Annotated in this window: 47 protein-coding genes, 5 tRNA genes and 2 other annotated features (1 of these 54 running past the window's edge); of the genes, 11 read left to right on the top strand and 41 right to left on the bottom strand. The window is 29.0% G+C overall.

The features are described from left to right. Positions 1-187, bottom strand: a binding site (T-box leader); it reaches 57 nt to the left of the window's first position. Between the two features lie 146 nt (positions 188-333). The 4 genes from L3B96_RS17270 to L3B96_RS17255 form a co-directional block, all read right to left on the bottom strand. Beyond that, positions 334-2,109 carry an aminopeptidase P family protein gene (locus tag L3B96_RS17270; RefSeq protein ID WP_238948184.1) on the bottom strand — a complete coding sequence of 592 codons (1,776 nt, stop codon included), beginning with the start codon at positions 2,107-2,109 and terminating at the stop codon, positions 334-336. A gap of 107 nt (positions 2,110-2,216) precedes the next feature. Beyond that, entirely contained in the window at positions 2,217-3,461 is a 1,245-nt protein-coding gene (locus L3B96_RS17265) for an aminopeptidase P family protein (RefSeq protein WP_238948183.1), read from the bottom strand. 116 nt (positions 3,462-3,577) lie between these two features. After that, positions 3,578-4,099: a nucleoside recognition domain-containing protein gene (locus L3B96_RS17260; protein ID WP_238948182.1), complete on the bottom strand. Its 522-nt coding sequence runs from the start codon at positions 4,097-4,099 to the stop codon at positions 3,578-3,580. A gap of 53 nt (positions 4,100-4,152) precedes the next feature. Beyond that, on the bottom strand, positions 4,153-4,728 hold the full coding sequence (locus L3B96_RS17255; RefSeq protein WP_023975936.1) for a nucleoside recognition domain-containing protein: 576 nt from the start codon (positions 4,726-4,728) through the stop codon (positions 4,153-4,155). Between the two features lie 112 nt (positions 4,729-4,840). Between L3B96_RS17255 and L3B96_RS17250 the strand changes: the two genes are divergently transcribed. Then, the gene (locus L3B96_RS17250) at positions 4,841-5,026 is read left to right on the top strand and encodes a hypothetical protein (RefSeq protein WP_011967415.1); all 186 of its coding nucleotides are present in this window, start codon (positions 4,841-4,843) and stop codon (positions 5,024-5,026) included. Between the two features lie 55 nt (positions 5,027-5,081). Here the strand turns inward: L3B96_RS17250 and L3B96_RS17245 are convergent, their stop codons facing one another. The 4 genes from L3B96_RS17245 to ileS all read right to left on the bottom strand — a co-directional run bounded on the left by L3B96_RS17245 (position 5,082) and on the right by ileS (position 11,503). Beyond that, on the bottom strand, positions 5,082-6,455 hold the full coding sequence (locus tag L3B96_RS17245) for an MATE family efflux transporter (protein ID WP_011967414.1): 1,374 nt from the start codon (positions 6,453-6,455) through the stop codon (positions 5,082-5,084). Further along, positions 6,448-6,891 (bottom strand): MarR family transcriptional regulator, encoded by a 444-nt coding sequence (locus L3B96_RS17240; protein WP_077854034.1) that lies wholly within the window; start codon positions 6,889-6,891, stop codon positions 6,448-6,450. Before L3B96_RS17240 ends, L3B96_RS17245 begins: the two co-directional genes overlap by 8 nt. 238 nt (positions 6,892-7,129) lie before the next feature. Then, complete coding sequence (locus tag L3B96_RS17235; protein ID WP_011967412.1) at positions 7,130-8,128, bottom strand: LacI family DNA-binding transcriptional regulator; 999 nt, start codon at positions 8,126-8,128, stop codon at positions 7,130-7,132. Between the two features lie 261 nt (positions 8,129-8,389). Further along, a complete protein-coding gene (gene ileS / locus L3B96_RS17230; protein ID WP_238948181.1) occupies positions 8,390-11,503 on the bottom strand; it encodes an isoleucine--tRNA ligase in 3,114 nt (1,037 codons plus the stop codon). 93 nt (positions 11,504-11,596) lie between these two features. Further along, positions 11,597-11,844, bottom strand: a binding site (T-box leader). 261 nt (positions 11,845-12,105) lie between these two features. On the opposite strand from ileS, the gene L3B96_RS17225 reads away from it, so the two are divergent. Beyond that, positions 12,106-12,408: a zinc ribbon domain-containing protein gene (locus L3B96_RS17225; RefSeq protein WP_077869394.1), complete on the top strand. Its 303-nt coding sequence runs from the start codon at positions 12,106-12,108 to the stop codon at positions 12,406-12,408. Positions 12,409-12,413: 5 nt separating this feature from the next. Next, positions 12,414-12,779 (top strand): DUF2085 domain-containing protein, encoded by a 366-nt coding sequence (locus L3B96_RS17220; protein WP_238948180.1) that lies wholly within the window; start codon positions 12,414-12,416, stop codon positions 12,777-12,779. 153 nt (positions 12,780-12,932) lie between these two features. On the opposite strand, the gene L3B96_RS17215 is transcribed toward L3B96_RS17220, so the two are convergent. Then, the gene (locus L3B96_RS17215; protein ID WP_238948179.1) at positions 12,933-14,282 is read right to left on the bottom strand and encodes a HAMP domain-containing sensor histidine kinase; all 1,350 of its coding nucleotides are present in this window, start codon (positions 14,280-14,282) and stop codon (positions 12,933-12,935) included. A 3-nt stretch (positions 14,283-14,285) separates the two neighbouring features. After that, positions 14,286-14,969, bottom strand: coding sequence for a response regulator transcription factor (locus L3B96_RS17210; RefSeq protein ID WP_238948178.1), 684 nt, complete (start codon positions 14,967-14,969; stop codon positions 14,286-14,288). Between the two features lie 273 nt (positions 14,970-15,242). Between L3B96_RS17210 and L3B96_RS17205 the strand changes: the two genes are divergently transcribed. Continuing rightward, positions 15,243-15,461, top strand: coding sequence for a (2Fe-2S)-binding protein (locus L3B96_RS17205; RefSeq protein ID WP_011967406.1), 219 nt, complete (start codon positions 15,243-15,245; stop codon positions 15,459-15,461). Between the two features lie 101 nt (positions 15,462-15,562). Here the strand turns inward: L3B96_RS17205 and L3B96_RS17200 are convergent, their stop codons facing one another. Together L3B96_RS17200 and L3B96_RS17195 are read right to left on the bottom strand one after the other, a co-directional pair. Further along, a complete protein-coding gene (locus L3B96_RS17200; RefSeq protein WP_238948177.1) occupies positions 15,563-16,279 on the bottom strand; it encodes a 2-phosphosulfolactate phosphatase family protein in 717 nt (238 codons plus the stop codon). A 40-nt stretch (positions 16,280-16,319) separates the two neighbouring features. Continuing rightward, positions 16,320-17,249 (bottom strand): TIGR01212 family radical SAM protein, encoded by a 930-nt coding sequence (locus tag L3B96_RS17195; protein ID WP_023975942.1) that lies wholly within the window; start codon positions 17,247-17,249, stop codon positions 16,320-16,322. Between the two features lie 118 nt (positions 17,250-17,367). Between L3B96_RS17195 and L3B96_RS17190 the strand changes: the two genes are divergently transcribed. Together L3B96_RS17190 and L3B96_RS17185 are read left to right on the top strand one after the other, a co-directional pair. Continuing rightward, a complete protein-coding gene (locus L3B96_RS17190; RefSeq protein WP_011967403.1) occupies positions 17,368-18,444 on the top strand; it encodes a transporter in 1,077 nt (358 codons plus the stop codon). A 57-nt stretch (positions 18,445-18,501) separates the two neighbouring features. Then, complete coding sequence (locus tag L3B96_RS17185; protein ID WP_238948176.1) at positions 18,502-19,470, top strand: radical SAM protein; 969 nt, start codon at positions 18,502-18,504, stop codon at positions 19,468-19,470. A gap of 132 nt (positions 19,471-19,602) precedes the next feature. Here L3B96_RS17185 and L3B96_RS17180 read toward each other — a convergent pair whose 3' ends face one another. The 5 genes from L3B96_RS17180 to murI form a co-directional block, all read right to left on the bottom strand. After that, the gene (locus tag L3B96_RS17180; protein ID WP_077829256.1) at positions 19,603-22,788 is read right to left on the bottom strand and encodes a S8 family serine peptidase; all 3,186 of its coding nucleotides are present in this window, start codon (positions 22,786-22,788) and stop codon (positions 19,603-19,605) included. Between the two features lie 152 nt (positions 22,789-22,940). Further along, complete coding sequence (locus tag L3B96_RS17175) at positions 22,941-23,609, bottom strand: helix-turn-helix transcriptional regulator (RefSeq protein ID WP_011967400.1); 669 nt, start codon at positions 23,607-23,609, stop codon at positions 22,941-22,943. Position 23,610: 1 nt separating this feature from the next. Beyond that, positions 23,611-23,982: a DUF3783 domain-containing protein gene (locus tag L3B96_RS17170; RefSeq protein ID WP_077829255.1), complete on the bottom strand. Its 372-nt coding sequence runs from the start codon at positions 23,980-23,982 to the stop codon at positions 23,611-23,613. A gap of 52 nt (positions 23,983-24,034) precedes the next feature. Continuing rightward, positions 24,035-24,559: a peptidylprolyl isomerase gene (locus L3B96_RS17165; protein ID WP_077829254.1), complete on the bottom strand. Its 525-nt coding sequence runs from the start codon at positions 24,557-24,559 to the stop codon at positions 24,035-24,037. A 105-nt stretch (positions 24,560-24,664) separates the two neighbouring features. After that, positions 24,665-25,444 (bottom strand): glutamate racemase, encoded by a 780-nt coding sequence (gene murI, locus L3B96_RS17160; protein WP_238948175.1) that lies wholly within the window; start codon positions 25,442-25,444, stop codon positions 24,665-24,667. 476 nt (positions 25,445-25,920) lie between these two features. On the opposite strand from murI, the gene L3B96_RS17155 reads away from it, so the two are divergent. Beyond that, positions 25,921-27,030: an HD-GYP domain-containing protein gene (locus L3B96_RS17155; RefSeq protein ID WP_011967396.1), complete on the top strand. Its 1,110-nt coding sequence runs from the start codon at positions 25,921-25,923 to the stop codon at positions 27,028-27,030. Between the two features lie 121 nt (positions 27,031-27,151). On the opposite strand, the gene L3B96_RS17150 is transcribed toward L3B96_RS17155, so the two are convergent. From L3B96_RS17150 to L3B96_RS17115, 8 genes are all read right to left on the bottom strand, one after another. Further along, complete coding sequence (locus tag L3B96_RS17150; RefSeq protein ID WP_017209546.1) at positions 27,152-27,385, bottom strand: hypothetical protein; 234 nt, start codon at positions 27,383-27,385, stop codon at positions 27,152-27,154. Between the two features lie 194 nt (positions 27,386-27,579). Then, positions 27,580-30,789: a carbamoyl-phosphate synthase large subunit gene (carB, locus tag L3B96_RS17145; protein WP_011967394.1), complete on the bottom strand. Its 3,210-nt coding sequence runs from the start codon at positions 30,787-30,789 to the stop codon at positions 27,580-27,582. Between the two features lie 14 nt (positions 30,790-30,803). Further along, entirely contained in the window at positions 30,804-31,853 is a 1,050-nt protein-coding gene (gene carA / locus L3B96_RS17140; RefSeq protein WP_077854046.1) for a glutamine-hydrolyzing carbamoyl-phosphate synthase small subunit, read from the bottom strand. 640 nt (positions 31,854-32,493) lie between these two features. Then, positions 32,494-33,273, bottom strand: a complete 780-nt coding sequence (locus L3B96_RS17135; RefSeq protein ID WP_238948174.1) for an SDR family oxidoreductase — start codon at positions 33,271-33,273, stop codon at positions 32,494-32,496. 293 nt (positions 33,274-33,566) lie between these two features. Then, positions 33,567-33,926 (bottom strand): methylglyoxal synthase, encoded by a 360-nt coding sequence (gene mgsA, locus L3B96_RS17130; RefSeq protein ID WP_011967391.1) that lies wholly within the window; start codon positions 33,924-33,926, stop codon positions 33,567-33,569. Positions 33,927-34,200: 274 nt separating this feature from the next. Continuing rightward, positions 34,201-35,445 carry a glutamate-5-semialdehyde dehydrogenase gene (locus tag L3B96_RS17125; RefSeq protein WP_011967390.1) on the bottom strand — a complete coding sequence of 415 codons (1,245 nt, stop codon included), beginning with the start codon at positions 35,443-35,445 and terminating at the stop codon, positions 34,201-34,203. Between the two features lie 25 nt (positions 35,446-35,470). Then, positions 35,471-36,274, bottom strand: coding sequence for a glutamate 5-kinase (proB, locus tag L3B96_RS17120; protein ID WP_065416596.1), 804 nt, complete (start codon positions 36,272-36,274; stop codon positions 35,471-35,473). Between the two features lie 229 nt (positions 36,275-36,503). After that, positions 36,504-37,151 carry a hemolysin III family protein gene (locus L3B96_RS17115; RefSeq protein WP_017209552.1) on the bottom strand — a complete coding sequence of 216 codons (648 nt, stop codon included), beginning with the start codon at positions 37,149-37,151 and terminating at the stop codon, positions 36,504-36,506. A 221-nt stretch (positions 37,152-37,372) separates the two neighbouring features. Between L3B96_RS17115 and L3B96_RS17110 the strand changes: the two genes are divergently transcribed. Together L3B96_RS17110 and L3B96_RS17105 are read left to right on the top strand one after the other, a co-directional pair. Continuing rightward, a complete protein-coding gene (locus tag L3B96_RS17110; RefSeq protein ID WP_011967387.1) occupies positions 37,373-37,966 on the top strand; it encodes a DUF1836 domain-containing protein in 594 nt (197 codons plus the stop codon). A gap of 232 nt (positions 37,967-38,198) precedes the next feature. Continuing rightward, positions 38,199-39,794 (top strand): ATP-binding cassette domain-containing protein, encoded by a 1,596-nt coding sequence (locus L3B96_RS17105; RefSeq protein WP_065416595.1) that lies wholly within the window; start codon positions 38,199-38,201, stop codon positions 39,792-39,794. Positions 39,795-39,941: 147 nt separating this feature from the next. Here L3B96_RS17105 and L3B96_RS17100 read toward each other — a convergent pair whose 3' ends face one another. Together L3B96_RS17100 and L3B96_RS17095 are read right to left on the bottom strand one after the other, a co-directional pair. Continuing rightward, positions 39,942-40,730 carry a Cof-type HAD-IIB family hydrolase gene (locus L3B96_RS17100; protein ID WP_011967385.1) on the bottom strand — a complete coding sequence of 263 codons (789 nt, stop codon included), beginning with the start codon at positions 40,728-40,730 and terminating at the stop codon, positions 39,942-39,944. 161 nt (positions 40,731-40,891) lie between these two features. Beyond that, positions 40,892-41,476 carry a TetR/AcrR family transcriptional regulator gene (locus L3B96_RS17095; RefSeq protein ID WP_017209556.1) on the bottom strand — a complete coding sequence of 195 codons (585 nt, stop codon included), beginning with the start codon at positions 41,474-41,476 and terminating at the stop codon, positions 40,892-40,894. Positions 41,477-41,857: 381 nt separating this feature from the next. On the opposite strand from L3B96_RS17095, the gene L3B96_RS17090 reads away from it, so the two are divergent. After that, positions 41,858-42,748 (top strand): phosphatidylserine decarboxylase, encoded by an 891-nt coding sequence (locus L3B96_RS17090; RefSeq protein ID WP_011967383.1) that lies wholly within the window; start codon positions 41,858-41,860, stop codon positions 42,746-42,748. 34 nt (positions 42,749-42,782) lie between these two features. Here the strand turns inward: L3B96_RS17090 and L3B96_RS17085 are convergent. The 3 genes from L3B96_RS17085 to L3B96_RS17075 form a co-directional block, all read right to left on the bottom strand. Continuing rightward, positions 42,783-42,857: transfer RNA gene (locus L3B96_RS17085), tRNA-Arg, on the bottom strand. A 187-nt stretch (positions 42,858-43,044) separates the two neighbouring features. Further along, the gene (locus tag L3B96_RS17080) at positions 43,045-43,950 is read right to left on the bottom strand and encodes a HAMP domain-containing sensor histidine kinase (protein WP_038456996.1); all 906 of its coding nucleotides are present in this window, start codon (positions 43,948-43,950) and stop codon (positions 43,045-43,047) included. A gap of 212 nt (positions 43,951-44,162) precedes the next feature. Next, positions 44,163-44,645, bottom strand: a complete 483-nt coding sequence (locus L3B96_RS17075; protein ID WP_238948173.1) for a DUF1189 family protein — start codon at positions 44,643-44,645, stop codon at positions 44,163-44,165. A gap of 215 nt (positions 44,646-44,860) precedes the next feature. Between L3B96_RS17075 and L3B96_RS17070 the strand changes: the two genes are divergently transcribed. After that, a complete protein-coding gene (locus L3B96_RS17070) occupies positions 44,861-46,042 on the top strand; it encodes a L,D-transpeptidase (RefSeq protein WP_238948172.1) in 1,182 nt (393 codons plus the stop codon). Between the two features lie 70 nt (positions 46,043-46,112). Here the strand turns inward: L3B96_RS17070 and addA are convergent, their stop codons facing one another. The 11 genes from addA to L3B96_RS17015 form a co-directional block, all read right to left on the bottom strand. Next, the gene (gene addA / locus L3B96_RS17065; protein WP_238948171.1) at positions 46,113-49,850 is read right to left on the bottom strand and encodes a helicase-exonuclease AddAB subunit AddA; all 3,738 of its coding nucleotides are present in this window, start codon (positions 49,848-49,850) and stop codon (positions 46,113-46,115) included. Between the two features lie 92 nt (positions 49,851-49,942). After that, positions 49,943-53,422: a helicase-exonuclease AddAB subunit AddB gene (gene addB, locus L3B96_RS17060; RefSeq protein ID WP_238948170.1), complete on the bottom strand. Its 3,480-nt coding sequence runs from the start codon at positions 53,420-53,422 to the stop codon at positions 49,943-49,945. After that, entirely contained in the window at positions 53,419-53,934 is a 516-nt protein-coding gene (locus L3B96_RS17055) for a GNAT family protein (RefSeq protein WP_077829244.1), read from the bottom strand. Before L3B96_RS17055 ends, addB begins: the two co-directional genes overlap by 4 nt. 125 nt (positions 53,935-54,059) lie before the next feature. Then, a tRNA-Ser gene (locus L3B96_RS17050) sits at positions 54,060-54,150 on the bottom strand. An 18-nt stretch (positions 54,151-54,168) separates the two neighbouring features. Continuing rightward, positions 54,169-54,259, bottom strand: a tRNA-Ser gene (locus L3B96_RS17045). A gap of 243 nt (positions 54,260-54,502) precedes the next feature. Beyond that, positions 54,503-54,593, bottom strand: a tRNA-Ser gene (locus L3B96_RS17040). A gap of 30 nt (positions 54,594-54,623) precedes the next feature. Beyond that, a tRNA-Ser gene (locus L3B96_RS17035) sits at positions 54,624-54,714 on the bottom strand. Between the two features lie 119 nt (positions 54,715-54,833). Then, complete coding sequence (locus L3B96_RS17030; RefSeq protein WP_011967376.1) at positions 54,834-55,061, bottom strand: DUF1667 domain-containing protein; 228 nt, start codon at positions 55,059-55,061, stop codon at positions 54,834-54,836. Between the two features lie 16 nt (positions 55,062-55,077). Further along, entirely contained in the window at positions 55,078-56,463 is a 1,386-nt protein-coding gene (locus L3B96_RS17025; protein WP_238948169.1) for an FAD-dependent oxidoreductase, read from the bottom strand. Between the two features lie 2 nt (positions 56,464-56,465). Beyond that, positions 56,466-56,987: a transcription repressor NadR gene (locus L3B96_RS17020; protein ID WP_011967374.1), complete on the bottom strand. Its 522-nt coding sequence runs from the start codon at positions 56,985-56,987 to the stop codon at positions 56,466-56,468. A gap of 14 nt (positions 56,988-57,001) precedes the next feature. Then, positions 57,002-57,517 (bottom strand): HD domain-containing protein, encoded by a 516-nt coding sequence (locus tag L3B96_RS17015; protein ID WP_238948168.1) that lies wholly within the window; start codon positions 57,515-57,517, stop codon positions 57,002-57,004. Between the last annotated feature and the right edge of the window lie 154 nt (positions 57,518-57,671).

Genomic DNA, 57,671 nt, shown 5'->3' with positions numbered 1-57,671 from the left:
ACTCAGTAGGTGACCAACATCACCCTGCAATATAACGGTCGCTTCCGTATTTCCCTAACCAAATAATTTTGACTCAGGAAACATGCTCTGAGACCATCTTCATAAAATTCACAAACGCTAACTTTCAGCATATATTAGCTCTCTTATGGAATGATTCTTTTACTACTCTTCTCTTCATAGCATTCTATTTAATTATTAGTAGTTTACTTAAGAGACTATCTTCTTTCAATATTATATGCAAAATTTTAACCTATAATATATATTAATCCCCAAATTATTTACATTATACTATTTGTTGCTCTCAAGTGCAATAACCTATTTATAATGTTTAAATTATATTTCCTTAGTTGATTCCTTAAGAAATTGTTTTTCACTATCACTCAAGAATGGACTTAATTTATCATAAGTCTCTTTATGATAATTATTTAGCCATTCTTTTTCATCCTCTGTCAGCAATTGAACATTAATTCCATCTAAGTCTATTGGACAATATGACATGGTTTCGAATTTATAAAATTCTCCAAACTCAGCATTTCTTTCGTCCTCAACAACTAGCATAATATTTTCTGTCCTTATTCCATGTTTGCCTTCTCTATATATTCCTGGCTCATTAGTTAATATCATTCCCGGTTCTAATTCTATTGTATTCGGTACTGGCCTTATTGTTTGTGGACCTTCGTGAACACTTAAGCAGAATCCAACCCCATGACCTGTTCCACATTTGTAATCTATTCCTTCTTCCCATAAAACTCTTCTACTTAAAATATCTATATTGGATCCTGTAGTTCCTTTTAAAAATTTTGCTTTCATAAGGTTGATATGTGCTTTTAGAACCAGCGTAAAATCTCGTTTTTCTTCTTCAGTTAATTTTCCCAAAACAATGCTACGTGTTATATCTGTAGTCCCATCAAAATATTGTCCACCGCTATCGACTAACAATATTCCTTCTTTTTCTAACTTATATGCACTTTCTTCTGTTGCAGAATAATGCATCATCGCTGCATGTTCTTTATATCCTGCAATTGTTCCAAAGCTTTCCTCAATAAATAAATCTCCTTGACTCCTAAAATCACATAACTTTTCCGCTAAGGTGATCTCTGTTATATCTTCCTTATCTAGACCTTCTTTGATCCACTTAATAAACCTTACCATTGCAACTCCATCTTTAAGTTGACAATTTTTAAGATTTTCTATTTCCTTCTTATTCTTTATGGCCTTTAATTTTGTAGTTATATTTATTTCTTCTATCTTCTTTATTCTTTTATTAATCTGATTGTATATATACGCACTTATTTTACTTGGGTCTAATATAACACTATCTTGTACTTCTTTTATATCTTCAAATATATCCTCATAATTTTTTATTATTATGCCTTCTTTAGTTAATGTTTTTTCATCAGCAGATGATATCTTTTCTCCATCTATGTATAGCATAGCTTTCTCTTCATCAATTAATGCATATGCTAAAGTTACTGGTGTATACTTTACATCATTTCCTCTAATATTAAAAATCCATGCTATATCATCTAATGATGATATTATATATGACTTTCCACATAGCTTTTTCATTTCATTTCTTACTTCTTGAATCTTTTCATTTGCGGTTTTTCCGCAATACTTTACTTCATGCAAAAAAACTTTTTCTTTGGGCATTTTAGGCTTATCTTCCCATACTTCTTCAATTAAGTCTTTATTCATTACTATGTTTATATTTTTATTTTCTTTTATTTTTAGAATTTCTTTATATTGATTAACCGATAATACTCTTCCATCAAAACCTAAAGTTTGGCCATCCATCATATTTTCCATCAACCACTCTTCTAAAGTCGGCCATCCAGGAATTCTCATCTTAAAAAGCTCTACTCCAGAATCTTTTAATTGTTCATTGGCTTGTATAAAGTATCTTCCATCTGTCCATAGTATTGCTTTTTCCATTCCGATCAATGCTGTTCCTGCTGAACCAGTAAATCCTGTTATATATGCTCTAGACTTAAAACATTCAGCCACATATTCACTTTGATGAAAATCTTCACTTGGCACTATATAATAATCTATATTCTCTTTTTTCATTATTTCTCTTAATTTTTGTATTCTTTCTGATACTCTCATATTTATTCCCTCTTTTAAATATATTTTTTAAGAACGTCATAAGACCTAATAAGTAAACACATATATGTATCTTAATCTTATTAGGTTCTTATTTTGGCAACAATATATTATTTCATGAATTCTTCGATTTCATCAATTTCCTTAATCATGTTCTTAGTTAAAACTTCACATCCATCTTTAGTAACTAAAATATCATCTTCAATTCTTATGCCTATATTTTCTTCAGCTATATATATACCTGGTTCCACTGTAAATACCATTCCTTCTGCAAATGTAAATTCTCTACCAAGTATACCTAAATCATGAGTATCTAGGCCTAAACTGTGACCTATTTTATGCCAATAATATCTGTTAACTTCTGATTTCTCTTTTATAAGCCCTAATCCAATACATTCTTGTGCAATTAAATCTTTAGCCCATACATTTAATTCTCTTGAATCCACTCCAGGCTTTATTCTTTCAATTACTGCTTTATTAACTCTAAGTACAGCTTCATAAACTTCCTTTTGTCTTTGAGTGAACTTACCATTTATAGGGAATGCCCTTGTTATATCTGCATTATATAAATTCCATTGAGCTCCAAGATCAAATAGAATTAAATCTCCATCTTTTAACTCACTGCTATTATCTACATAATGAAGTATTGTTGCATTTTTCCCTGCTGCTGCTATTGTTCTAAAAGCATAATCTTTAACGCCTCTTGTTTTGCATTCAAAATCAAAATAAGCCTCGATTTCATATTCCTTCATTCCAGCCTTCACATTTTTCATTAAAGACTTTACACCTTCAATAGTTATTTCTATTGCTTTCCTCATTTCTTTTATCTCATTCTCAGACTTAACCATTCTTAGAGGTGCAATTATACTTGTAAAATTCTTTATATTAATATGTGGATACTTACTAATAATCTCTTTTGCAAATCTATTTGATACAGAATCACTTTCTTCAAACTCTTCTCTATCCAAATCTAGATACAAATTAACTTTTTCTTTTCCCTTTATTAATACATTTAGGTAGGAAGTAAACTCCTTCATATAAGATACATCATTTATTCCAGATATCTCTTTTCCCTCAAAATCTCTTAATGTTTTTCCACTCCACATTTCTTTATCCAAATCTAAATCTGTCAAAAATAACTTTTCACTTACTATATTATTATATTTAGATAATACAACCAAATGTCCGTCTTCTTGTATTCCTGTTAAATAATAAAAGTTCTTATCTGGAGTAAATTGATAGAATTCATCTCCAGTCTTTTTAGCTGGTTTACCTGCAAATAATATCATTACTGAATTATCTTCTACACTATTCATAAGTTTGCTTCTGTTTTCTATATAAGTATCTTTATTCATAATTTAGCCTCTTTTCTACTATTAAAATATATTCCTATGTTAATATAATACTCCAATGATTCTAACTAATAAATATTCTGACTAACAAATTTTATCAAATAATTAAACTTGTTATTTTAAAAATATATATTTACCATAAATATAGCCATAATTATTGCTGTTGCATCAGCAAATACTGCTGCCCATAAAGTATGCCTTATCTTTTTTACCTTAATTGCTCCAAAATACACTGTAATTGTATAAAATATAGTTTCTGTGCTTCCCATTACAACTGACGCTATAAGACCTGTTCTTGTATCTGGTCCTAAACTTTTTATTATATCTGTAAACACACCAATTGCACCACTTCCTGACAGTGGTTTTATTATTAGTAATGGTATTAGATCTTTAGGTAATCCTATTAAATTTGCAAGTGGAGCAATTAGATTATTTAGTAAATCCATTAATTTTGCCTCTCTAAATACTTGCACTGCAATTATCATAGCTAAAAGATATGGAAATATTCTTAAGGTTACCATCAATCCGTCCTTAGCACCCTCTATAAACCATTCATAAACCTTTCTTCCTTTGAACATACCATATGTTATTATAAGTAAAAATATTATTGGTATTATGCTTTTACTTAAGTAATTAAACATAATTCTATAATCCTCCTTGAAGCATTTCTAATTAAATTCTAGTGTTGAGATTTCTAAAAATATTTCTGTAATATCTTGCAGCATATTACTCCAACTATTGCAGCTGTTGCCGTTGATGCTATCGTTGGCAATATTATTATTCCAGGATTAACCGAGTTACATGCTGCTCTTATAGATATTATCGTCGATGGAACTAACTGTATACATGTAGCATTTAAGACAAGAAAAAGCGCCATATCATTTGAGGCTGTTTCTTTATCTGAATTAAGTCTATCCATTTCTTCCATCGCCTTTATTCCAAAAGGGGTTGCTGCATTTGACAATCCCATCATATTAGCCGTAAGATTCATAACAATAGCACCTAAAGCCCTTTCATCCTTTGCAGCCTCTTTAAAAATTCTTTTAAGAATAGGCTTTAATAACTTTGATAATTTTTCAGTGAGTCCGCTATTTTCCGCAACCTTCATAACTCCACACCAAAAGCACATTATTCCTGTAAGTTCAATTATAAAAGTTACAGTATTACCTGACGAACTAATTATTGCTTTGGAAATAAGCTCTCCATTTCCAGTCAATAATCCAACTAGAATTCCAAAAAATATTAGAAAAAACCAAATATAATTTATCATATTCTCCCCCATAGTATAGTTATTCTTTACATTTATATTCCTTGCACTTATTTTTTAGTAGTGATAGGATATAATTACTAAACATAATTATATTATTTTAAGGAGAATTTTTATGAACGATTCAAATTTAAAGATAGCTCAACAAGATGTAGAAGAAGCTCTAAAGACTGTAGAAGACATGGAAAAAGTTATAAGCAATGATGAACCGTCAAAAGAACAGTTAAAAGAAAAGTTTATTTGTTTATCAAATAGAGTTCAGAAATTAGAAGATATTCTAAAAAACGAAGGAATCCTTTAAATAAAATAGGTATGTCTCAATATATTAAAAACTACATTGAGGCATACCTATTCTTTTAATTTTCTAAAATAACTTTTTGTTCTTTTCCATTTCCCATTAAATCCTTTGATGTCTTAACAAATACGATGAGTGTAATTATAACTGATAGTATATCAGATGTTGCTCCTGCGATCCATACTCCATCTAATCCTTTGAACCTTGGAATTATTATAAGACATGGAATTAATATTATCACCTGTCTCAATAAGCTTAAAAACATCGATATTTTTACTCTTCCTATTGATTGAAAGAAATTCGTAATTATAATTTGTGCTCCTATAAATGGCAGCATAATTAAAAATATTCTCATTCCATGAGCAGTTACTTCTATAAGCGATGATTCATTATTAAAAATCTTAACTAATGTTTCTGGAATTCCCTCAATTATTATAAATCCTATTACCACTATTATTGTAGCTATAATAACCCCGTATTTTACCGCTTGCTTAACTCTATCATATTTTCTAGCGCCAAAATTATAACCGATTATAGGCTGAAGTCCCTGATTTAATCCAAATATAGGCATTAAAAATATCATAGCTAAGCTGTTCACTATAGTCATTGCTCCTACAGCTAAATCACCACCATATGACTGCAATGAATTATTAGTTATCACTTGAACTGCACTTTGTGCAAGCTGCATGCTAAATGGACTGACCCCTATAGCAAAAATACTTAAAACTGCGTCCTTCTCCAATTTTAAATTTTTCCTTCTTATCTTAAGTACACTAGATCCCTTTGTGAAATAATATAAAATCCATATACTGCTTATTGTCTGCGCAACAACAGTTCCAAGGGCTCCTCCTTTAACTCCAAGACCTAAACCGAATATAAATATTGGATCTAAGATGATGTTTATAATAGCACTCATTAGCATAGACGCCATTGCTATTTTGGGGCTTCCATCACTTCTAATTGAATGATTCAAACCGAAACTCATCAAATTAAATATGCAACCGCTAATAATTACCCTTATAAAATCTTCACCATAACCTATAATATTTTCACTCGCTCCAAATGCTTTCAAAAGCGGATTAGCAAATATATGACCAAACAACGTTAACAATACACCAATTATTATTATTAATGTAAACGCATTTCCTAGAAGCCTTTCTGCCCCTTCCTTATCATGCTCTCCAAGCTTTATTGACACTTTTGTAGCTGTACCTATTCCGATTAACATACCAAATGCTAAAATTATAAACATTATTGGCATTGTAATTCCAACACCAGCCATGGCGAGTTCACCTATGCCTTCTATATGCCCAATAAATATTCTATCTATTATGTTATATAATGTATTAACTAACATTCCTATAATTGCAGGGATTGAAAACTCAAGCAACAATTTCCCTACACCCATTTCTCCTAATCTATTCTGCTTATTCATGAATATCCTCCTTATTAATTAAAGAACTCTTAGATAACTTATTCAACAAATTCATTAATTCTTGAGATTCTTCATCAGTAAAACACATTCTAATCTCAGATTCCCATTCATTCATTATAGAATATACATCATCTTTAATTTGTTCTGCTTTCTCAGTTAGTTCCAATCTATATGCACGCTTATCACTTTCTTTTTTTATTCTACTTACATAACCTTCATCCTCTAATTTCTTTATTGCCCTAGCTGTTGTCGCTTTATCTAATCTAACCTTTTTCGTCAATTCTTCTTGTGTTATACCATCATTTTCATAAAGATTTAAAAGAAATAAGTACTGACCAGCCCCTATCCCAAATTTACTAAATCTCTTGCCAAAGTACATATAGCTAGATCTATGTATTTCACCAATATACTTACCTATATGCTGATAGCAATCCATATTACTTCTCCCCTATCTTAATCATATTAATATAGTATTAACAATAATCATATTTCATATCCAAATAATTACATACAAATTATATTAACACAAGTTAGTTGTATATGCAACTAATTACAACTTTAACGCTAATAAAGGACTACTCCCAAATAGCTTTAAACTATCTTGAAGTAGTCCTCTATAAACATATACATTTAATCTTTATACTAACTAAACATAAAATTTAATTATTTTTCTATTAAACTGTACTTTCTCTTTCAACTAGCTGATGTTCTAAAACATAATGTGGCTCATCTAGCTCTTTCTTATTTAAAAGTTTTATAAGCATTCTCATAGCAACAGATCCCATATCATAAGTTGGTTGAGAAATTGTTGTGATCTTTGGATAGAAAATTGAAGCTGCAAAATTATCATTAAATCCAATTACACTTACATCTTTTGGAATATCTAAGTTATTATCTCTTAGTGCATTAATTGCGCCCATTGCAATATCATCAGAAGCACATACAACACCTCTAAATTTCTTATTTTGCTTTATGAACTTTTGTATGCCTTCGTATCCACTCTTTACTTTCATTGAGCTTAGATGAACTAGTTCAGGATCTATTTCTATTCCTGATTCCTTCATTGCATTTTCATAACCAACGTATCTATCACCCCAAGCATTTTTGCTCTCTTTTTCAGCTCCTATAAAGGCAATTTCTTTTATTCCCTTTTCAATTAATAACTTTGTACTATCATAGCTAGCTTTAACATTATCAATTGTTACACTTGGTAGAACTCCTTCTTTATCCTTAGTTTCAACTAAAACAGTTTTTATATCTAATTCATTGATTAGTTCTAATATTTCTTCATTAAGAGAACTACTCATATAAATTACACCATCAACCATTTTTTCTCTAAGTACCCTTAAGTACTCTTTTTCCTTTTCTATATCAAGGTCTGAATTACAAAGTATTATATTGTAATCGTATATATTTGAAACATCTTCAGCACCTCTTACAATTTCTGGGTAAAACTGGTTTGATATATCAGGAAGTAAAATTCCTATTGTCTTTGTTCTTTGAGTTTTTAAACTTCTTGCAACTATATTTGGTCTGTATCCAAGCTTTTTTATTGCATCTAAAACTTTCTTCTTAGTATCTTCGTTTACTACATCGATATCATTTAAAACTCTAGAAACGGTTGCAATTGATACTCCTGCTTCTTTTGCAACATCCTTAATAGAAGTAGCCATTATTATTCCTCCTTTGAATTTTTCTAGATAATCTCATTATACTAACATATTGCCTTATAAATCAACATAACTTAAAATAAATTATTATTTTATTGTAAGTTTTGTCAAAAATCATAGTTTTTAATCTTAAATTTATAAACATATTAACTAATTTACAATCTTATATAAGAAATATATATGAAAACCATATTAAATATGTATATAAATATTAAAATGACTAGGAATATTAATAAAATCTTTTATTCCTAGTCATTTTAGTTTTTATCTTACAACTTCAACATTCATGTTTAATGTTTCACTATTTATAACTGTTTCTGAATAATTAGATTCTTGATTATAAAGAACTTCACAAGTTAAAGTCTCTTTCTTTATTGTTTGTTCGAATTTCTTAATAACATCAATTAACATATCGTTATTTGATATATAAAGATTTATTCTATCAGCAACTTCAAATCCTTTATCTTTTCTCATATTTTGAATCTTTGAAATAACTTCTCTTACATGCCCTTCCTCTTGAAGTTCTGGTGTTACAGTTGTATCTAAAACAACTCCAAGTTCACCTTCTCCTGCGAATGCATAACCTTCTAAACCTTGCATTGTAACTAAAAGATTCTCATTTGTAAGAACTATTTCTGTATCATTAACAATTATAGTTTCACTTCCACCATTTTGAATCTTTTGAGCCAATTCCATTTGGTTCTTTTCAGAAATTGCCTTTCTGATTTGAGGAATTAATTTTCCATATAACTTACCTATAACAGGTAGATTAGGTTTTATTTCAAAGTTAACATATTTTGAAAGGTCCGCTCCAAGCTCAACCTTTTTAATATTTAATTCTTCTTTTACAATATCTCCATAATAATCTGGAAGAGATTTTGTTGATATAAGTAATTCAGAAAGTGGCTGTCTATTCTTAACATTTGCAGCATTTCTAGCACTTCTTCCAAGCTTAACAAGCGTATACGCTAAATCCATTTCTTTCTCTAATTCCTTATTTATTGCAGCCTTATCAACTTCTGGCCAAGCACATAAATGAATGCTTTCTTGAGCATTTTTATCAAGGTTAACAACTAAATTTTGATAAATTTCTTCAGTCATAAAAGGTACAAATGGTGATGCCACTTTAATTAAATTTGTTAGTACCTTATATAAAGTTACATAAGCTCCTATCTTATCGTTTGTTAACTCTTGTGACCAATATCTTGATCTGTTTCTTCTTACATACCAGTTTGATAATTCATCAGTAAAATCTTCAATCGCTAATGCTGCTTGAGTAATTTTATAAGTATTTAATCCATCATCAACTGTTTCGATTAATGTGTTTAATTTAGATATAATCCATTTATCCATTATATTATCTGAAACAAAATCAGAGTACTTAGTTGGATCAAATTTATCTATTTCAGCATATAAAACATAGAAAGAATAAACATTCCACAATGTTCCTAAAAACTTTCTTTGAGCTTCTGCAACATCATCAATAGAGAATCTTGTTGGAAGCCATGGTGCACTTGCAGTATAGAAATGCCATCTTGTCGCATCTGCTCCTTGACTATTTAATACTTCAAAAGGATCTACAACATTTCCTTTGTGCTTAGACATCTTAAGTCCCTTTTTATCTAAAACGTGACCTAATACTATACAATTTTCAAATGAATTTGTGTCAAATAAACATGTTGAAATCGCAAGTAATGTATAGAACCAACCTCTTGTTTGGTCAACTGCTTCTGAGATAAATTGTGCTGGGAAGTTCTTTTCAAAAGTTTCCTTGTTTTCAAATGGATAGTGCCATTGTGCAAAAGGCATTGATCCTGAGTCAAACCAGCAGTCTATAACTTCATGTGTTCTCTTCATTTCTTTACCACAATGTGGACATTTTAACTTTATTCCATCTACGTAAGGTTTATGTAATTCAATCCCCTTACAATCTGTAGTTGCTTTTTCTTCTAATTCTTCTCTGCTGCCAATACACTCTTGATGACCACATTCACATTGCCATATTGGAAGTGGTGTTCCCCAATATCTATCTCTTGAAATACCCCAGTCAATAACATTTTCAAGGAACTTACCCATTCTTCCTGTTCTAGTGTTATCAGGATACCAATTTATTTTATTATTATTTTCAAGTAACTTATCTCTCATTTTAGTCATCGCAACAAACCAACTATCTTTTGGATAGTATAGAAGCGGTGTATCACATCTCCAGCAATGTGGATATGAGTGAGTGTGCTTTTGTGCTGTAAATAATTGATTACGTTCTTCTAAATATTTAACAATACTTTCATCACACTTCTTAACAAACTTTCCTGCCCACGGAGTAACTTCTTCAACAAAATTACCATTTGTATCTACTAAATTTATAAATGCAATTCCATTTTTCTTTGAAACAAGACTATCATCTTCACCATAAGCTGGTGCAATGTGTACTATTCCTGTACCGTCTGATAATGTTACATAATCTCCATGAATTACTACGAAAGCTTTTCCTTCAACTTTTGCAAAAGGTAATAATTGTTCGTATTCAGTACCTAGCAATTCTTCACCTTTAAACTCTTTAACTATTTCGTATTCAGTATCTCCTAAAACTTTACCTACTAAATCTTTAGCTAAAATATAAATTTCTTCTCCTACCTTTACTTCTGCATATGTATAAGATTTATTTATACATAATGCTAAGTTAGATGGTAATGTCCATGGAGTTGTTGTCCAAGCTAATATATACTTATTTTCTTCACCTTTAACTTTAAACTTTACAGTTGCAGTTAAATCTTTAACATCCTTATATCCTTGAGCAACTTCATGAGATGAAAGCGCTGTTCCACATCTTGGGCAATAAGGCATTACTTTGTGGCCCTTATACAATAAGCCCTTATTCCACATTTGCTTTAAAGCCCACCATTCAGACTCAATATAATTATCATGGTATGTTACATATGGATCATCCATATCAACCCAGAATCCAATTTGTTCAGACATTTCCTTCCATAAGCTAACATATGAGAATACGCTATCTTTACATTCATGAACAAACTTTTCTACACCAAAGTCTTCTATTTGTTCTTTTCCTGAGATTCCAAGTTTCTTTTCTATTTCTAACTCTACTGGAAGTCCATGAGTATCCCATCCAGCTTTTCTAAGAACCTTATACCCTTTCATTACTTTATATCTTGGAATTATGTCCTTCATAACTCTTGTCAAAATATGCCCAACATGCGGTTTTCCATTTGCTGTTGGTGGACCGTCATAAAAAGTAAAATATTCTCCATCTGAATTTGAATCAAAACTCTTCTTTATTATGTCTTTCTCTGTCCAAAGCTTTGCTATGTCTTTTTCAATTTTGACGGTACCTTTTGATGAATCTACCTTATTGTACATTAAAAATTCCCCTTTCAGCTAAGTAAACTATATTGTTCTCTTTAAGAATTGTTTCCTTATTACATACTTTTCTAAACATAAAAAAACTCCATCCTAAAGGACGAAGTTAAATTCGCAAACCACCTAAGGTTAAAACATCTAAATACAAAACTAAATGTTTTATTTCAAGTACATACATACTCTATCCTTTAACGCAGGCTCTACGTGATAACTTATTCGGCATTAAGCCTTTCAGCCTCCAACTCCTAGGTGATTTTCTCTAAGATCTATTATAGCTTTACACCAAACAGCTACTCTCTAAAAATAATATCTAAGATACTTTTCCTAATCATCGTCTTTTATTTTAATAATTATATATTAATGATTTTTAAATGTCAATTGATGATCACCATTAATTGTATCTTTATTACTAATTAATGTAATAAAGTAATTGAATCCTAATTTCCTCAATTTAATGTGATGTCATCTTAGTAATTTTATAACTTAACTGAGATATAAAATTTAATATCTTCATGAATATAACTACATATTTGCTCATAAGTTGTATTATTAACAATACTATACTCTATTAATATAAAGTATCGCCTTAAAGGGGGAAATATATGTTTTGTAAGAATTGCGGACAACAAATAGATGATAACGCTGCCGTATGTATACATTGTGGTGTTGCTACTGGTAATAATATGTCTTCTAAAAGTACTTTAGACAATCCATCTCACTTAGCCGGAATTGCGTCTTGTTGCTTTCCAGTAGTAGGAATAATCTTATACTTCTTATGGAAGGATGAAAAGCCTCAAAGTGCTAGCCTAGTATGTAAATGGATGATTGGTGGAATAATTATTTGGGTAATTTTTTACGTTCTAGCTTTTGTACTCGGAATGCTAGGAAGCTTATCATCATACTAAGTTAAATGCTTAATTGTAAAAAAGTCTTAAACTATATGTTTTTCTGCCATCAATTACCTGAGAGATCATTCTTTTTTAGAGGTCGTCAATTCCCATTATGTGCGAGATGCACGGGAATATTACTGGGATATATCCTCGGACTCACATACGTAATATTATCTAAAAATATTCATATAATTATAGAATCATTACTGATGCTACCACTTTTAATTGATGGATTTGGTCAATATCTCATGTACTTTAAAAGTACTAATACAAGGAGATTAATCACCGGAATCTTAGCAGGCATATCAACTATATGTTTATTTAGATTGGCAATAGTTTTAGGTCTTCAATCTGGACATTGGTTTTATAATTTTATTCATATATAACTGTACTGATTTCTTACTACAGTTATAATAATACTAATATAAAACATAGCTATCTAAATCTAGTATTCTTAATGATTTAGATAGCTTTACATTTTTGAATAAAATAGCTATGTAGACCCTTTAGCAAATAAAATAACATTTCCTAGTATTATCTTATTTAATTATTTTAGGAATTAATAATATAAATTCAGATCCAATGCCATATTCTGAATTCACTTTTAACTTAATACCAAAATTCTTTGAGATGGATTTCAATAAACTAAGGCCTATTCCCGTTCCATTAATATTTTGTCCTCTAACTATATCGCTTCGATAAAATCTATCAAATATTCGCTTTTCTTCGTCCTTCTTAATTCCTATTCCATTATCTACAACCATTATCCTAATATGCTTATTTACATCCTCGATAACAAGATTTATTTCACCATCTTCACCTGTATATTTAAATGCATTTTCGATCAATATTATAATTGCTCTCTTTATCTTATCATAATCCCACTGAACTAATATTTCTTCTTCCGGCTTAACAACTTTAAATATTTTCTCCTTAATTTCTGCTAAATCAAAATAAAATTCGCTTATATCATTAATTAAATCATTTAATTTAAATTTTGTTACATTTATAGACAAGTCTAGATCTTCTTTAGATAATAATAACAAATCGCTATTCAACTTCTCTAGCCCCCTCACTTCACTCATCATCTTTGAAATATGCTCAAAATGATCATCTATAGTATCTCCCCAAGAATGGGCTAATAGTTCTAACTTACCCTTTATTACAGCTAACGGTGTTCTCATTTCATGAGAGGCATCTTGAACAAAATAAACTTGCTTTTCATAAGCTTCCCTAACTGGCCTTATTACTTTTGTTGAAAGATAAGCTGAAAGAATTATTGCAATTATAATTAGTATTATAAGACTTACTGCTATCGAATATCTCAATCTATTTATAGAATTTACTTCTGAATCAATATTCGCAATAACTTGTATCTTATACTCCCCACTACTAATAGCAATTTCTCTAAAGTTATAGCCATTATTTATTATCGTAACCACTTCGTTTTCCGCATCATTTGAAATTGTTGGCAGATTATCTTTACTGAAATATAAATTTCTACTCATTGTTTCAAACTCATTATTTTTATACACAATAACAATAAGATTTGGAGGTATACGCTTAGGCTTTGAATCTAATTTTCCATCAAAATTCTCTGGTCTATGTGGATTTTCTCCTCCATCTGGATTTTTAAATTCATCTTTATGTAAATCTCCATCTAAATTATGCCTATCTTCATTAAAAATATATTCATAGTAATTTGGATTAAATTGTTCCTTAGTTAAAATCTCTTTCTGCTCTAAAAGCTGATGATCTATAACATCTAGTACTCTAGACGAATATAATACCTGCGTTATTATTGCAAATACTATTAAACACCCAAAAACTATAATTGTACTCGTTGCTATGATTTTCTTCTTTGTAGATAAAAATATATCTTTCTTCATGCATTAATCCTCTATACTTTCATCCAACAAATATCCCATTCCTCTTTTAGTTATAAGATACTTTCCATATCCAAAAGTTCCTAATTGCTTTCTTAATCTGCTTATATAAACCTCAATTATTTCTGTTGCTGCATCACTATTATATCCGCATACATTATCAAATATTTGTTCCTTAAATAGCAATACACCTTTATTTATAACCATATACTCCAATAACTTATATAGCTTTTCATTTAACTCCAATTCATTTGTACCTATATATACTTTTTTCACTTTCATATCAATTTGCATATCTTTGAACTCAAGAAGATTAGCCCTTTTAACTTTACCCATGCTCTTCAAAATCGAATTAATCCGTGCTTTCAACTCCTCCATAAAAAATGGTTTAGTTAGATAATCATTTGCTCCTAAATTAAAAGCTTTAAGCTTATCACCAAGTTCTTCTTTTGCTGTTAGTATAATCACACCTGTATTTAAACAATTTTTAGATATATCGCTCAAAACACTCATTCCGCTTACTTCTGGCAACATAAGATCTAATATAACAATATCATAGTTATAAATGCTTAAACATTCCATTGCATCTGATCCATTATACACCGCTTTGATTTCTAACTCATCTCTAAAATATTCAACTATATTTTGACTTATTTCTATATTATCCTCCACAAGTAACACTTTTATCATTATTCTCACTCCAAACCAAATATTTAAAATAAAGTTCCTATAATTAATTTTTTAAACTCTGCCTAATTATATACTAGTTTTCTTAACACTCGCTTAATTTATTTAAGACGATATTAATATAATAATAAAAATTATTATTTAATATAGGATATTCTTTTATAATTATTGTTATAATATTAATTAACTATACTTTTATTTTAGATTATAAAATGTATAATTAAGATAAAGTTAGTTTTTCAATTAACTTTAAAAATGTTTTTAGGAGATACTATTATGGAAAATAATTTGAATGAAGCAATTTTAGATAAATTAACAAAAACTTGCACTTGTAAGGCAATACCTAGATCAAAAATTAAGGAAGCTATTAAAAATGGCGCTTCAACTATAAAAGAAGTTCAAAAGGCTACTGGAGCAGGTAGCGGTTCATGCGGAGGTAGAAATTGTTCTCCGCGAATAAATGATTTACTGAAGCAATCAAGAGAAAACATATAATCATTAAACTTTTACTCATAGTAAATTAAAAAAGCAAAACACATACAGATTAAATAAATCATGTATGTGTTTTACTTTTAATTATAATCTTAAACAGTTTTTCATTCACAAGTTATTTTTCCATCCTTATATTCTGGAACTATATCTATGATGCTTTTTTTTATGCAATAATCAATATCATTATTTAATCCTAAGGACTTCATTACTGAATAGTGAGATGCTTCTCGTACATAGCTTAAGATATTTATATTTTTTTTATATATCATACAGGCTGTCTTTGCTATATCTGTTAACTCTATATTTCTATTAACATCTAGCATTTGGTTAATTATATATCCACTACAAATAAAATCATCCATTGAGAAGTTTCCATTTGTTCCTGCATTAATAATAACCACATCATCATTTATATTAATCAATTTTTTCGCCACTGATTCTCCATTTATCATAGCCCCTATAAAAACTCTTTTAGCCTCAACTGATTTTGTTAAAGCTCTTGTTCCATTTGTTGTAGTCATAAGCACTATTTTATCTTCGACTTTTTCTTTTGTATATTCTAATGGTGAATTTGATAGATCAAAACCGTCAATTTTAACAGCTTTTCTCTCCCCTCCTAAAATATAATTATCTCTACTAAGTTTCTTTGCATATTCCAGTGCTTCCTCAATAGTCAAATAAGGAATAACCTCTCTTGCTCCATTATCTAGTGCTGTTATAATTACAGATGTAGCTCTAAATATATCAATTATAACTGCCATCTTATTCCTTACTCTGCTTTCAACTATATCATCTGCTGAGATTATAATATCTATTTTCATTTTACTTACTCCATTCCTAATCATTAGAATTAATATATAGTTACTCCCTGAAGTTTTTTCCTTGCCATAGGTTGTTATCTTCTAATGTCTTATCTATTGAATTTAAAACTTCCCATTTTTTCAAACTCCACATTGGTCCTATCAAAAGATCTCTTGGTGCATCGCCTGTTAACCTGTGAACTACCATGTCCTTTGGAAGTAGTGTTATTCCATGAGTCACAAGATCTATATAATCATCTTGCGATAGGAACTTAAGATCTCCTGCCTCGTATAACTTTACCATAGGTGTTTGCTTCATTAAATGTAGTAAATGTAGTTTGATTCCTTTAGCCCCTGAATGAGCTATATAATTTATTGTTTCTAACATATCCTCTTTAGTTTCACCCGGTAATCCTAAAATATCATGAACTACTACATCAATATTTCTCTCTTTTAATTTTCTCATTGCATTTTCAAATACATCTAATTTATATCCTCTATTAATTCTTTTAGCGGTATCATCATTGCTGGTTTGAAGTCCAAGTTCTATCCAAAGATAAATCTTATTGTTTATGTTCTCCAATAATTCTAATACATCATCATCTAAACAATCAGGTCTTGTAGCTATTGCAATGGCTACAACTCCCTCCTGATTTAATGCCTCTTCATATTTTCTCTTCAACTCATCAATAGGTGCATAAGTGTTTGTGTAAGCCTGAAAATAAGCTATATACTTACCACTTTTCCACTTTTGTGACATCATATCCTTTATATCATGAAATTGCTTTGAAATAGACAATTCTCTGTCACCAGCATAATCTCCTGAACCTCTTTCACTACAAAAAAGACAGCCCCCATTACTTATCTTTCCATCTCTATTCGGACAAGAAAATCCTCCATCCAAAGATATTTTAAATACTTTTTCACCAAATTTATTTCTTAAAAAATAGTTTAAACTATGATATCTTTTTCCATCCCAAAAACTGTTCATATTTCCTCCTCTTTATGTGTCTAATATACCTTCTTTAAATATTGTAACATTTAAAGAATAAATTAAAAGTAAACCTTATATATTTAATAAAAGGAACATTCTTTAAGGGGGATAAATATTGAAAAAGGAAATGGTAAAAGTATTTCAAGTTGCCACTGTGTTTATCGGAACAATAGTTGGTGCTGGTCTTGCTTCTGGAAAAGAAATCACAGAATTTTTTACTCAATACGGTATATCTAGTTTCATAGGAATTATAGGTTGTGGTATTTTCTATATCTTAATAAGTTCTATAATTTCTAGAATAAGTATTAATTATAATCTTAGCTCTTATAGTGATGTTATGAATATAATAAGCCCTAATATATTTGGTAAGATCACTGGTTTTATAACAACTCTCTTTCTTATTTCCAGCGCATCTATAATACTTGCTGGAAGTGGTGCTTTGATACATCAGTTTTTTGGAATACCCAAGATAATTGGCTCACTAATAATGATTGCAATAGCCATATTTTTTCTACTTAGAGATACTGAAGGATTAATTGAAGTTAATTCCTTTATTGTTCCAGGTTTAATTTGTACTCTTACTTTGATTACAGTTTTATATTTTGCATTTTGTAGGAATACAGTTTCGTTAGATAATATCGCTAGCTTTCCAAAACAAAAAACTGGAATCTTTATTTCCACAGTACTTTATGCTGGATATAATACACTTTCAGCCTCAGGAGTCCTAGTACCACTTAGCACTCAAATGAAGAAAAGTAAAATAATGATTGCTGGAATAGTAACCGGCGCAATTGGACTAACTATACTTTGTTTAATGATAAATTTATTATTAACAATTAATCAACCTTATATATATAAATATGAGATTCCTTTACTTTTTGTCGCTAATAGATTTGGTAACTTAATTCAAGCATTGTTACTCGTGATAATCTGGTTGGAGATGTTTTCTACTGAAGTTTCTGACATATATTCCATAAGCAAAACCCTAGAGCAAACATTTAATATAAAATTTAAAAAAGCAATCTTTATCGTAATAAGTCTTGCTCTTTTAATTTCCCAATTTGGATTTGGAACTCTTATAACTAAACTATATCCTATATTTGGGCTATTAAGTTTGATTTTTATATTCCAATGTATACTATTCTTTTTTAAGCATAAAAAAGATTTTTCTAACACGACTCAAATCAAATAATTATGATATACTTTTTATAAAATATATTAATAATTATTCTTAAAGGATTTGATATAAATGAATTATCTAGATTTATTAAATGAATGTACTTTATGTAATAGAGATTGTAAAGTAAATAGAAATAATGGTGAAATAGGATATTGCAAAGCTAGCAATAACATAAAAGTGGCTAAGGCTTCCCTTCATCTTTGGGAAGAGCCACCTATTTCACAAGGAAATGGTTCTGGTACTGTATTTTTTTCTCACTGTAATTTAAAATGCGTATTTTGCCAAAACTATAATATAAGTCAGGGGATTAGTGTTAATTTATCTTCTTCTGATTTTAATAAAAATAGTATTAAAAACACATCAGTTGTTGGTGCAGAAATATCTATCGAAAGACTTTCCGAAATTTTTCTAGAACTTCAGAAAAAAGGTGCAAACAACATTAACTTAGTGACTCCTACCCATTATGTTCCTCAAATAATTGAAGCATTAAAAATAGCTAAAAAAAATTATTTAACTATCCCAATTCTTTATAATACAAATAGTTATGATTCCATTGAAACTATAAAATTATTGGATGGGTACATCGATGTTTATTTGCCAGACTTCAAATATTTTGATAATAAATATTCTCTAAAATATTCTAGAGTTAATGATTATGCTTCCAATACCATTAAAATAATAGATGAAATGCTAAGACAAGTTGGCACTCCTAAATTTGATTCAAAAGGAAATATACTAAATGGAGTTATTGTAAGACACCTAATGCTTCCTGGACTCCTTTTTGATTCAAAAAAGATAATAGATATTCTATATAATAGATATAAAAATGATATTTATATAAGCTTAATGAATCAATATATTCCTATGTTCAATGCTTGCGATTATCCAGAAATAAATAAGAAACTTAATCCAAAACACTACGATAGCCTAATCAATTATGCTTTAGATATCGGCGTAGTTAATGGGTTTATACAAGATGAAGGTGCTAACATATCTGATTTCATTCCTGAATTTAATCTAGAAGGAATAGAAAAATAAATTTTTATCATACATATATCTTCTAATAATTTCATTAATTATAGCAGCTCCTATTCTAATCGTAGCTATATAATATAGCTGACAGAGAAAATGGGAACTGCTTCTACCTCTAAAAACCATCTTAATATAATTCTAATAATAAAATTTAGGGATTCCTCTTTTATTATCTAAACCTGGTATAATCGGAGGTATAAATTCATTCATTCCAAGCGAGCTTCTTAACATTGAAGAATCTCTAAGTTCAGCTATCCTTGATACGCCAACATAGATGTCCGATATTCTATACCATGTTGCATAATCAACAATTCCGGTTTGTGGTAATGTAAATATTTGTTGAAATGTTTTAACTGCATCTGCTGTCTTTTGATTAAACTGTCCATCCTCAGCAACCTTAGGTATCAAAGGATAATTTCTAGCTATTCTATTCAATTGATTCTGGATAGTTCTTACTGCTGGACCTGAAGATCCTATAGTAAGCGGTTCACCAGGGTATGACTGTGGGCTTCCAGAAACTTTTTCAGCTGTAGTTAGTTCGATATCATTTCCATAATAATTTTTCAAAATATCATATGGAACCATTCCTTGTTGAGCTAATTGCTGACTTCCCCATTGGCTTAACCACTGAGGGCAGGTAACACTCTTTCCATCACAATATTGTGTCAAAAGTGGTTGTTTAGCTCCAACTCTCTTTATATAAGTAGAAAATATTTCATCTACAATAGCACTTATACTATCGTAAATATTTCTTCCATAATTAAATGCGTGATCATAAGCTGTTGAACTGGTAATATCAAAATTCTTTCCTTTTCCTCTGTACCATTCAGTATAAATTCTATTTAGCGTAAATGATACAATGCAGAATACATTTGCTCTTATAGCAGATTCATTCCAAGTTGAATATATTTCGCTGGAAGCAACATTTTTAATATAGTCTTTAAAAGGTACTTTATAATTTGGTGCTGATGGATCATTGGGCCCACCTTGGTGTACAATAATATATTCTGGAACTATTGGTTGAGGCAATACAACTCCAGAACTTGGTGGGGGTAACTGCTTTTCTGGATCCTCTGGTATTTTAGGTGGGAAATTTCCATTCAAGGTATTTGGTTGTATATTTATAACCTCTTGTCTCATCATTCCCCTTCCTGAGTTACTTGTCAAATTACAAATCTGATAGGCAACCTGTGTAGGAAATACTTGACATCCTCTTATTACTATTGGGTTAAATCCATCTCTTTCAACCGTTATATCATATAAACTATAAGGCACTTGGTTGCTATTAGGATTCAAAGAATATTCTAAAGGTGGCGCTGTCAATTCAATTATTTGTGTCAATCCAACTGAATCTGTAACTAGCTGAATACTATTAACACTTTCAGCGCCTTGTGGTGTTCTTACAGTTATTCTGGCTCCATCAATTGGAATATAATCCTCCCCCCTGAAACATTGAATCTTTAACCTACCGATATTTGTTGAAGTATTTCCATTACTCGTATTCTCCATAACTTCCCTCTTTATATTTTTTCTCAAAATATTATATTTATTAGGTACGCTATTTGTTACCTGTATATCTCTTGAATTTATATTTCCTCTAGTCAAAATAGCATTTAAATCATTTTGTAACGCTCTTAAACTGTTGAATATACATACTTCACCATATCCCCATGAGGGATTTGGATATATTACATCTGTACGTCTTCTTCTGGCTCCTCTTAATAAATAATATTTTAACCTTTGACCAAACAAATATGGATCATTTCCTTTAACTATTCCCCATTGCATCATTAACGCACATATTCCAGATACTTGAGGAGTAGCCATTGATGTACCTGTTTTATTATCGTATCCACCATTTGGTACCGGCCCTGCAATATCCTCTCCTGGGGCTACTAAATCAGGTCTTACTATATTCTGATCTTGTGCACCTCTTCCACTGAATGATGATAAATTATTGGTTCTATAATTATAACTTCCTACAGCTATTATATTATCTACTGTTGCTGGTATGCCCAGCGTATTATATTGATTAGGTTCTAAAAATTTAGTTGCAGGATTTAATCCTTCTAAAACTGGAAGCCATATTGAATATGCTCCTAAGTATTCATTCGTAACATTTATTTCTAATGTCCATACACCTTCAACAAGAAAGCCAGATCTAGCAGAAAGAATTATTCTGATTTCACTATTCAATTCAAAAGGTTTAGGTCCAGATACATATATATCGTATCTATCACTCCCTATTGTTCCTTGAATGTAACCTTCTTGTATATTAATATTTCCAGTTCCTTGGCTTGTTGGATTTATTATATTAACTGATATATTAGGTAATATTGTCTTATAAAAATTCATTACTATTGATTTTTCTTCGCTTGCTATATTAAAAATTTGCCTTTGTGTTTTAACTAATTGTCCGCCAACATGATGACCTGCATCACCTTCATTTCCTGCCGCAATAACAATAGATACTCTTTCCAAGTTAGATATCGTCCTAATGTATTGCTCTAATAAGCTGCTTCCATCGTGTGCTCCATCATTAGTGCTAAGACTAATACTAATAACTAGCGGCATATTCAGTTCTTTACCTTTATCTATAAGAAATTTGATTCCCTGCATAATCTGAGAGCTTAAGATTGCAGTTCCCCTAGCAGCTTTAACCATTGCTATAGAGGAATTAGGAGCTACACCTCTATACATAGGATTTATTCTTCCCCCACCACATGCGATTCCTGCAACGTGAGTTCCATGTCCACTATTGTCTATTGATGGAACTACTGAGAAGGGATTATTGGATTTTATTGCTTCATTTATCATTTGCTTATTATATACATTTCCCCCTGTACTTAAATCATAAATGTATTCTATTCTAGTGGATGTTCCGGTCGAATCCATAAAAGCAGGGTGAGTATAATCTATCCCTGAATCTACAAATCCGACTAATATCCCTTCACCTGAAACATCAAAATCTGGAGCCAATTGAAGTATACAGGATGCCCTATTACTTTCTTGGTCTTGCTCATATAAGTTCTTTGGTAATTCTATATATTGAATAGAATTACTCATTGATAGCTGTTCTAATTTATCTCTGGGTATATTAACAACAGCAAAGTTAAATCCTAAATCCTGAAAAGTTCCTCCTAATCCTTCAACAAATGATTTTGTTTGTTCTTGAGTATCTCTATATAAAATAGTGAGCTCCACATTGTTACCCTGACTCTGATACTTATAACCTAGTTCATCTAATATAGCTTTTGGAACATTAGCTAATAATCCTATTGATGCATCTACCTTTGAAGATATTTGTGTCTCCAATTCAGGCATAATTACCACACCTTAATTAAATATATTCATAGATATACTATGCAATTAAATGTTTTAATGTAACAAAAACAGAGAATAACTGAAAAATTCAATTATTCTCTGTTTCTACCTACGCTTTAATTCTTAAATATAAGAGTTCTTACATTAGTTGTTTATAATGTAATCTCTAGTCTTTCTAATTTAGCAATTACATCTACTTCTTTTAATTCCATGGTTTCAGTAAGAAGACTTCCAGCATTGCTTACTAAAAGTAATTTAGAATTACCTAATACCTTTATTTGTCTTACTTTCCTTTTTCCCTTATAATCTATTAAGAAAAATCCGCTATTACTTATATCCTTCACAGCATGTGCAAATGCAACATCACCCTTTAGCATTCTAAATCCATTCATTTCATCATCTTCAATTTCTAAATAAAATACTTTATCTTGAGGATAATTCTCGATTTTATTTGAATGAATAGGCATCTCTTTAGAACCCTTTTTATTAGATAGTGAATAATCATATATTGGAACACTTCTAAGTACTGATGAGAAAGCATCAGTCCAAACTTCTGAACTTTCTACATTTCTTTTAGGAATTTCCTTTAAAGTTTTTCTTTCTTCCATCAATACTTCATCGGTAACAACCATGCTTATGTCATTTAAATCAGCTTTTAATACCTTGCCCGCTTTATCTATTAGTGATTCAGGTGCAACTTTTCTTCCCATTTCAACTTCATTTAAATATTTTTCTGCTACACCTAGTTTTTTAGCTAAAGCTTTAACCGTAAGTCCGCTCTTTTCTCTAGCTTGTTTTATATTTTCTCCTACACGACTCACTTTACTTTCTCCCCTTTTGTTGTTCTTTATACCATTCTCTTTCTTCAATTAAGTGCTCTAATAGATATTTAAAAGTCCACTTGTAATTCTGTGATGTAGATACAGCAAGTACTCCACCTTGAATAAAACTTCTAATATATCTAATAGTAACTTTCAATTGTTCATCCTTAAATCCATTGAAAATTAGTGCCTTTTCACTCAACTGCATTTCATCGTAAGAATCTTCATTTTTGTTTCCATTAATTATATCTTCTAATGTCATTAAAGTCATATTCTTATTAATTTCTATAACTTTAATATTCTGACTCTCAATTTTCTTAATTTCATCCTCTTTTAATCCATACGCTAATATACATTTATTATTTGTAGCCATCCATGACACCTCTCTTCTTTTTACTTACTATAGTCTTGTAGAATGGTATTTTTTACTCTTCAATTATTTCAGGCTCTTTTATTTCTTCCCCTTGCATATCTACTGTAACACTTTTTATTACTTGATCTTCATAAGGCCTATCTGACATATCAGTTTTTTGTGCAACAATCTTATCGGCTACTTCCATTCCTTCAATAACCTTACCAAATGATGCATATTGGCCATCTAAATGTGGAGCATCAGCTACCATAATGAAAAATTGGCTTCCTGCTGAATCTGGATGCATAGCTCTAGCCATTGATAATACTCCTCTTGTATGTTTTAAAGTATTCTTAAAACCATTGCCTGTAAACTCTCCCTTTATTGAATATCCTGGACCACCAACACCTGTTCCTTCTGGGCATCCCCCTTGAATCATGAAATTTGGAATAACTCTATGAAATATTAGACCATCATAAAATCCTCTATTGATTAAGTCTACAAAATTTCTCACTGTATTTGGTGCTGCCTCAGGATATAATTCTGCTTTTATAACTCCACCATTTTCCATAGTCATTGTAATAATTGGATTCTTCATCTTTAAATATTCTCCTCTCGATATCAATCTTAATTAGTATTATTATCTAAAATATAAATTTAAATTCATCCTTATATTATATATTTCAATAAATCTGAATCATATTTATATTTTAAAATTAATTAAACTATAACAAAAATCTATCACTTTATCATCATTTATTGAATTACAAATTTCTATATTCCCCTTTTCTTTAGAATCATTTAGTAAACCACTTTCAATTAACTTCCTCTTCAATTCTTGAGCAGTACCAAATCCACCATCAATAAGAGGTATTTCCTTTCCAATAACGTTTGATAAAGGCTTTTTTATAAATGGATAATGAGTACATCCAAGAACTATGGAGCTTATATCATTATCTAAGTAACCTTTGAACTTTTCCTTTAAGTAATACTCTAGATCTTCGCCCTCTACTATTCCCTGTTCTATAAATTCTACTAGCCCTGCACATGGTAATGATATTATATCAGCCTCATTTTTATATTTATCCATTAATAATTTAAATTTCTTTTCCCTCAATGTCATAGGAGTTGCCATTATTATTATTTGACCTTTTCTATTTAACTTAACAGCTGGCTTTAATGCTGGCTCTATTCCTATTATAGATATCTGTTTATATTTACTTCTAATCTCTTCTATTGCTGCACTAGTTGCAGTGTTGCAGGCTATCACAACTGCTTTAACATTTTTACTTAGTAAAAACTCCACAGCATCAATTGTAAGATCTCTTACCTCAATTACTTTCTTAATTCCATAGGGTGCATTCTTTGAATCTCCGAAATATATAAAGTTTTCATTAGGCATGATAGATATTGCTTCTCTCATCACGCTTAAACCTCCTACCCCTGAATCAAAAAATCCTATGGGGTCAGTTTTTATATTCAAAACATCCTCACTCCATTTTTTCAAATATTTAGGTCTGCGCAAATAACTAATCAGATATATGAAACCACATTTCACATCTAAAAATAATTTTGGTTGAATCTTAAGTATTAACTAATATTTAAAATTACAATATAAAAAATTGAACATAAATCCGATTTATTATTCTTTAATATATTTTATCTACAAATATTTTATTACTTTATTTATCCAATGTCTATAATTTATGGTTTTCATCTACTCATGTGGATAATTAAATGAATTATAAAATATTAACTTACATAACATTTTTATTACATAATTAAATATAATTTTATCAAAAAAAACTATATCATTCAAAATAAACATCTTTTTATATAAAAATTTTTTTATATATATGAGAATTTTAGATATTATTTTAATATTTTTGCATTATCATTGTATAAATTTACATGTTATTTATGATATAATGATTATTATTAATTTGGTGAGGTATAATCATGCGATTAATTCCAATTGAATGTGTAAGAGAAAATTCATTGCTAGGCAAAGACATATATACCCCTGATGGTAGATGTCTACTTAGAGCTGGTATTCTGTTAAACGATACTATGTTACAAAAAATTAAGGAATATAAAATATTCTCTTTATATATAATTGATGACTATAGTTCTGCTGAAATTGAAGATGTTATAAAGCCAGAGTTAAGGCAAAAATCTATATCTGTAATTAAAGAAACATTCTCTGATATAGAAAGAATAGCTTCTGTTCATAAATTTGAAAAGAGAAGTATTAGTGAGTATACAAAGCAGGAACAACAATATTTCAATTCAATTACTAATATAGCAGAAGAGTTATTAGATAATGTTTTATCAAATAAAAATATACTGATTTCTTTAGTTGATATAAAGAGCATGGATAATTATACTTATGCTCATTGTGTAAATGTTGCTGTAATATCACTTATACTTGGAATCAGCTTAAATTTATCTAAGCGCAATCTAACTTATCTCTGCATTGGTGCGCTAATTCATGATATAGGAAAATCATTTATTCCAAGTGAAATTCTTCAAAAGCCAGGTAAATTAACACCTGAAGAATTTGAAGTAATAAAAAATCATTCTCTATATGGATATAAATTTTTGAATAACTTTTTTAGCTTAAGCTCTCATATTAAGCTTATAGTTCTGCAACATCATGAGAGATTTGATGGACTAGGTTACCCTAATAGTATATCTGGTAATAAAATTAGCTATCTCGCTAGAATTGTAAGTATTGCAGATGTTTATGATGCATTAACTTCTGACAGGCCTTATAAAAGAGCTATGTGTCCTAGTGATGCACTCGAATACTTAATGTCAAATGCCGGAACACTCTTTGATCATGATATGCTTAACGTATTCTGTAAAATTGTTATCCCATTCCCTCAGGGAACAATTGTAAGCCTTAGCAATGGTGATGTAGGAGTAGTTGAAGAGACTATGCCTAACTTTCCATTAAGACCAACTATAAAAATACTTAAAAGCGATTATCCTAATAAAATTGGTTCTAAAGTCAATTTAATAGAAAATCTTTCAATTGTCATTTCTGATATAAAATATGAAATATAAAATAAGCTACTAAATTATAAAATTTTTGTAGCTTATTTTTTATATATTCTTTAATTTTTCACTAGTTAATGAATGAAAGTTTAGATATATAGTATGAAAATTCATCTAGATTTTATGTACTTTAATTTATGCTTCTTCTATTTAGAAATGGATTCAAATTTGCTAATGCTTCAGCTTCTTTAAAACTTTTAGCTCTAAAAACTAACGTCCAACCATTTTTATCATACTTTCCAGCACACATTATGTATTTTTCTTGTTGTTTTATGTAATTACCCTGTTTATCTATAATTAAGCTTCTAATATTATCAATGCTTTTACAGTTTAACTTAACAAAAAAATTTCCCGATTCGTTCATAATACACATCTCCTTAGCAAACATATGTTCATTAATTGTATTATACAGAACATATGTTCACTTGTCAATATTTCCTTTTAATAATATATTTCATGAAAAAAACTAGGATATCATCTGTCATATCCTAGTTTTAATTTTTAAATAAGTGCAGTAACTTGAGTAGTCTTTTTAATACTGCTTTAACTCATTAATTTTTATTTTGCTATATTGAATACTTCCAAATCCTTATTCTCATCAAACTTCTCAAGTTCCACATCTGCAATTGCTCTTAATGTATCTAATGCTGTAATCACTCCTAAGTTTCTCTCAACTGCTGCTCTTCTTATTAAGAAACCATCTCTTTTCGAATCATTTCCTTTTGTTGGAGTATTTACAACTAAGTCTACTTCTCTGTTTTTAACTATATCTAAAATATTTGGTTCTTCTTCATCTATCTTTCTTATTTCTTCTACTTCTATACCTGCTTCCTTCAATAAAGCGCAAGTTCCTGATGTTGCAATAAATTTGTATCCTACTGATGCTAGATCTTTTGCTATTGGTAGGAATTCTGCCTTATCATGCTTATTTATTGTAGCAAGTATTTTTCCTTTTTCCTTTGAAGGATACATATACGCTCCAACAAATCCTTTGTAAAGTGCTTCCTTTATGTTTCTACCAACTCCTAAAACTTCTCCTGTTGATCTCATTTCAGGTCCTAAGCTTACTTCAACATTAGGTAACTTTTGAGTTGAGAATACTGGAACTTTAACTGAAACTAGTTCAGGTTCCTTATATACATCTATTCCATATCCCAATTCCTTTAATTTAGCGCCAAGCATTACTTGTGTAGCTAAATCTACTATTGGAACTCCACTTACCTTGCTTATATATGGTACTGTTCTTGATGCCCTTGGATTAACTTCAATTACATATAATTCTCCTTCAAATTCTATGAATTGAATATTTATCATACCCTTTATCCCAATTGCTAATGCTAATTTTTTAGTATACTCTAATACATCTGCTTTAATTTTGTCAGATATATTTTGGCTTGGATACATAGTTACACTATCCCCTGAATGAACTCCAGCTCTTTCTAAGTGTTCCATGATACCCGGTATTAAAATATTCTCTCCATCTGATATGGCATCTACTTCTATTTCTCTACCCATTAGATATTTATCTATAAGTATTGGATTTTTACTGTCTTTAGCGAAAGCATTTTCTAAGTAGTATGTTAACTCTTCTTCGTCATGAGTTATTTCCATTCCTTGACCACCAATTACATATGAAGGTCTAACAAGTACTGGGAACTTTAATCTCTTAGCTTCTTCTAATCCTTCTTCCAAAGACCATATTCCTTTACCTTTTGGTCTTGATATTCCTAATCTTTCTAGTAATTCATCAAACTTTTCTCTATCTTCAGCCATATCTATTTGATCTGCTGTAGTTCCAAGCGTTACAATATTTTGTTCCTTTAAGAAGTTTGCAAGCTTAATAGCTGTTTGACCACCAAATTGAAGTATTACACCATCTGGTTTTTCTTTTTCTATTATATTTAAAACATCTTCTTCTGTTAATGGCTCAAAATATAACTTATCTGATACATCAAAATCAGTACTTACTGTTTCTGGGTTGTTATTAACTATAATAGTTTCAATTCCAAGTTTCTTTAGTGCTTTTACGCAATGTACTGAAGCGTAGTCAAATTCAATACCTTGCCCTATTCTTATTGGACCTGAACCTATAACTATAACTTTTTTATTATTTGATACTTCTACTTCATCATATTGCTCATAAGTTGAGTAATAGTATGGAGATAATGCTTCAAATTCTCCTCCACAAGTATCAACCATTTTATATGAAGGCTTTATACTCCATATGTCTCTTAATCTATATACATCGTCTGGACTAACCTTTAGCATATCAGCTATAGCTTTATCAGAAAATCCTTTTTTCTTTAAATGATGTAACCATTCCTTATCTAAATCTTCTATTTTACTTAATTTTAATCTTTGTTCTTCTTCAACTATCCACTTTATTTTTTCTAAGAAAAACATATCGATTCCAGTAATTTTATTTATTCTATCTATCATGTAATCTCTTCTTATCATCTCAGCTAATGCAAAGATTCTTTCATCATCAGGCTTCATTACTATGCTCTTTAATTTTGAAATACTATATTCTTTAAATTTATTATGATCTAATGAATATTTTCCTATTTCTAAGCTTCTAATTCCTTTTAAAAACGCTTGCTCAAAATTGGCTCCAATAGCCATAATTTCTCCAGTTGCCATCATTTTTGTTCCAAGTTCTCTGTCAGCACCAAAGAATTTATCGAAAGGCCATTTTGGTATTTTTACTACAACATAATCAAGTGTTGGTTCGAAACACGCATATGTTTTTTGTGTAACAGCATTTTTTATTTCGTCTAATCCATATCCAAGAGCTATTTTAGCAGCAAGTTTTGCAATGGGATATCCTGTTGCTTTTGATGCTAGTGCTGAACTTCTTGAAACTCTCGGATTTATTTCTATAACTGCATATTCAAAACTATTTGGATTTAGTGAGAACTGTACATTACATCCACCTTCAATTCCAACTGCATTTATTATATTTATTGATGCTGTTCTAAGCATTTGATATTCTTTATCTGAAAGAGTTTGTGATGGAGCTACAACTATACTATCTCCAGTGTGTATACCAACAGGATCTATATTTTCCATATTACATACAGTAATACAGTTTCCATAAGAGTCTCTCATTACTTCGTACTCTACTTCTTTCCACCCCTTAACGCTCTTTTCAAGTAGAACTTGACCAATTGTGCTTAGTTGAAGTCCCGATTCTAATATGGTTCTAAGCTGTTCCTCGTCATCAGCGATACCACCGCCAGATCCTCCTAATGTATAAGCTGGTCTAACTATAACTGGATAACCAATCTTATTAGCGAACTCCAAACCTGCAGTTAAGTCAGTTACAATTTCACTCTTTATAACTGGTTCTCCAATCCTATTCATCATATCTCTAAATAACTCTCTATCTTCACCTTCTTTAATTGATGCAATAGAGGTTCCGATTACTTTTACATTGTATTTTTCTAATATACCAGAATCATGTAATTCTACTGCAAGGTTAAGTCCTGTTTGACCACCCATTCCTGCAAGTAAGCTGTCTGGTCTTTCCTTAGCTATTACTTTTTCAACAAATTCTAATGTTAATGGCTCTAAATAAACTTTATCTGCAACTTCTTTATCAGTCATTATTGTTGCAGGGTTTGAATTTACAAGTACAACTTCTATACCTTCTGATTTTAATGCTTCACAAGCTTGAGTTCCAGAGTAATCGAACTCTGCTGCTTGACCTATGACTATCGGACCTGATCCTATAACTAAAACTTTTTTTATATCTTTATTTAATGGCATTTTACTAAAACCTCCTATAGTGCATATTCTAAGAACTTATCAAATATATATTCACTGTCTTTTGGACCTGCTGATGCTTCTGGATGAAATTGAACTGAGTATATTGGTAAAGTCTTATGTTTCATTCCTTCTACAGTTCCATCATTTATATTAACGTGAGTAACTTCCATGTCATCTGGTAACTTCTCTACTACATACCCGTGATTTTGCGAAGTTATATGCACAATATTAGCTTCTAAATCTTTAACAGGATGGTTGCATCCCCTATGTCCAAACTTCAATTTAGTAGTTTTACCACCTAACGCTAATCCCAATAATTGATGCCCTAAGCAAATACCTGTTATTGGTTTCTTTCCAACTAATTTTTTAATATTTTCTATGGCAAAATCTAAATCTTCTGGATCCCCAGGTCCATTAGATAAAAATATTAAGTCCGGGTTAATATTTAAAACTTCTTCTGCTGTTGCTGTTGCTGGGAATATAGTTAATTTGCAGCCTCTCTTTTTGAAATTCCTTATTATATTAGTCTTTATACCGAAATCCATAACCGCAATATGTTTTCCTGTTCCTTCAACCACATAAGACTTACTTGTTGTAACAGTCTTTACAGCTTCCTTAGTAGAAAATCCTGCTATTTTTTCTTTCACATATTCATCGTCAACATCTTCTAGTGCTATAAGGCCTCTCATAGTACCACTATTTCTTAAAACCTTAGTTAAAGCTCTTGTATCTATTCCTTCCAAGCCAATAACTTTTCCTTGTTTTAAAAAATCTTCAAGTTCTAATTCACATCTAAAGTTACTTGGCATATTACATTTTTCTCTAACAATAAAACCCCTTACTTTTATTGAATCAGACTCCATATCTTCAAGGTTTATCCCATAATTCCCTATTAAAGGGTAAGTCATCGTTACTATTTGTCCGTAATAAGATGGATCAGTAAGTACTTCTTGATAACCTGTCATTCCAGTTGTAAATACTACTTCCCCAACGCTTTCTTTTAGATATCCAAAAGCTTTTCCTTCAAAAATCATGCCGTTTTCTAATATAAGCTTTGCTTTCATACTTAAGCCTCCTACAAATATATTTTTGCTAAAACTACACCTTATGAATCTTTGTTTAATATAAAACAAAAGGATAATAAAGAGATTTCAGAAAACCTGATCTCTTCACTATCCTGTGATATACCATACAAATATTTGAATTCAAAAAATAAGCTATGAAATTTTTCATTCAGCTTTCAAATATCATAGTTATGCTTCCCTTTTTGGCCTCACAGGACCAAGTTAAAGTGTATCTTAACTTTTAAAATTTCTCTTTCTAACTATTCTAGTTGATAGATAATCCTGTGTCAAGATAATTTAAGGATAGTTTAATATTTAATATAATTATTTTTATTTATTACTTATTGTCTATTGCTTATTTATTTTTAATTTATTCAATATATAAATCTTATCATAAAAATAAGATTATATAAAGCATAAAAATACACTTATTTGAATTTTTATTCATATATTTTTTTATTTTAGATATAAATATACCATTAATTCAAATAATTACTTTTGTATATTAATCCTTAATTATATGTGAATTAAAATATGTATCCTAATTAAGTAACTAAATATTTATTATAATAATGCCATATTTAAATCGATATAATACATGCATATTTATATAAAAAAAGAATAATAGCTAATATAAATACTAACTATTATTCTTTAATATAATTCTTCTTCCTAACGCTCTAGGGATTAATTTATTTCCTAAAATCAACAGCTTATTTTTATATCCTGGAATAATTATTGTCTTGCCCATTGAAAATTCTCTGTAAGCATATTTTGCTATATCACTAGCATTCATTAAATATCTTTTAGATCTTTGTGACTTTTTTATACCAGCCTTCTCTTGAAATGATGTCCTTACAGGCCCAGGACAAAGGCAACTTACCCTGATTCCCAAATCTTTCAACTCATCATGGATTGCTTCTGTTAATGATAAAACATATGCCTTGCTTGAATAATATATAGACATTTTAGGACCACTAATAAATGCTGCTGTTGATGCCACATTTAAGATGCCTCCATGTCTTCTCTCAACCATCTTTTTAGAAAAGTACTTTGTAAGCATAGTCAATGCTGTAATATTTATATTTATTATCTTTTCTTCAAGTCCCTCTTCTAAATCATGAAAAAAACCAAAGCAACCTATGCCTGCATTATTTATTAAATTATCCACAATTAAATTCTTTTCTTCCACAACTTCTATTATCTTTTTATAACCTTTATCCACAGATAGGTCACATTGAATTATTTCTACAATTACTCCATATTGATCTTCAAGCCTACTTTTAGCATTCCTTAGCTTAATTTCGTCTTTTGCTATAATAATTAAATTATCTTTATTTTTGGCATAGATCTTTGCTAACTCAAATCCAATTCCGTCACTACCACCAGTTATTAATGTATATTTGTTTAAATCAGTCATTATAATCCTTCCTTTTAAGATATTCTATTAGTTTACAAGCTATATTTCCTTGCTATTACCTTAGAATTATAATCATGTTCATACTCCATTTATACACAAATGATTGCTAATTGCAAATTTATATAATTTATGTTATTATATAATTAATAAAATATTCAGAAAATTTAGGCAGTTACAGTTAATTCTGAATTGACCTATCTCAAATTTAACACTACTTTTTCTAAAAATGTACTTATCATTTGATAAGTACATTTTGTTTTTGTATATATGATTTTAACTGGTTTGTCCATAATTTAAAATTGTTTAATTATAAGTTCTGCTGTTTTTATATTAGTAACAACAGCTACATTATGTACATTACAAACTCTAAGCAATGCTGATACATCTGGTTCATGAGGTTGCGCTGTCAATGGATCTGTAAAAAATATTACTAGATCAATCTTTCCTTCTGCAATACGACCACCTAATTGTTGATCTCCTCCATATGGACCAGATAAATATCTCTTAACTTCAAGACCTGTTGCTTCTGATATCTTCGTTCCAGTTGTTCCTGTAGCAACTAGCTCATATTTAGCTAGTACATCCTTATACTTCTTTGAAAATTCAATAATATCTTCCTTCTTTTTGTCATGTGCTATTAATGCTATTTTCACGATTATCATCCCCCTTTTTAGATCCATTTGATACGTTTTCACATTGGATTATACTATACTTTTTTACAGTTATAAAGTCTATTTAATATTATTATTTTATCATATAAATATTTATATATTATTACAACACACTTTATATATTTTAAGATTATTTCCTTGGCAATACCTAATTATGTTGATTTATTCATGAAAATATTAATTTATTATCTTTAATTATTATAATATATAAGAATATAAAGAATATCATTAAATAATATTCTTTATATTCTCTGTATTATCTTATTTGGCCATTTCCATAAATTATATATTTGATTGTTGTTAATTCTTTAAGTCCCATTGGACCTCTGGCATGTAACTTTTGAGTGCTTATTCCTATTTCTGCACCAAAACCAAACTCTGAACCATCTGTAAATCTTGTTGATGCGTTAACATATACAGCTGCTGCATCAACTCTTTGTAAAAACTTTTGTGAATTTTTATAGCTCTCTGTAATAATTGCTTCCGAATGCCCTGTTCCATATTTATTTATATGCGAAATTGCTTCATCTACATCTTTAACTACTTTTACGGCAATTATATAATCTAAATATTCTTTTCCCCAATCCTCTTCAGCAGCTTTCTCAATGTCGTTAATTATAGATTGTGATACTTCATCACCTTTAACAGCAACGCCGTTTTCTCTTAAGGCTTTAACTACTATCGGCAAAAAGTCCTCCACTATCTTTTCATTTATAAGTAACTTTTCAGCTGCATTACAAACAGAAGGTCTTGATGCTTTTGCATTAATAACAATGTTTTTTGCCATTTCAAAATCGCAGTCTTTATCTACATATATATGACAATTACCTGTTCCTGTTTCTATAACTGGAACAGTAGCATTTTTAAGAACAGCTTGAATTAATCCTGCTCCACCTCTTGGAATAAGAACATCTATAAATTCATTTAATCTCATCATTTCAGTTGCAACTTCTCTACTTGTATCTTCTACTAACTGTACTGAAGCCTTAGGCAAACCAGATCTTTCAATTCCTTTTGTTAATGCCTTAACTATAGCTTTATTAGAATTAATAGCTTCACTTCCGCCTCTTAGAATAACAGCATTTCCAGTCTTTATACAAAGTCCTGCTGCATCACAAGTTACATTAGGCCTTGCTTCATAAATTATTCCAATAACTCCTAACGGTACTCTCTTCTGACCTATTTGTAATCCATTAGGTCTTTGCCACATAGATATTACCTCACCTATTGGATCTTGAAGTTTTATAACATCTTTAAGCCCTGCTGCCATACTTTCTATTCTTTCATCTGTAAGTGCTAATCTATCTAGCATAGCTTTTGAAGTACCTTTCAATACTGCCGCATCCAAATCTATCTTATTAGCTGATATTATATCTCCTTTTGCCTTTATCAACTCTTCTGCCATAATCATAAGTGCATCATCTTTTTGCTTTGTTGATGCAATACCAAGATCATAAGAAGCATTTTTAGCATTTTGTCCTTTAATTATTAACTCACTCATTTTTAGCCCCCATTTCTTATTTTACCTACGATACAAATAAAGTTCCTATTTCTTCACCCTTCAAAATATCTATTATTATATCTGGTTCACTTCCATTCGCTAAAATCATATCTACTCCTGCTTTTGTGGATGTCTTAGCTGCTGATAATTTTGTGATCATTCCACCAGTTCCTAGATTTGATCCTGCACCTCCAGCGCACTCTTCTAACTCAGGAGTTATTTCTCTAACTTCATTTAGTAATTTTGCACTCTCATTATTCCTTGGGTCTGAATCATAGAACCCATCTATATCAGATAAAATTATTAACAAATCTGCGTTAATTAATGATGCAACTATTGCCGATAAATTATCATTATCACCAAATCTAACTATATTCTCAATTTCATCTATTGAAACTGTATCATTCTCATTTACTATAGGAATTATCTTATTATCTAATAAAGTTTCAAATGTATTGCATACATTTTCCCTAATATGATCATCTTCTACTACATCTCTTGTGAGTAACACTTGCCCAACCACATGGCTATATTCTCCAAAAAATTTACTATATATATGCATTAGTTCGCATTGTCCAACTGCTGCTACTGCTTGCTTTTCTCTTATACTTTCGGGCTTTTCTTTCAATTTTAATTTATTAACACCAACAGCAACTGCACCTGATGTAACAAGCGTAACCTGCTTGCCTGAATTAACTACATCAGATAATACGCGCGTTAACTTTTCAATTCTACTTAAATTAATATTTCCATTATCATAAGTTAATGTTGATGATCCAACCTTTACTACTATTCTACTAGCATCTTTTAACCTTTGACGAAAGCCCATTTTTCCATCCCCTTAAAGTCTATTTATTCTTTATAATTTATCTTACTATACCTAATATATCTTATCAAGTTTTAAAAGATGTTTTATAATAAAACAATCTAGTTCCATATGAATGTAATTATATTTTTATAAAAAAATAAGGATAAAAGGAATACTAAATTTATTTAAAATAAGTATTTCTTTTATCCCCTATATAATCTACTAGATTAATGCAACTTAAAATTCTGATTTAAATTATATATACAAATACACAAATAAAATGACAAAGGGTTCCCAACATAATAAATATATGAAATATTTCATGTCTTCCAAAGAGCCATACTTTTATTTTATCTGATTTTAATGCGTATATTATTCCACCTATTGTATACATTATTCCTCCAAGAACTAACCATGATAGTCCAAATGAAGATAAAACTTGAGACATTGGATATATGGCAAATATTGCAAACCACCCAATTCCTATATACATGCTACTGCTGAGCCATCTAGGACAAGTTACCCAACATAATTTAAATGCAATTCCGATTACTGCACATATTGTTACTGCTAGAAATAGATTTATTCCTACCTTTCCATTTAACGCCACTAGGCAAAATGGTGCATATGACCCTGCTATTAATATAAATATCATAGAATGATCCAATCGTTTTAGAATTTTTATTACTTTATCATTTGCTATTACTGAATGATATGTTGCTGATGCGCTATATAATAAAATCATACTTATCCCGAAAAATAAAACTGATACAAACGTTATTGTAGAACTTCCCCTTGTATATACCTTTACTAGCATTGCTATTAATGCAAATAATGATAGAACTGCTCCAATAAAATGAGTTAATCCATTAATAGGTTCTCTTAAATATTTCTCCATTCTTTTACCCTCCCATTTATTCCCACGTAGTTTTAATAACTACGTGTTGCTATATTAGAATTATTTCATATTTTTTTTTATATTGCAACCCTATTTTTGTTTATTTTCTATTTATTAAATAGTATTTTACCCATAAATGCTTGAATTATCTACTTCTTTTCGATAATATTAAAATTATAATAATGACATAGTTTCTATTACTATGTGAGGAGTGAAATTATATGAATGACTTTAATATTGATGCATATATAAATTCACAAAAATCATCTAATAACATTAACTTAAATGATTTTCCTGAAATTGATTTATATATGGATCAAGTAATGCAGCTATTTGAAAGTAAATTAAGCTACACTAAAAGAAATGATGATGACAAAGTTCTTACTAAAACTATGATTAATAACTACGCCAAAGGTAATCTTTTAATGAAAATTAAAAATAAGAAGTATACTAAAAGTCATCTTATTTTAATGGGGTTAATTTATAATTTAAAAGGTGCACTGTCCCTTACAGATATAAAAACTATCTTGAGCCCCATAATTAATGCTTTTGAAAAAGAAGAAGAATATCCATTACATGATATATACCAATCCTTTCTTGATATATATGATTCAAACTTAGATGATTTAAAATCTTCCTCAACTAAAATTTATGATAATATTACAAATCTAATAAGTAATGAAGATAATTCTTTAGGAGACTATGAAGAGAAACTTCTACTTATATGCGCATATGTTAGCATGAGTAATCTTTATAGACGTATGAGTGAAAAAATAATAGATGAATGTTTTGGGAGTGCCAAAAATTATAAATAATATTAATTTTAATTAAGTAATAATACAAAAATTTAAAATTATAGAAATACTTAAAAATGCAAAAATCATTAATTATATGATATAATAAGCAACATGTAGTTAAACTATTTATACGATGCACAATTAAGGATGAAATTCCAAATTAATTTATGATAACATATTTTAACGATAGAAAGGATTTTTTCCCTAATTGTGCATTATTACAATTAAGAAGAAATGAGGTCGAAATATATTGATAAACGTATCAAATGTTAGTTTGAGATTTGGTGGACGTAAGCTTTTTGAAGATGTCAACCTTAAATTCACTCCAGGAAATTGTTATGGAGTTATTGGTGCTAATGGAGCTGGAAAGAGTACATTCTTAAAAATATTATCAGGTGAAATAGAACCTAATACTGGAGAAGTTACAATTGCTCCTAATTTAAGAATGTCCGTTTTAAAACAAGAACATTATAAGTATGATAATTTTCAAGTCCTAGAAACTGTAATAATGGGAAATGAAAGACTATACCAAATAATGAAGGAAAAGGATGAAATTTATGCTAAACCTGACTTTTCTGATGAAGATGGAATTAAAGCATCTGAATTAGAAGGTGAATTTGCTGAACTTAATGGTTGGGAAGCAGAATCCGAAGCATCTTCACTTTTACAAGGATTAGGCATAGGAACTGATCTTCACTTTAAAAATGTATCAGAATTGACTGGTGGAGAAAAAATTAAAGTTCTTTTAGCTCAAGCCTTATTTGGTAATCCTGGAATACTAATTCTAGACGAACCTACTAACGGTCTTGATTTAAAGGCTGTAAACTGGTTAGAAGACTTTTTAGGTAACTTTGATGGAACTGTTATAGTTGTATCGCATGATAGACACTTCTTAAATTCAGTTTGTACTCAAATGGCTGACGTTGACTTTGGAAAGATAAAAATTTATGTAGGTAACTATGACTTCTGGTATGAATCAAGTCAATTAGCTCTTCAAATGTCAAAAGATCAAAACAAGAAAAAGGAAGAAAAGATTAAGGAATTACAGGACTTTATTGCAAGATTTAGTGCTAATGCTTCTAAATCTAAGCAGGCTACTTCTCGTAAAAAACTTTTGGATAAAATTACTTTAGATGATATTCAACCATCAAGTAGAAAATATCCATTTGTAGGTTTTAAACCTGAAAGAGAAGTTGGTAATGATATCTTAATGGTTAAAGATTTATCAAAAACAGTAGATGGTGTTAAAGTATTAGATAACGTGAATTTCATAGTAAATAAAGGTGATAAAATTGCTCTTATTGGTAATGAAATAGCCGTAACTACATTATTCAAAATATTATCTGGAGAAATGGAACCAGATAGCGGTGAATATAAATGGGGAATAACTATAACTAATGCTTACTTCCCAGCTGATAACTCAAAATACTTTGACGATTGTAATCTTTCTTTAGTAGATTGGCTTAGACAATATTCAGAGGAAAAATCTGAAAGCTATATCAGAGGATTCCTAGGCAGAATGTTATTCTCTGGTGAGGAAGCATTAAAAGAAGCCAATGTATTATCAGGAGGAGAAAAAGTTAGATGTATGTTGTCTAAAATGATGCTTTCTAATGCTAATGTATTAATGTTAGATCAACCTACGAATCACCTTGACCTTGAATCAATTACAGCTGTAAATAATGGTTTGAAAGATTATAATAGTAATATATTATTTGCTTCTCATGACCATCAGTTTGTTCAAACTATAGCAAATAGAATCATAGATATTAAAGATGATGGTTCTATAGTTGATAGAACTATGACATTTGATGAATACTTAGAATTTTCTAATTCTAATAAATAATAATTTAACCATATAAATTAAGATTATATGTAATATACTTATAATAAAAAGTTCAGCATTTCTATAAATTGCTGAACTTTTATATTTCTTTAATAAATTATTTTCCATTTAATTTGCTGAATAAGTTATAATCTCTAAATTAATCTTTTATCTTAGCATATCTTCTATTACTTCAAAAACATGATCTACAAGATTATCAGCATATGGTTTAATTAGTTCTTCTACTGAATTAAATGTATAACTATTATTGGTAATCTTAAACATGGAAATATCATTCATTGAATCGCCGACCGTATATAAGCTATCAACGCCCTTATTTTCATCTTCCAAAATCATCATAATTGCATTTCCCTTTGAACAATTCTTTGCAACTATATCTACAAATACTTGATTTCTAAAAGCTTCTATATACTCATCATATTCATTTATCAACTTTTCTCTTACCAATTCCGATTTTTCTATAGATTGAGATACATTAAACACACTCATAATTTGTGAATCTGATACGCTACTCAATGCTTCTTCTAATGTTACCCTATTAGAAAAATGATTAAAAAAATCAGCATCTACAGCTGAAACATCAACTAATTTATTTTCTATCATATAAGTATCATTTCCATCATCATAATATATTAAGGAATCTCCTATATCATAAAAATCAGCTATTATTCTATTTTGTATTTTATTCGGTATTGATTTCTCATGTATAATATTGTTTCTGTTATCCATTATCACTCCACCATTACACATAACCAAGTAATCATACTCAAATGGATATTCCTTTAAAATACTATTTACTCCTTTTAAACTTCTTCCTGTTGAAATTATTATCTTATTTCCAAACGCTTTTAGTCGCCTCAATGCATCTAAATCCTTTTCTGAAATTTTGTTATCTCTAAATAGCGTTCCATCTAAATCACTCGCTAAAAATTTCATTAGTATCCCCCAGTTCCCTCGTTATTTTATTCAATTTGGTAATGATTATATATACTGCTCATAAAAAATGTTTCTCTATACACTCCCTATTTATATTTAATTATAAGTGTAAACTAGAACTAATTACATTTATCTAGAATCTAAAATATAAACTTCATATTTTAAATATATCTATTTATATCTATTCCTAATCCATTCAATGTAAACTTAATAGTACTCTCTATAATATCTTCTAAATTTATCTTCTCTATATGTATAGATTCATATATTGCAGATGAACATAGTGATCCAAAAAATTGGAATGCAATAAGTTCTACATCTCCTTTTTTAATTTCCCCAATTTCCATTGCAGTTCTTATATTAATTTCAATTTCATTTATATACTTTCGTATCTTATGACGCAATTCATTTTGTCTATGCTCAGTCCCCCACAACTGGCTCATTACTATTTTAAAAAAATCTGTATACCCATATAAAAATGTTAATTGTATTCTACATATTTTTATTAATTTTTCAATAGGACCTATATTGATATTCTGAACTTCAATAACTTGATTTTGTAATATTTGCAATCCCTCCTCAACAATGAAATTAAATATTTCCTCTTTACTCTTGAAATGATAGTATAATGTCCCCTTTACAAGTCCAGCATTGGCAGCTATATCATCCATAGTAGCACCTCTATATCCAGATTCAGAAAATATTTTTATTGCAGATTTAAAAATCAAGTTCTTTGTTTTGTTCATAACATTTCTCCTCATTTTTCAATAATTACTTATGCTAATATTATCAATATATTATATCATTTAGTTCATTATTAAACCACAATTCTACATATTACTATTTATATCAAAAATGAAACTTTCAGTACATATAATCTTACTTTTGAAATTTTGATTATCTGTGATAAAATTAATATTAAGGTAAAAAATAAACTATGTATGTTACACATAATTTATTCAATATATCAGTTTTTCTATATTATTTACTAAATGATTATTCTATAGATTTAACTAGATATATCTAATTAAAATAAGAAATGGAGGATACTTGTCATAACTGTAACATTATAAATCTTTAGAGCTGTTATCTCTAAATTATTTAATAAAGTTTTGACATTTGTATTTATGATTCAAGTATATAATAGAACTACAAAATCTTATGAAGAAGAACTTATCGCTGGAAAGAAATATATAGAATGGACCTATGAATCACCAGTTGGTAAAACAATTACTGAACTTATTGCAAAGAAAAAATTATTTTCTAAGTTATATGGGAAGTATTGTGATACAAAGCTAAGCAAATCCAAAATTTCACCATTTGTAGATAGCTTTAATATTGATATGGCTATGTCGAAGAAGAAAATTAATGAATTTAAATCTTTTAATGATTTCTTTACGAGAGAATTAAATTTTGATGCTAGACCAATAAATTCAGATAATAATATATTAATCTCTCCAGGAGATGGAAGAATAACTGCCTATGAAGACATTGACTTAGATAATATAATTCAAATTAAGGGATTAACTTATAGTTTAAAAGAGTTAATTAATGATGATAATGTAGCTAGTAAATATAAAAATGGAATATGCGTTGTATTACGCTTATGCCCTACTGACTATCATAGATTTCACTTTATAGATTCTGGTATTCCATATGAAAATCATCCTATAAAAGGGCACTATTATTCTGTAAATCCAATAGCTTTAAAATCTGTTCCTAAACTTTTTTGTGAAAATAAAAGAGAATGGTCTTTATTTAAATCAGATAACTTTAAAGATGTACTTCATATAGAGGTTGGTGCTACATGTGTAGGTTCAATAATTCAAACTTATTCCCCTAGAGTTAGAGTAAATAAAGGTGACGAAAAAGGCTATTTTAAATTTGGAGGATCTACAACTATATTATTCTTTGAACAAGGATCTATAGAAATAGATGCTGATATTATAGAACAATCTAAATTAGGCTTTGAATGTAAAGTTATATTTGGTGAAAATATTGGTACTAAAGTTTTATAAAATAAAAAGAATGGGTTACCCATTCTTTTTATTTTGGCAGAGCGTGAAGGAATCGAACCCTCAATGTACCGTCCGTAGCGGTATGTTATATCCGTTTAACTAACGCTCCATATTCAATTTTTACAACAAGTTTATCTTATCACAAGCGGTTATAATAATCAAGTTTATAATTTGATTATTCTCATAATTTTATAAATTTAATACTATTATTCAACTTAGTCCCATATACAATTTGGAATAAGTTATCTAAAAATTAGGTTTAATTTTTAGATAACTATCCTTGTTCATGATGACTTTTACAAATATATATCAGAAAACTCTACCTCAAGTACTTCCACTTTACTTTTAATATTTAAACATTTATCTCTATTATTTTCATCATCCTGTAATCTTTCTATTGGTAGCTTAATTATAAATTCACAACCAGAATTCTCTTCACTTTTCAATTCGATACTACCATTATGAGCTTGAGTTAAGTATCTAACTAGATCAAGACCTATCCCACTTCCCGAATTCTCAGATTTTTTATTTCTTGAAGATTGAACAAATCTATTAAAAATTGTATTTTGTTCTTCCTTTGGTATCCCAATTCCTTCATCCCTTACCGAAATAGTTAATTGATTTATACTTTTCCACGCATTTATATATATATTACTTCCCTTTGGCGAGAACTTTATTGCATTAGAAATTAAATTCATTATTATTCTATCTATTGCTTCTGGGTCTACTGCCATTATGCACTCTTCAACATTTGTATCAAAAACTAAAGAGATCTCCTTCTGCTTAGCATATTTATCTATTGAAGATATATTCCACTCTATTAAATTAATTACATCTAAATTCTCTCTTTTAATACTATAATGATTTTTTTCTAATTTTGTTGTATCTATTAGATTGTTTACAAGTTTTAATATTTTATATGAATTTCTTTTTATAACATCCATGTGATCCTGGCATTTACCATACCTTTTAATATCTTTATAATCATCCTTGTAACATTGTAAAACACTTAAAATTATATTTAATGGTGATCTCAAATCATGTGAAATATTCAAAATAAAATCTTCTTGATTTTTCTTAGATTCTGATAAATTAATAAGTTTGCTAACTAATTCATCTTTCGATAACTTAATAAGGTCATTTTTATTCAATATATTTTCCCTATCAATCTGATTATCTTTCAAAATATTAACCTCAACCATTTTTAAATCCCCTTTTGTAATTTTTTTTACTTTTTTTACCATATACCCTTAATATATAATATCACATAACTTCCCGGCTAACAACCATATTAAATAAATTTGATATGATATTTCTAATTCCAAAAGATTATATAATTGTTCATTTAAGTTTAATAATTGAATATTACAAATTTAGATAATAATTTGAAAAATTTATATATATGCTTATATTACTAAGTATAGTTTCTTATTATTTCATCCTTTATATACTTTAATATCAATATTACATAGGTTAATGTTCCAACAATAAACATAGTATCAAAGCTTATATTAGTATTAGCTATTTCTAGTATTATTTGTATTATTAATGGCAATGTAGCCGCATATAAGGTTAAAGAATATAAAGCTATATATTTGACTACCATTCTTAAAAATACTGTAAAAAGCGCTGCAACAATTGATACAATTAAGGAATTTAATAATAAATTAAAAAGTATTATTGAAAAATATGCTACCGTTTGATCTACTAAAGATATTATATCTAAATTATAATTCTTATATTGAACAAATGCACTCTTTAAGCCTCCTAATAAGAAACTAAGGAATATTGCATATGAGATTGATCGTAATATTCCTTCTTTCGCATATTTAGAAAAAACCTTTATGTCATATATAGAAGTTATAAGCTTTATAAAAAAATTAGTTTTATTAGTCATTTTCCCCTCCAGATAAATATTGTCTACTTTCATAAGGCCTATTAAGTATATTAACACATATTAAAATTAGTTTAAACTTCAAGGTTTATTATTTACTTTTATTGTCAATATTATATAAATAAAAGAGGACTTTGTAATTAAATAAAAGATTAATCGGCAATATCTTATTCAAATTCACTCTAAATATATTAGTTACTTCATTAGGAGGCATTTATTTGAGCATAAATACATTTTATTATAAAAAGTTAAAAACTAAAAAATTACCTAAAAGAATTATATATGTACTAGCTTTGTTAATAACATTATCTTCTAGCTGCTTTTATGAGTTATACAGTTATAATAAACTTTTAAATAACTTCAAATCAGATTTTGATAATTATAAATTTTCTGAAGCTAATAACTTATTAATAACTAAACAAAACTTTAATCCATTTAAATTATCTATGATTAGTCATGATGTATCCAAATATTTTAGAACTAAAATTAATACTTTATCAGATGAAATCCAAGATAAGAAAATTTCTTCTGAAGATGCCTTAATTCAGGTTAAGGAAATAAAACGTTATAATCTAGTGAATGATGATGCTCTACATAATGCTTCTGATTCAATAGACTTAATTCAAGATTCTATTAAAAATTATAACTCTGGTATTAATTCTTTTAATAATGAACAATATTCAGAGGCCATTTCATTCTTTAAAAAAGTTTCTGCTTTAGATCTTAACTATACAGATTCACTTATATACCTAGATGAATCAAAAAGTAAACTAAAGGAGGATTTATTTGCTTACTGCGATAATTTAATTAGCAATGATTACTATAGCGAAGCTATGTCTAAAATTTCAGACAATAATGATCTTTTAGGTGATGACATAGATGTAAAAGAAAAGATAGCAGACATAAAAGAAAAACAACAAGAATACTTAGATAAAAATTCAGCTATTGCTGAAGCTTCATCGCGTGCCTTGACAACCAATATTACATCGAAAAATATTAATACATTAAATATAGAGAGTACAACACCTTATCTTATAAACGTAAACATTCAAGATCAAAAGACTTATGTTTATAAAGGAAAGGCTGATAAATGGCACTTGGTTAAAGCATTCCCTTGTTCCACTGGAATAAGTGGAGAGGATACACCTCCTGGATCATTTACTATTAAAGAGAGAGGTGATTGGTTCTTTTCAGAAGAATATAAGGAAGGTGGAAAATACTGGACTCAAATTACTGGAGACATTTTATTTCATTCAGTTCCATTTGCTAAAGACAAAACTACAGTTCTAGATTATACAATGAATAAACCTTCTTCTCATGGTTGTATTAGACTCTCTATAGATGATGCCAAATGGATCTTTACCAACATACCTAGAGAAAGTAAAGTTATAATAAAATAACTATTAAAAAAGCAAGAAGATAAATTTATTTTTGTCTTCTTGCTTTTCTTATTATTTTACTTAAACACATTTATATTATTTTAATTTCTTTTTCTAAATAAAATGAATATAAGTACTTATATTTAACCTTTTTACCTGTTAACTTAAATATTGCATCACTATAATAATCTAATTGTTTCCTATATTTCTCTTTAAATTCATCTTCATGGCCTTCCATGATATAATCCGTTTTGTAATCTATAAGTATAATATCTCCCTTATATTCAAAGAAACAATCAATTATTCCTTGTAATCTTATCTTTTCATCCTTATATATATTATCAAGTGTTTTATCTACTTCTAAACTGCTTATCTCTGTATAAAAAGGTATTTCTCTATAAATCTTTTCTCCCCTACAATTTAAATCAAGAATTTTTTTCCCTAAATCCGACCTAAAAAAGCTCAGTATTTTAGTAGGATTAATTACCTTTAATTCTTCGCTAAGCAAAAGCTCCTTTTCAAATAATTCGTGTAATTGTTCTTTAATTTCCTCCGTAGATGATACTCTATTAAAATCTATTTTTTTCATTACAAAATGAACTGCAGTACCCTTTTCTGAAGGAGTAAGACCTTTCTTTTCTTGAAGAAACTTAGGAACAACTTTTACTTTTTCTCTGTATAATTGTTCAGTATCGTAATCTTCTTCTGCATGCCTTCTCTTTAAATCTGAAACTGAAATATTACTTTTAATTATTGTTGAAGCTTTAAATGGATATTTATATGATAATATTTTATCTACTTCTTCATATAAATAATTATCATATGGTTTATTATTTATTATTGTTAACTCATATCCTTCACCTTGTTCTAACACTTCTGTCTTCGTCTTATCAATTAAGTCGCCCTTATTCCAAAAACTAACTTTCCACCTAGAATTATCATCCTTTAATATTAAATTTTCAGTTCCAAAACTTTCTGATAAGACACTACCATCTCTATGTTGGCATAGTGACATACAAATCCAATCTAAATATGACTTTCCTTTTAAAACTTCCGAAGGGGATATACGATTATAATCTAAAGATGCTGATCCTAACCATTTTTCAGCTGATTTTTCAAGATTTCCTACTGTACCTGTCATAATCAACTTTTCCTTTGCCCTAGTACATGCTACATACAGTATTCTCATTTCCTCCGACAATGTTTCAAATTTCATCTTTTTCTTTATTGATTCTTTAGCTAAAGTTCCTATGCTAAACCTTTTTCCTATATCTATAAAATCTGGCCCAAGTCCTAATTCATCGTGGTACAATATGCTTTTATTTAAATCCATAAGGTTAAAATTCTTTCCTAACCCGCATAAGAATACCACTGGAAACTCTAGCCCCTTACTTTTATGGATACTCATAATTCTCACTACATCCTCATTTTCACCTAATACTTGAGCACTTCCCATGTCACCTGAAGATTTTATAAGTTTATTTATAAAATTTATAAAATTAAATAATCCCTTAAAACTCGTTTTCTCAAATTGTCTTGCTCTTTGAAAAAGTATTTTTAAGTTTGCTTGCCTAAGCACTCCATTTGGCATAGCTCCAACATATCCATAATAAGCAGTATCCATATATAAATACCATATAAATTCATCAATTGCCATATAAATTGATTTATTTCTCCACTTGTCAACGGAATTAATAAAATACTTACATTTAGCTATCAATACATCAGAATAAGATTCATTAATTGAATTATAAGCTTCTTCACTTATATATTTTATATTTTCATAAAAATAATTATCTTTTTTTACAAGTCTAATATCACTTATTTCTTCTGCCGAAAATCCCATAATGGGAGATCTCATTACTGATATTACTGGAATGTCCTGCATTGGATTATCAACAACCTTTAAAAGAGAAATTATTGTTCTAATCTCAATTGATTCAAAATAACCAGATCCTGTATCTGCATACACTGGAATTCCTTCTGCACTTAACTCATCTAATAATGTCTCTGACCAGTTTTTAGTGGCTCTAAGTAAAATAACTATATCCCTATATTTTAATGGCCTATATTCACCAGATTCCTTATCTAAAACTTTAAAAATTTGTTCATCTTCACTTTTTGACATTAGTTCTTTAATTCTTTTCGCAACGATCCTACCTTCTAAAATAACATTATTTATTTCTTCCTGTTCCTCATTATCTTCTACAACCGTTTCATTATGGCTCTTATCAATTATATTAACTTCAATAGGGCCTCCAACAATTGTATCTTTGAATTTATTTTCCTTAAAGTCTGCGCCTAAATTTAAAGCTTCCTCATCTGTATATTCTAACTCTCCAACAACTTCAGACATTACTTCTTTAAAGATGTAATTTACTCCATCTATAATTTCTCTTCGACTTCTAAAATTTTTATATAATTGAATTTTTCTATTCGTTCCATTACTTGAATCATATGTATTATATTTTTCAATGAATAATTCAGGTTTTGCTTGTCTAAATCTATATATACTTTGCTTAACGTCCCCAACCATAAATACATTTGGATTATCATCATTCTTTCTGGATACTAGGTTTATTATTGTTTCTTGAACGTTATTTGAATCTTGATACTCATCAACAAGTACTTCATCGAAATATTCTTTAAAATTCATTGCAATACTTGATGGAATTATATTATTCTCATCATCATAATCACTTAATATTTTTAAACATAAATGCTCTAAATCATTAAAATCTAATATATTTCTTTCTCGTTTTCGTTTACTAAACCTAGCACTAAATTCTAAAACTAATTCTATCAATTTTTTTATGTAATGATATGCCCCTTGAATATTCCTTAACATTTGCTGTGGATTTACTGAATATGCATTATTTAATAATTCAGATATTCCCTTTTTAACATCATCTCTAATCTTTTTTACAGTATTTTGAGACAACTCATCTGAAACCTTATCTTTTTTTATAGATTTTAATCTACTGAATTGTATTGATGATAATGAATTAAACATTTCCTCAAGTCCATTATCAGTAGATTCATAAGCATTCCTTATATAACTTAATTCCATTAATAAGTTATCCATATAAGGTTCTAATCCATCAGTTTTGCTAGTAACCTCAATGGCCTTTTCTAACATTTTAACATACCCATCTAACTCAATTTTTACGCTTTGAGCTAAAACTCTCACCCAATTAGTTCTATCCAATTCATCTAATTGTTTAATATTAAAAGACTCAGCACTATTAGCAAGCCATTTTTCAGGCCATGGGCCTGACATTGTAAAGCTATATAAATCTAATACTAAATTTTTTAAATTATTATCATTTTTGTAGCTACTAAATATCTCAACCAAATTAGTAAACTCAGTATCTTCTTCCTCGTATTTATCTTCGAAAAGTTCTTCAATAACTTCCGATTTAATTAGTATTCCCTCAGTCTGATCACCTATTCTAAATGATGGATCTAGATCAATCCTATGGTAATTATTTTTAATTACATCTAAGCAAAACGAATGCATTGTAGTGATATTAGCTCTATTTAACAGCGTTAATTGCCTCTGTAGATTTTTAGACCTAGGATTATTCTCTAATTCCTTTGATATCGCATCTGCTATCCTTTCCCTCATCTCAGCAGCTGCTGCATTAGTAAAAGTTACAACCAATAACTTATCTATATCAACTGGATTCTCTTCATTAGTAATTATTCTTATGATCCTCTCTACTAAAACAGCAGTTTTACCTGAACCCGCCGCCGCCGCAACTAGTAAATTACAATTTCTCGTTTCAATTGCACTTAACTGTTCATCAGTCCATTTTGTATTACCCATATATAAATCTCTCCTGTACTAATTAAAATCGCTTTAGCTGTAAGAAAACCTAATTAATTTTAATCAAAAATATACTAGATTCTTTTATAGTACTATACTTCCTCATTTTCAACTTTAATTAATTTATTAGAATTATCAATTTCTTTTTTTATATTATTCCATATATCATTTGTAGATTTGTTTATTATAATTTTGTATTTATTGTCTTTTATTTCTGTATCAAATTGGCATATTGATGAAAAATCACAGTATTCACAATGAGCAATGTTAGAATTCTTAGTCGGCTGAATTTTAATATCTCCACTTAGCATTTCTTCACATATCTCTATCATCTTCCTATTTACATATTCTCTAAGTATTCTAAACTCCTCTTCTGTTACAACATCACTAGTTGCCTTAAAACTTCCATCAGTCTTAAATGATGCTGGTATAACCAATGAATATCCTTCTATATCCTTATCCATAGCTTTTACAACCCTCGCATCTTTTAAGACTAATCCTTTCATCTTTAAAGCACTTAATACTTCTTTTTCTACTTCTTCATCAGTCATTTCTTTCTTGCTTTTTATTATAGGATCATCTATTTTAAAGTATAATATTGCTCCTGGCTTTACTTGTTTATCAAGTATATATTTCGAATTCTTTATAAGTGCATCTAAATAAACTAATAATTGCATTTGTAATCCATAATATAGTTCATTTAAATCAAATTTTTTCGCTCCAGTTTTATAATCTATAATTCTTATATAAGTTTCACCATCTAAATCTAATTTATCTATTCTATCAATTCTTCCTTGAAGATACACTTTTTCATTATCATTCAAATTTAATGTTATAGCTTCTCCCGAGCTATAACTTCCAAAATCAAATTCAGTTTTAAATACTTCAAATTCACCTTTTCCTATTTGACTTGCAATAACTGAAACAGATTTAGATATTACTCTTTTAAATCTTTGCGCTAAATATTTAAATTTCTTAGTACTATTTAATATAGAATTACTTTCATCCATTAATTTCTTATCAATAAGGTTAGATATTATCTCCTTACATTTTTCATTGCTTAAATCGGACCATAGTATTCCATCTTCTCTAACTTTATTAGTGAATGAATCAAGCATTTCGTGTACAAATGATCCTAAGTCTGGTGGTGTAAATTCATATACCTTTCTATTTTTAGCTTTTAGTCCATATTGAACAAAATAAGAAAAAGGGCATTCTGCATACTTTTCTAACTTTGAAACACTAAATACTAACTTTTCTAAGTCATTCTGATAAAGTTTTCTAAGTTTGTTTTTTGAAACTTTATCTCCAATGTTTGAGTAACTAAGCCCCTTAAATATATTCTTAACTTTATCTCTAAACTCACCATTATTTTTAAACCATTCATATACCTCAGACCAGTAAGGCTCTATATATTCTTTATCAAAATCTTTTCTCATAGAAATTATAAGTTCATTAAATGTTGGAATTGGGGCAATAATTTTACCAAATTTATTTTCAAGAATTTTTAAATCATAAATTGCACTTTCTTCAATTAAATTAGGAAATATCTTTTTAATTCTAGATATTACTATAGATGGTCTTAATGATTTACCCTCAAAATCAGCCATCGGATATGAAAGCATTAAATATTCACTACTAATTGTTAATGCTATATATAGTAGATACTGCTCTTCAAAAACTTTATTTCTAGTTGTTGATGATAAATTTATTCCAACCTCACCTAATGTTGTTCTATCTCTATCAGATAATAAACCTTCCTCTTTCTTGGATGCCGGTAGAACTCCATCATTAATTCCTACTATGTAAAGAACTTTAACATCTCTGCCCTTTATTCTTGCTATATCTCCAATATTAACCTGATCTAATGCTACAGGTATAATTCCTATCTCTTCATTGGCGAAACCAGAACTCAATATTCTAAAAAACTCAGAATACTCTAATCTCTCTTCGCCTATAACATCGACCGCTTGATCTAGAATGTCTATAACTATACTTTCAACCTGACTATATTCCTTAACTTTATCTTCTAATCCTAATTCTTCAAAATTTTTAATCCATTCATTAATTCTGTCAAAAACTTTTACATCCACTAAAAACTCATAAATAGCTGAACATATATCTTTAACTTTATGTTTTCCATTTATTTTATTATGAAAAATCATCAATGGATATCTTATCTCTTCCATAATTTCAGCTATTAAAACTTTATCATCCGTCAATTCACTATTTCCTATAAACCATTTCTCATTTACTATTTCTCTTGATGTCCATTTATAACCCTTTACCCCATACTCTAATATAAAGTTCTCTAACCTATCTATATATGAATTATCTATGCCAGTTAAACCACTCTTTAAATATTTAAATACACTTTCATAAGACCAATTCTTAAGCAAAATTTCAAAAGCAGAACTTATAAGTACAATCAATGGATTACTTAGTAATTGAATCTTTTTATCTAAAAAGTATGGAATATTATAATCTTTAAATATTACTGATATTATTTTTTCATAATCGTCTATATTTCTACAAACTACAGATATATCTCTATATCTATAACCATTTTCTCTCACCAAACTTGTAATACTTTTTGATACTCTTTCTATCTCGTCATAAATATTACTTGCTTTGTAAAGTGTTATTCTCTCAGGGGTCTTATCATATTCATTAAATGGGTAAGAAAAAAAATACTTTTCTATATGATCAAGTTCCAGATTATCTTTAAACCTATAAGGAATTGCATTATTTAAGTTGACTGGCTTATCATAAGCTATATTGTTCTCTTTCATTATCTTTAATATTTTATTTTCAGTACTCTTTATAATATTGAATACATCAGTTATATCTTCAGAGTTGTTGTTTAGAGATTTGTTATCAATACAAAAAGTTATATTAACTCTTCTGCATCTCTTGGCTAATACCTTTATAATATCTAGTTGTTGAGGTGTAAAGCTAGTAAATTCATCTATCCAGACTTCAGAATCTACATACGCGCTACTTTCTAATAACTTTTTATTTAGTAATGTTAACTGATCATCTCCATCAATGTAATTTTCATGCATTTTTAAGTTAAATGCTTCATAAATTATCATCAACTCTTTAATTTTTTGATATAATTCATTATCATTTATTTTCTCATCTATTGCTCTTACACTATCAATGCTAATATTATACTTTTTAAATTCCGAAATCACTTCTGATATAATTTCATTAAATCCTTGTTCTCTAGACATCCTATTAAAATAATCCAAAGACTCAATATTTTCATTTATAACTCTATGAATTAGCATATTCCTTCCAGATTCCTTAATAATCTCTTTAACTCTTCCACCATATTCTTCAAAAATATTATGAGCCATTTTCTTAAAACTCAGCACCTCTGTCCTAAAAAAAGCATGTTCTCCTATTTCATGTAATATTTTATTTTCGGTCGTAAATGTATATTGTTCTGGAACTAATAGAATTAACTTATTTAAATCTAATTTCTTATCAATATTATTTTTTATCTCGTCAATGCAAAATTTACTCTTGCCTGTTCCAGATCTTCCATAAACAAATCTTATACTCATACGTATTTTCCATCCTCACATTTTAAATATGAATTATATCTTTCTCTAATTATCCCCATAATTATAATATCTATATATTCTCTATCTATATAACTAGAATATCTTTTAATATGCTCCTCTATAAACCCACATTTTTTATAACAATTTATAGCTCGTATATTATAACTAGCGACGTATAATTCTACTTTCATAGCATTCAGCTTTTTAAATAAATATCTTAGAAGGGTTTTTATAGAATCTACCCCATAACTTCTTCCCCAATACTCGCTACCTATCGTTATACCAATGCAGTATATCCGACTATAATATCCTTTCTCCTTGTACGTTACAAAACCAATTAAATTATCATCCTCATTCACTATACTTAAAGCTTTTCTTAAATCTACTTTATTATCCATGCTATCAATTATTATATTATACTTTTTAACTTTCTCTTCACTATGTAACTTGAATAATATACTTACATCTTCCTTTTTTAGTACTCTTAAATATACTTTGCTGCCGCTTAGCATAATTCACCTTCTTATAATAATTAATTTATTTTATAAGCAGACATATTAATTATAATATTTCAAGTTTATTTTCTCCATAAAATTAATTCAAAACAAAAAAAACATCTAACAATTCGTTAGATGTTTGGCGGAGGATCCGGGATTTGAACCCGGGCGCCAGTTACCCGACCTACGCCCTTAGCAGGGGCGCCTCTTCAGCCACTTGAGTAATCCTCCATGTGCCTTCTATTTTAATGGCGGAAAGATAGGGATTCGAACCCTAGGTACGCTTACACGCACGCCGGTTTTCAAGACCGGTGCCTTAAACCAACTCGACCATCTTTCCATGTCTCACAACAAATATGATTATATCAACTAATTTTATTCATGTCAACATATTTATTGCAATAAATTTAAATTTTTCACTTATCTAAACTTAATTTTAGCTATGATTTACAGAACGTCAAATAATTTAGAATAGTAAGTTTTGTTTATTTAGAATTTATATAAATTCTAAATAAACAAAACTATATGTTTCACTAAGACTAACTAATTATACTAAAAAAGCACCTAACAAATATTAGATGCTTGGCGGAGGATCCGGGATTTGAACCCGGGCGCCAGTTACCCGACCTACGCCCTTAGCAGGGGCGCCTCTTCAGCCACTTGAGTAATCCTCCAAATAAATTTTATATTTTTAGACAAAAAAATGGCGGAAAGATAGGGATTCGAACCCTAGGTACGCTTACACGCACGCCGGTTTTCAAGACCGGTGCCTTAAACCAACTCGACCATCTTTCCACATCTAGTGACATGTATCATTATATCAATTACTTATACTTATGTCAACTATTTTATAATATTTTATCAAAATAAATTATTATAATAAAATATTAGCTTATAGATTTAATGTTTAGCTATTATTTTATCTTCCGTGTACATATTATATCTACGCCAGTATTAAGTATATTCTTACAAATATTATCGCCAATATTAGTAGGAGTACTAACATAAATCCTACTAAGAACCTTTGAAAATTCTTTCCATAAGTGCTTCTCAACGCTTTTATTACTTTTTACTGATACAACTTTGTAATTGATATTACCTTTTACTCTAACTAAACTGGTAAAAACATCTTTATTAGGCATTACTAATTACTCCAATCTAAATTTCATTAAACTCCTTAATTCTTCCAACTAAAATTTGTGAATCCATAGAATCATCTACTATATCTAAAACACTTTTATCCATCTCTCTTGCCAATATCTTTATTATCTTTATATTGCAACTTGAACCATTGCAGTTCCCAAGACCTATCCCTGTACGCCTTTTCACTCCTTCTACTGTTCTTGCACCTAAAGGTCTTCTTATTGAATCAATAATTTCTCCCTCAGAAATATTATTACAATTACAAATAATATTGCCATAACGCTTATCAAGAGAAATTATTCTATTTATTTGATCTTTAGTCATCTCTCTAAATATATATGTCTCTCTCTTTTTATCAATATAATCCTTTTTCTTCGTTATATTCATACTTACTTTAACTTTCTTTTCAATATCCTGAGCAATTGCTGGTGCAACTGATATTTTAGCATAGTGATTTCCTACAACCTTTATATAACCGGCCTCTAAATTACTGTCATCTATTAACATATCATTTTCGCTATATACTTCTGTAAATATATTAACTATTGACTCTTTTTTTATATTTTTCAATATTCTTTCTGGTAATTCTAATTTAGCGCTAAAATTATCACTAATCTTAATTCCAATTAAATTTTCATTTTCCGATATTGGCACCTTTATCATGGAATTTTCTTCATCTATATCTTCAATAATAATATTCTTTAAGTTATCACCTATACTTTTCTTAACTATTATACACCTAACTTTTTTATTTTTCATTTCGCTTGCTACATTACTACACATATCATTAAAGGATTCATTTGGAATTGTATTAATAACTAGTTTACAAGTAAACTTATTTTTATTCGTAGTTACTCTGAATCCCTTAGAAATAGTCTTAATATCTATAACCTCTTCTTCTAATCTAAAATTCACTCCATTATCTACAGCTATTTCTGCATATGAAACAGCTAGGTTATATGGTGATATTATTGAAGTATTCTCAGAATAGATAGCTTTATTTGCTTTTAAATTTAAACTTGGTTCCACATTATAAAGTTCATCACTATCTATTATACGAAATCCATCTATTCCTCGATCCATAGAATCACTGTACACTTTATTTAATAGTTCGCCACTCTCATCTAAGAAAAGCCTTAATGAACCAATCTTATTATATCTAACATTGAACTTTTTACAATGCTTCCTTATTATATCAATACCTCTTTTCTCCAAGAGAGCCATTTTACTACTACTTGATTCTGAACCATCATAAACTACAGCTGTATTTGCAAATGAAATATCGTTTGCAACATCATATCCCTTTTCAATTAACGCTATATTTATATTATATTTTGAAAGTTCATAGGCAACTGCACATCCAATTATCCCACCGCCTAAAATTAGTACATCATAATCCATTACTAGTCCTCCAAATCTGAAACTATAAAGTTGTTCTTTTTCAATTCCAATATAATTAAATCAATATCATCTTGAGTTTCAGCTGCTATTGTGTGAAGATGAACTCCATTAGTTAATGCAGATAGTAATTTTGCTTTTTGTTCATTATATTTTTCAATAAACTTATTTAACTCATTATAATTCTTAATCATAAGCATTCCTTTTATTTCTCCATACAATGGATGTTCCACTACTACATCTTCAATCATTCCACCATATTTGATTACTATACTTAATTCCTCAATCATCTCATCTTCAGTATGACTTACTGCAATAATTGCTTTAGCTTTATTATTATTTGCATTAATTATATATCCATCTGGAGTTGCTATTATATTCTTACCTTTGGCTCTAAGAATTGCTATATCTTTTACTATAACCTGTCTAGTTACAGAATATCTTTTTGCTATAAAGCTGCCTTTCAAAGGCTCATTACTTTCTAGAAGTAATTTAATTATATCCTCTCTTCTCTCAATAGAATTCATATTTCCCTCCTATTTTAATTGCAATCATCAGATATACTTAATACTTTTAAATATATATTTTTCGAGTCAATATCACCTTTATTATGATGATATTTAATAGAATTTATTACCTCTAAGCATTCATCTTTATTAATACCCTCAATCAGTCTTGCTCCAATTTCCGGATGATTATAATAACTTATTATTTTCTTATTTTTATTATACTTCAAAAATTTTCCGCGAGTAATACTATTCATAAAAACAATAATGCATTTATAAAATATATTTAATTCGGATTCTAATTTTCCTATGTCATGCAATAATGCACACTTAGCCATCCTTTTTTTATCTATATCAACTATATTATTATCCTCTATATATTTTATAGACGTTCTACAAACTCTTATTGAATGTTGCCGCTCTGATTTAGTAAGTTTCATAAATAAGTTCAACTCAGAAATACTAAGATACTTCTTTAGTATTTCCATATCTTCCTTAATGAATATAGATTCTATTGCCCAATAAAATTGTTTTATTCTGTATAAAAACATTCCCATCTCCTATGCTTATTCATAGCATACATAATTAAATAATTGTATAATAAAAAAAGTTATGAATTACTTCATAACTTCTTAATGGTGGAGATAAAGAGATTCGAACTCTTGACCCCCTGCGTGCAAGGCAGGTGCTCTCCCAACTGAGCTA

Origin of the sequence: Clostridium sp. YIM B02569 (genome assembly GCF_022320765.1) — a bacterium.
Taxonomy (GTDB): domain Bacteria; phylum Bacillota; class Clostridia; order Clostridiales; family Clostridiaceae; genus Clostridium; species Clostridium beijerinckii.
The sequence above is the reverse complement of the archived record's forward strand: the minus strand, read 5'-3'. Positions and strand labels throughout refer to the sequence as shown.

Bases quoted from the DNA above. Each gene is read 5' to 3' on its own strand.
- proB (WP_065416596.1), bottom strand. From the start codon at position 36,274: ATGGGCTTTCGTCAAAGGTTAAAAGATGCTAGTAGAATAGTAGTAAAG.
- L3B96_RS17075 (WP_238948173.1), bottom strand. From the start codon at position 44,645: ATGACTAATAAAACTAATTTTTTTATAAAGCTTATAACTTCTATATAT.
- L3B96_RS17095 (WP_017209556.1), bottom strand. From the start codon at position 41,476: ATGAACAAAACAAAGAACTTGATTTTTAAATCTGCAATAAAAATATTT.
- L3B96_RS17125 (WP_011967390.1), bottom strand. From the start codon at position 35,445: ATGAGTGAGTTAATAATTAAAGGACAAAATGCTAAAAATGCTTCTTAT.
- L3B96_RS17215 (WP_238948179.1), bottom strand. From the start codon at position 14,282: ATGAAGAAAGATATATTTTTATCTACAAAGAAGAAAATCATAGCAACG.
- L3B96_RS17185 (WP_238948176.1), top strand. From the start codon at position 18,502: ATGAATTATCTAGATTTATTAAATGAATGTACTTTATGTAATAGAGAT.
- L3B96_RS17195 (WP_023975942.1), bottom strand. From the start codon at position 17,249: ATGAACAGTTTTTGGGATGGAAAAAGATATCATAGTTTAAACTATTTT.
- L3B96_RS17170 (WP_077829255.1), bottom strand. From the start codon at position 23,982: ATGGCTACAAATAATAAATGTATATTAGCGTATGGATTAAAAGAGGAT.
- L3B96_RS17255 (WP_023975936.1), bottom strand. From the start codon at position 4,728: ATGATAAATTATATTTGGTTTTTTCTAATATTTTTTGGAATTCTAGTT.
- L3B96_RS17030 (WP_011967376.1), bottom strand. From the start codon at position 55,061: ATGCCTAATAAAGATGTTTTTACCAGTTTAGTTAGAGTAAAAGGTAAT.
- L3B96_RS17165 (WP_077829254.1), bottom strand. From the start codon at position 24,559: ATGAAGAATCCAATTATTACAATGACTATGGAAAATGGTGGAGTTATA.
- L3B96_RS17235 (WP_011967412.1), bottom strand. From the start codon at position 8,128: ATGGCTACTTCTATTAAGGATGTTGCAAAAGAAGCAGGAGTATCAATT.
- L3B96_RS17260 (WP_238948182.1), bottom strand. From the start codon at position 4,099: ATGTTTAATTACTTAAGTAAAAGCATAATACCAATAATATTTTTACTT.
- L3B96_RS17205 (WP_011967406.1), top strand. From the start codon at position 15,243: ATGGAAAATAATTTGAATGAAGCAATTTTAGATAAATTAACAAAAACT.
- L3B96_RS17240 (WP_077854034.1), bottom strand. From the start codon at position 6,891: ATGGATTGCTATCAGCATATAGGTAAGTATATTGGTGAAATACATAGA.
- carB (WP_011967394.1), bottom strand. From the start codon at position 30,789: ATGCCATTAAATAAAGATATAAAAAAAGTTTTAGTTATAGGATCAGGT.
- L3B96_RS17115 (WP_017209552.1), bottom strand. From the start codon at position 37,151: ATGGAGAAATATTTAAGAGAACCTATTAATGGATTAACTCATTTTATT.
- L3B96_RS17250 (WP_011967415.1), top strand. From the start codon at position 4,841: ATGAACGATTCAAATTTAAAGATAGCTCAACAAGATGTAGAAGAAGCT.
- L3B96_RS17100 (WP_011967385.1), bottom strand. From the start codon at position 40,730: ATGAAATTTTTAGCGAGTGATTTAGATGGAACGCTATTTAGAGATAAC.
- L3B96_RS17080 (WP_038456996.1), bottom strand. From the start codon at position 43,950: ATGGTTGAGGTTAATATTTTGAAAGATAATCAGATTGATAGGGAAAAT.
- L3B96_RS17265 (WP_238948183.1), bottom strand. From the start codon at position 3,461: ATGAATAAAGATACTTATATAGAAAACAGAAGCAAACTTATGAATAGT.
- L3B96_RS17155 (WP_011967396.1), top strand. From the start codon at position 25,921: ATGCGATTAATTCCAATTGAATGTGTAAGAGAAAATTCATTGCTAGGC.
- L3B96_RS17015 (WP_238948168.1), bottom strand. From the start codon at position 57,517: ATGTTTTTATACAGAATAAAACAATTTTATTGGGCAATAGAATCTATA.
- L3B96_RS17210 (WP_238948178.1), bottom strand. From the start codon at position 14,969: ATGATAAAAGTGTTACTTGTGGAGGATAATATAGAAATAAGTCAAAAT.
- L3B96_RS17225 (WP_077869394.1), top strand. From the start codon at position 12,106: ATGTTTTGTAAGAATTGCGGACAACAAATAGATGATAACGCTGCCGTA.
- L3B96_RS17150 (WP_017209546.1), bottom strand. From the start codon at position 27,385: ATGAACGAATCGGGAAATTTTTTTGTTAAGTTAAACTGTAAAAGCATT.
- ileS (WP_238948181.1), bottom strand. From the start codon at position 11,503: ATGTACAATAAGGTAGATTCATCAAAAGGTACCGTCAAAATTGAAAAA.
- addB (WP_238948170.1), bottom strand. From the start codon at position 53,422: ATGAGTATAAGATTTGTTTATGGAAGATCTGGAACAGGCAAGAGTAAA.
- L3B96_RS17200 (WP_238948177.1), bottom strand. From the start codon at position 16,279: ATGAAAATAGATATTATAATCTCAGCAGATGATATAGTTGAAAGCAGA.
- L3B96_RS17110 (WP_011967387.1), top strand. From the start codon at position 37,373: ATGAATGACTTTAATATTGATGCATATATAAATTCACAAAAATCATCT.
- addA (WP_238948171.1), bottom strand. From the start codon at position 49,850: ATGGGTAATACAAAATGGACTGATGAACAGTTAAGTGCAATTGAAACG.
- L3B96_RS17245 (WP_011967414.1), bottom strand. From the start codon at position 6,455: ATGAATAAGCAGAATAGATTAGGAGAAATGGGTGTAGGGAAATTGTTG.
- L3B96_RS17220 (WP_238948180.1), top strand. From the start codon at position 12,414: ATGCTTAATTGTAAAAAAGTCTTAAACTATATGTTTTTCTGCCATCAA.
- carA (WP_077854046.1), bottom strand. From the start codon at position 31,853: ATGAAAGCAAAGCTTATATTAGAAAACGGCATGATTTTTGAAGGAAAA.
- L3B96_RS17135 (WP_238948174.1), bottom strand. From the start codon at position 33,273: ATGACTGATTTAAACAAATATACATTAATAACTGGTGGTAGTGACGGA.
- L3B96_RS17025 (WP_238948169.1), bottom strand. From the start codon at position 56,463: ATGGATTATGATGTACTAATTTTAGGCGGTGGGATAATTGGATGTGCA.
- L3B96_RS17270 (WP_238948184.1), bottom strand. From the start codon at position 2,109: ATGAGAGTATCAGAAAGAATACAAAAATTAAGAGAAATAATGAAAAAA.
- L3B96_RS17090 (WP_011967383.1), top strand. From the start codon at position 41,858: ATGATTCAAGTATATAATAGAACTACAAAATCTTATGAAGAAGAACTT.
- L3B96_RS17180 (WP_077829256.1), bottom strand. From the start codon at position 22,788: ATGCCTGAATTGGAGACACAAATATCTTCAAAGGTAGATGCATCAATA.
- L3B96_RS17055 (WP_077829244.1), bottom strand. From the start codon at position 53,934: ATGCTAAGCGGCAGCAAAGTATATTTAAGAGTACTAAAAAAGGAAGAT.
- L3B96_RS17020 (WP_011967374.1), bottom strand. From the start codon at position 56,987: ATGAATTCTATTGAGAGAAGAGAGGATATAATTAAATTACTTCTAGAA.